General features: G+C 63.6%; 53 protein-coding genes and 1 riboswitch (2 of these 54 running past the window's edge). Of the genes, 26 read left to right on the forward strand and 27 right to left on the reverse strand.

Annotation, left to right across the window (positions count from 1 at the left end; genetic code table 11):
• On the forward strand, positions 1-101 hold the 3' portion of the coding sequence (locus tag ASD68_RS01065) for a DUF1345 domain-containing protein (protein WP_056077762.1). It extends 595 nt beyond the left edge of the window; the window shows 101 of its 696 coding nt (coding positions 596-696); its start codon lies off the left edge, out of view; it ends in the stop codon at positions 99-101.
• An 11-nt stretch (positions 102-112) separates the two neighbouring features.
• On the opposite strand, the gene ASD68_RS01070 is transcribed toward ASD68_RS01065, so the two are convergent.
• Positions 113-595, reverse strand: a complete 483-nt coding sequence (locus tag ASD68_RS01070; RefSeq protein WP_056602607.1) for a YajQ family cyclic di-GMP-binding protein — start codon at positions 593-595, stop codon at positions 113-115.
• Positions 596-691: 96 nt separating this feature from the next.
• Between ASD68_RS01070 and ASD68_RS01075 the strand changes: the two genes are divergently transcribed.
• Positions 692-1,885 carry an NAD(P)/FAD-dependent oxidoreductase gene (locus ASD68_RS01075; RefSeq protein ID WP_056602609.1) on the forward strand — a complete coding sequence of 398 codons (1,194 nt, stop codon included), beginning with the start codon at positions 692-694 and terminating at the stop codon, positions 1,883-1,885.
• 70 nt (positions 1,886-1,955) lie between these two features.
• Positions 1,956-2,846, forward strand: coding sequence for an NAD(P)-dependent oxidoreductase (locus ASD68_RS01080; protein WP_056602611.1), 891 nt, complete (start codon positions 1,956-1,958; stop codon positions 2,844-2,846).
• 120 nt (positions 2,847-2,966) lie between these two features.
• Here ASD68_RS01080 and ASD68_RS01085 read toward each other — a convergent pair whose 3' ends face one another.
• Complete coding sequence (locus tag ASD68_RS01085; RefSeq protein ID WP_056604960.1) at positions 2,967-3,905, reverse strand: PhzF family phenazine biosynthesis protein; 939 nt, start codon at positions 3,903-3,905, stop codon at positions 2,967-2,969.
• A gap of 153 nt (positions 3,906-4,058) precedes the next feature.
• On the opposite strand from ASD68_RS01085, the gene ASD68_RS01090 reads away from it, so the two are divergent.
• The 3 genes from ASD68_RS01090 (at position 4,059) to ASD68_RS01105 (ending at position 6,197) form a co-directional block, all read left to right on the forward strand.
• Positions 4,059-4,664 carry a rhomboid family intramembrane serine protease gene (locus ASD68_RS01090; protein WP_056602613.1) on the forward strand — a complete coding sequence of 202 codons (606 nt, stop codon included), beginning with the start codon at positions 4,059-4,061 and terminating at the stop codon, positions 4,662-4,664.
• 99 nt (positions 4,665-4,763) lie between these two features.
• Entirely contained in the window at positions 4,764-5,642 is an 879-nt protein-coding gene (locus tag ASD68_RS16410; RefSeq protein WP_235578659.1) for a histone H1-like repetitive region-containing protein, read from the forward strand.
• 117 nt (positions 5,643-5,759) lie between these two features.
• Positions 5,760-6,197, forward strand: a complete 438-nt coding sequence (locus tag ASD68_RS01105; RefSeq protein ID WP_056602617.1) for a hypothetical protein — start codon at positions 5,760-5,762, stop codon at positions 6,195-6,197.
• Positions 6,198-6,221: 24 nt separating this feature from the next.
• On the opposite strand, the gene ASD68_RS01110 is transcribed toward ASD68_RS01105, so the two are convergent.
• Positions 6,222-6,992 (reverse strand): cytochrome c, encoded by a 771-nt coding sequence (locus tag ASD68_RS01110; protein ID WP_156458355.1) that lies wholly within the window; start codon positions 6,990-6,992, stop codon positions 6,222-6,224.
• Between the two features lie 388 nt (positions 6,993-7,380).
• On the opposite strand from ASD68_RS01110, the gene pncB reads away from it, so the two are divergent.
• The gene (pncB, locus tag ASD68_RS01115) at positions 7,381-8,565 is read left to right on the forward strand and encodes a nicotinate phosphoribosyltransferase (protein ID WP_056602618.1); all 1,185 of its coding nucleotides are present in this window, start codon (positions 7,381-7,383) and stop codon (positions 8,563-8,565) included.
• A gap of 190 nt (positions 8,566-8,755) precedes the next feature.
• Here pncB and ASD68_RS01120 read toward each other — a convergent pair whose 3' ends face one another.
• The 3 genes from ASD68_RS01120 to ASD68_RS01130 form a co-directional block, all read right to left on the reverse strand.
• Positions 8,756-9,550 (reverse strand): MetQ/NlpA family ABC transporter substrate-binding protein, encoded by a 795-nt coding sequence (locus ASD68_RS01120; RefSeq protein ID WP_056077787.1) that lies wholly within the window; start codon positions 9,548-9,550, stop codon positions 8,756-8,758.
• A 160-nt stretch (positions 9,551-9,710) separates the two neighbouring features.
• Complete coding sequence (locus ASD68_RS01125; protein WP_056602620.1) at positions 9,711-10,388, reverse strand: methionine ABC transporter permease; 678 nt, start codon at positions 10,386-10,388, stop codon at positions 9,711-9,713.
• Positions 10,385-11,395 (reverse strand): methionine ABC transporter ATP-binding protein, encoded by a 1,011-nt coding sequence (locus ASD68_RS01130; protein ID WP_056604967.1) that lies wholly within the window; start codon positions 11,393-11,395, stop codon positions 10,385-10,387. Before ASD68_RS01130 ends, ASD68_RS01125 begins: the two co-directional genes overlap by 4 nt.
• 97 nt (positions 11,396-11,492) lie before the next feature.
• On the opposite strand from ASD68_RS01130, the gene ASD68_RS01135 reads away from it, so the two are divergent.
• A complete protein-coding gene (locus ASD68_RS01135; protein ID WP_056077793.1) occupies positions 11,493-11,978 on the forward strand; it encodes a glutathione peroxidase in 486 nt (161 codons plus the stop codon).
• Between the two features lie 3 nt (positions 11,979-11,981).
• Here ASD68_RS01135 and dacB read toward each other — a convergent pair whose 3' ends face one another.
• A complete protein-coding gene (gene dacB / locus ASD68_RS01140) occupies positions 11,982-13,460 on the reverse strand; it encodes a D-alanyl-D-alanine carboxypeptidase/D-alanyl-D-alanine-endopeptidase (protein WP_235578598.1) in 1,479 nt (492 codons plus the stop codon).
• Positions 13,461-13,609: 149 nt separating this feature from the next.
• Here dacB and ASD68_RS01145 point away from each other — a divergent pair, with 149 nt between their 5' ends.
• Positions 13,610-14,092, forward strand: a complete 483-nt coding sequence (locus ASD68_RS01145; RefSeq protein WP_056602624.1) for a peptidylprolyl isomerase — start codon at positions 13,610-13,612, stop codon at positions 14,090-14,092.
• A 258-nt stretch (positions 14,093-14,350) separates the two neighbouring features.
• Here the strand turns inward: ASD68_RS01145 and ASD68_RS01150 are convergent, their stop codons facing one another.
• Together ASD68_RS01150 and ASD68_RS16720 are read right to left on the reverse strand one after the other, a co-directional pair.
• Positions 14,351-15,445 carry a phospholipase A gene (locus ASD68_RS01150; protein ID WP_056602626.1) on the reverse strand — a complete coding sequence of 365 codons (1,095 nt, stop codon included), beginning with the start codon at positions 15,443-15,445 and terminating at the stop codon, positions 14,351-14,353.
• Positions 15,446-15,594: 149 nt separating this feature from the next.
• Positions 15,595-16,065, reverse strand: coding sequence for a hypothetical protein (locus ASD68_RS16720; protein WP_056602628.1), 471 nt, complete (start codon positions 16,063-16,065; stop codon positions 15,595-15,597).
• A gap of 186 nt (positions 16,066-16,251) precedes the next feature.
• Here ASD68_RS16720 and ASD68_RS01160 point away from each other — a divergent pair, with 186 nt between their 5' ends.
• Positions 16,252-17,493, forward strand: a complete 1,242-nt coding sequence (locus ASD68_RS01160; RefSeq protein WP_056602630.1) for a crosslink repair DNA glycosylase YcaQ family protein — start codon at positions 16,252-16,254, stop codon at positions 17,491-17,493.
• 28 nt (positions 17,494-17,521) lie between these two features.
• Here the strand turns inward: ASD68_RS01160 and ASD68_RS01165 are convergent, their stop codons facing one another.
• Positions 17,522-18,013: a hypothetical protein gene (locus ASD68_RS01165; RefSeq protein WP_056602631.1), complete on the reverse strand. Its 492-nt coding sequence runs from the start codon at positions 18,011-18,013 to the stop codon at positions 17,522-17,524.
• A gap of 475 nt (positions 18,014-18,488) precedes the next feature.
• On the opposite strand from ASD68_RS01165, the gene ASD68_RS01170 reads away from it, so the two are divergent.
• The 3 genes from ASD68_RS01170 to ASD68_RS01180 all read left to right on the forward strand — a co-directional run bounded on the left by ASD68_RS01170 (position 18,489) and on the right by ASD68_RS01180 (position 20,860).
• Positions 18,489-18,698 (forward strand): cold-shock protein, encoded by a 210-nt coding sequence (locus ASD68_RS01170; protein WP_007079831.1) that lies wholly within the window; start codon positions 18,489-18,491, stop codon positions 18,696-18,698.
• Positions 18,699-18,825: 127 nt separating this feature from the next.
• Positions 18,826-19,734 (forward strand): alpha/beta fold hydrolase, encoded by a 909-nt coding sequence (locus ASD68_RS01175; protein WP_056602633.1) that lies wholly within the window; start codon positions 18,826-18,828, stop codon positions 19,732-19,734.
• A gap of 55 nt (positions 19,735-19,789) precedes the next feature.
• Positions 19,790-20,860, forward strand: a complete 1,071-nt coding sequence (locus tag ASD68_RS01180; RefSeq protein WP_056602635.1) for an NADH:flavin oxidoreductase/NADH oxidase — start codon at positions 19,790-19,792, stop codon at positions 20,858-20,860.
• 103 nt (positions 20,861-20,963) lie between these two features.
• Here ASD68_RS01180 and ASD68_RS01185 read toward each other — a convergent pair whose 3' ends face one another.
• Positions 20,964-21,353, reverse strand: coding sequence for a cytochrome c (locus ASD68_RS01185; protein ID WP_056602637.1), 390 nt, complete (start codon positions 21,351-21,353; stop codon positions 20,964-20,966).
• 150 nt (positions 21,354-21,503) lie between these two features.
• Here ASD68_RS01185 and ASD68_RS01190 point away from each other — a divergent pair, with 150 nt between their 5' ends.
• Positions 21,504-22,298 (forward strand): tRNA threonylcarbamoyladenosine dehydratase, encoded by a 795-nt coding sequence (locus tag ASD68_RS01190; protein ID WP_056077821.1) that lies wholly within the window; start codon positions 21,504-21,506, stop codon positions 22,296-22,298.
• A gap of 455 nt (positions 22,299-22,753) precedes the next feature.
• Here ASD68_RS01190 and phbB read toward each other — a convergent pair whose 3' ends face one another.
• Complete coding sequence (gene phbB / locus ASD68_RS01195; RefSeq protein ID WP_056602639.1) at positions 22,754-23,494, reverse strand: acetoacetyl-CoA reductase; 741 nt, start codon at positions 23,492-23,494, stop codon at positions 22,754-22,756.
• A 95-nt stretch (positions 23,495-23,589) separates the two neighbouring features.
• Positions 23,590-24,465: a tRNA glutamyl-Q(34) synthetase GluQRS gene (gene gluQRS / locus ASD68_RS01200; RefSeq protein ID WP_056602641.1), complete on the reverse strand. Its 876-nt coding sequence runs from the start codon at positions 24,463-24,465 to the stop codon at positions 23,590-23,592.
• Between the two features lie 157 nt (positions 24,466-24,622).
• Between gluQRS and htpG the strand changes: the two genes are divergently transcribed.
• Positions 24,623-26,494: a molecular chaperone HtpG gene (htpG, locus tag ASD68_RS01205; protein ID WP_056602643.1), complete on the forward strand. Its 1,872-nt coding sequence runs from the start codon at positions 24,623-24,625 to the stop codon at positions 26,492-26,494.
• An 83-nt stretch (positions 26,495-26,577) separates the two neighbouring features.
• Here the strand turns inward: htpG and ASD68_RS01210 are convergent, their stop codons facing one another.
• Positions 26,578-27,123, reverse strand: coding sequence for a hypothetical protein (locus tag ASD68_RS01210; protein ID WP_056602645.1), 546 nt, complete (start codon positions 27,121-27,123; stop codon positions 26,578-26,580).
• 208 nt (positions 27,124-27,331) lie between these two features.
• On the opposite strand from ASD68_RS01210, the gene ASD68_RS01215 reads away from it, so the two are divergent.
• The gene (locus ASD68_RS01215; protein WP_056602647.1) at positions 27,332-28,057 is read left to right on the forward strand and encodes a glutathione S-transferase family protein; all 726 of its coding nucleotides are present in this window, start codon (positions 27,332-27,334) and stop codon (positions 28,055-28,057) included.
• On the opposite strand, the gene ASD68_RS01220 is transcribed toward ASD68_RS01215, so the two are convergent.
• Complete coding sequence (locus tag ASD68_RS01220; protein ID WP_056602649.1) at positions 28,058-28,858, reverse strand: DNA-formamidopyrimidine glycosylase family protein; 801 nt, start codon at positions 28,856-28,858, stop codon at positions 28,058-28,060.
• Between the two features lie 162 nt (positions 28,859-29,020).
• On the opposite strand from ASD68_RS01220, the gene ASD68_RS01225 reads away from it, so the two are divergent.
• The 5 genes from ASD68_RS01225 to ASD68_RS01245 all read left to right on the forward strand — a co-directional run bounded on the left by ASD68_RS01225 (position 29,021) and on the right by ASD68_RS01245 (position 36,803).
• Positions 29,021-31,324, forward strand: coding sequence for a TonB-dependent receptor (locus ASD68_RS01225; RefSeq protein ID WP_056602651.1), 2,304 nt, complete (start codon positions 29,021-29,023; stop codon positions 31,322-31,324).
• A 37-nt stretch (positions 31,325-31,361) separates the two neighbouring features.
• On the forward strand, positions 31,362-33,392 hold the full coding sequence (locus tag ASD68_RS01230) for a serine hydrolase domain-containing protein (RefSeq protein ID WP_056602653.1): 2,031 nt from the start codon (positions 31,362-31,364) through the stop codon (positions 33,390-33,392).
• A gap of 55 nt (positions 33,393-33,447) precedes the next feature.
• Complete coding sequence (locus ASD68_RS01235) at positions 33,448-34,458, forward strand: dipeptide epimerase (protein ID WP_056077844.1); 1,011 nt, start codon at positions 33,448-33,450, stop codon at positions 34,456-34,458.
• Positions 34,459-34,573: 115 nt separating this feature from the next.
• Positions 34,574-35,875 (forward strand): peptide MFS transporter, encoded by a 1,302-nt coding sequence (locus ASD68_RS01240; RefSeq protein ID WP_056602655.1) that lies wholly within the window; start codon positions 34,574-34,576, stop codon positions 35,873-35,875.
• A gap of 10 nt (positions 35,876-35,885) precedes the next feature.
• On the forward strand, positions 35,886-36,803 hold the full coding sequence (locus ASD68_RS01245; protein ID WP_056602657.1) for a MurR/RpiR family transcriptional regulator: 918 nt from the start codon (positions 35,886-35,888) through the stop codon (positions 36,801-36,803).
• Between the two features lie 118 nt (positions 36,804-36,921).
• Here the strand turns inward: ASD68_RS01245 and ASD68_RS01250 are convergent, their stop codons facing one another.
• From ASD68_RS01250 to ASD68_RS01265, 4 genes are all read right to left on the reverse strand, one after another.
• Positions 36,922-37,560, reverse strand: a complete 639-nt coding sequence (locus tag ASD68_RS01250) for a DUF4124 domain-containing protein (RefSeq protein ID WP_200945309.1) — start codon at positions 37,558-37,560, stop codon at positions 36,922-36,924.
• Between the two features lie 84 nt (positions 37,561-37,644).
• Positions 37,645-38,214, reverse strand: coding sequence for a nicotinamide riboside transporter PnuC (gene pnuC, locus ASD68_RS01255; protein ID WP_056602659.1), 570 nt, complete (start codon positions 38,212-38,214; stop codon positions 37,645-37,647).
• Positions 38,214-40,382, reverse strand: coding sequence for a TonB-dependent siderophore receptor (locus ASD68_RS01260; protein ID WP_056602661.1), 2,169 nt, complete (start codon positions 40,380-40,382; stop codon positions 38,214-38,216). Before ASD68_RS01260 ends, pnuC begins: the two co-directional genes overlap by 1 nt.
• Before the next feature lie 63 nt (positions 40,383-40,445).
• Positions 40,446-40,542: riboswitch (TPP riboswitch) on the reverse strand.
• Between the two features lie 245 nt (positions 40,543-40,787).
• On the reverse strand, positions 40,788-41,918 hold the full coding sequence (locus ASD68_RS01265; RefSeq protein ID WP_056602663.1) for a phosphotransferase: 1,131 nt from the start codon (positions 41,916-41,918) through the stop codon (positions 40,788-40,790).
• 128 nt (positions 41,919-42,046) lie between these two features.
• Here ASD68_RS01265 and ASD68_RS01270 point away from each other — a divergent pair, with 128 nt between their 5' ends.
• The 5 genes from ASD68_RS01270 (at position 42,047) to galE (ending at position 46,818) form a co-directional block, all read left to right on the forward strand.
• Complete coding sequence (locus ASD68_RS01270) at positions 42,047-42,940, forward strand: AEC family transporter (RefSeq protein WP_056604973.1); 894 nt, start codon at positions 42,047-42,049, stop codon at positions 42,938-42,940.
• A 71-nt stretch (positions 42,941-43,011) separates the two neighbouring features.
• Positions 43,012-43,581, forward strand: a complete 570-nt coding sequence (locus ASD68_RS01275; protein WP_056602665.1) for a response regulator — start codon at positions 43,012-43,014, stop codon at positions 43,579-43,581.
• Positions 43,582-43,764: 183 nt separating this feature from the next.
• On the forward strand, positions 43,765-44,619 hold the full coding sequence (locus ASD68_RS01280; protein WP_056602667.1) for a glycosyltransferase family 2 protein: 855 nt from the start codon (positions 43,765-43,767) through the stop codon (positions 44,617-44,619).
• Between the two features lie 16 nt (positions 44,620-44,635).
• Complete coding sequence (locus ASD68_RS01285) at positions 44,636-45,844, forward strand: glycosyltransferase (protein ID WP_082545909.1); 1,209 nt, start codon at positions 44,636-44,638, stop codon at positions 45,842-45,844.
• Positions 45,841-46,818: a UDP-glucose 4-epimerase GalE gene (gene galE / locus ASD68_RS01290; RefSeq protein WP_056602671.1), complete on the forward strand. Its 978-nt coding sequence runs from the start codon at positions 45,841-45,843 to the stop codon at positions 46,816-46,818. The genes ASD68_RS01285 and galE overlap by 4 nt, the downstream gene beginning before the upstream one ends.
• Before the next feature lie 11 nt (positions 46,819-46,829).
• Here the strand turns inward: galE and ASD68_RS01295 are convergent, their stop codons facing one another.
• From ASD68_RS01295 to ASD68_RS01325, 8 genes are all read right to left on the reverse strand, one after another.
• The gene (locus tag ASD68_RS01295) at positions 46,830-47,960 is read right to left on the reverse strand and encodes a glycosyltransferase family 4 protein (RefSeq protein ID WP_056604976.1); all 1,131 of its coding nucleotides are present in this window, start codon (positions 47,958-47,960) and stop codon (positions 46,830-46,832) included.
• 88 nt (positions 47,961-48,048) lie between these two features.
• A complete protein-coding gene (glf, locus tag ASD68_RS01300; protein ID WP_056602676.1) occupies positions 48,049-49,185 on the reverse strand; it encodes a UDP-galactopyranose mutase in 1,137 nt (378 codons plus the stop codon).
• On the reverse strand, positions 49,182-50,117 hold the full coding sequence (locus tag ASD68_RS01305; RefSeq protein WP_162247396.1) for a glycosyltransferase: 936 nt from the start codon (positions 50,115-50,117) through the stop codon (positions 49,182-49,184). The genes glf and ASD68_RS01305 overlap by 4 nt, the downstream gene beginning before the upstream one ends.
• A 107-nt stretch (positions 50,118-50,224) precedes the next feature.
• Positions 50,225-51,241: a hypothetical protein gene (locus ASD68_RS16725; protein ID WP_156458302.1), complete on the reverse strand. Its 1,017-nt coding sequence runs from the start codon at positions 51,239-51,241 to the stop codon at positions 50,225-50,227.
• 11 nt (positions 51,242-51,252) lie between these two features.
• A complete protein-coding gene (locus tag ASD68_RS01310; protein ID WP_162247397.1) occupies positions 51,253-51,951 on the reverse strand; it encodes a class I SAM-dependent methyltransferase in 699 nt (232 codons plus the stop codon).
• Between the two features lie 68 nt (positions 51,952-52,019).
• Positions 52,020-53,021, reverse strand: a complete 1,002-nt coding sequence (locus ASD68_RS01315; protein WP_162247398.1) for a glycosyltransferase — start codon at positions 53,019-53,021, stop codon at positions 52,020-52,022.
• A 938-nt stretch (positions 53,022-53,959) separates the two neighbouring features.
• Positions 53,960-54,766, reverse strand: coding sequence for an FkbM family methyltransferase (locus ASD68_RS16430; RefSeq protein ID WP_082545914.1), 807 nt, complete (start codon positions 54,764-54,766; stop codon positions 53,960-53,962).
• A gap of 123 nt (positions 54,767-54,889) precedes the next feature.
• Positions 54,890-55,933: the 3' portion of an ABC transporter ATP-binding protein gene (locus ASD68_RS01325; RefSeq protein ID WP_082545915.1), read on the reverse strand. The gene runs 759 nt beyond the window's last position; only the last 1,044 of its 1,803 coding nucleotides appear in the window; its start codon lies beyond the right edge, outside the window — the gene reads right to left on this strand; its stop codon occupies positions 54,890-54,892.

The following is a 55,933-nucleotide window of genomic DNA, read 5'->3' on the forward strand; positions in this document are numbered from 1 at the left end:
GCTACCTGCGCCGAATGGTGTTGCTGCACGGCGTGATCGCGTTCTTCTTCAACATGTTCATCATCGCGGTGAGCGTGAACATCATGGCGAGCCAGGCCTGAGGGCCGGCTGATCAATCACGGAAATTGTCGAACTGCAGCGGCAGCTCCACCTCGGCGCTGCGCAGCACCGCCATCGCCTGCTGCAGGTCGTCGCGCTTCTTGCCGCTGACGCGCAGCTTGTCGCCGTTGATCTGCGCCTCGACCTTGAGCTTGGCCGCCTTCAGCGCGGCCACCAGCTTTTTCGCCACCGGCTGCTCGATGCCCTGCTTTACGGTGATCTTCTGCCGTGAGCCGCCCAGGTTGGTTTCCGGTTCGGCCACGTCCAGCGCGCGGATGTCGATCTTCCGCGCCACCAGCCGACCACGCAGGATGTCCAGCATCTGCTGCAGCTGGAACTCGCTGGGCGCGGCTTGGGTGATGGTGTAGTCGTCCAGCGTATAGATGGCTTCCGTGCCCTTGAAGTCGAAGCGGGTAGCGAGTTCGCGGTTGGCCTGGTCGACCGCGTTGGTCAATTCGTGTTTGTCGACTTCGGAAATCACGTCAAACGAAGGCATGGCGGCAACTCCTGGGAACGGTCGTTCAGTGTAAGAGCAGCTGGCCGCTGAGGGATAATGCCGCGTTCTGCAAAACGGGTGACGGGCGATGGCCGGATGAAATGGGATGTGCGCAATGTCGACGTGCTGGTCGTGGGGGCGGGCGCCGCCGGGCTGATGTGCGCGATCGCCGCGGGTCAGCGCGGCCGTCGGGTGCTGGTGGTCGATCACGCCAACAAGGTCGGCAAGAAGATCCTGATGTCCGGCGGCGGTCGCTGCAATTTCACCAATACCGGTGCCGGGCCGTCCAACTACCTCTCGGCGAATCCACATTTCGCGAAATCGGCGCTGGCGCGCTACACGCCGGCCGACTTCATCGCGCTGGTGGAAAAGCACCGCATCGCCTATCACGAGAAGGAGCTGGGCCAGCTGTTTTGCGACGAGTCGTCGAAGCAGATCGTGCGCATGTTGCTGGACGAATGCGCCGCCGCGGGCGCCACCATCGAAGTGGATTGCCCCGTGCAGCGCGTCCGCAAGATGGCGCACGGTTTCAGCGCCACGACGGCGCACGGCGAAGTGCACGCCGAGTCGCTGGTGGTCGCCTGCGGCGGCCTGTCGATTCCCAGCATGGGCGCCAGCGGTTTCGGCTATGAGCTGGCGCGCCAGTTCGGCCATGAGGTCTTGCCCACGCGCGCCGGGCTGGTGCCGCTGACCTTGAGCGGCAAGCACCAGGATCATTACCAGGATCTCGCCGGTGTGGCGCTGCCGGCGGTGGAGACGCGGGTGGGCAAGCAGGCGTTTCGCGCGGGCCTGCTGTTCACCCATCGCGGCATCAGCGGTCCGTCGATCCTGCAGATCTCCTCGTACTGGAAGCCGGGTGATGATTTGCGCATCGATCTCGCGCCGGACCAGGACCTCGGCACCTGGCTGGTCGGACAGCGCGCGGCACGCCCCGCGGCAGAGCTGAAAACCGTGCTGGCCGACGTGTTGCCCAAGCGGCTGGCGCAACGATTGTGCGAGCAATGGTTCGAAAGCCGCCCCATGCGCCAATACCGCGAGGCCGAGCTGGCCGGCATCGGCGCGCAACTGGCCAACTGGCCGATCACCGCCAGCGGCACGGAAGGTTATCGCACCGCCGAGGTGACTCTGGGCGGCGTCGATACCGACGGCCTGTCATCCAGCACGATGCAGTCGAAGCGGGTGCCGGGGCTTTATTTCATCGGCGAAGTGGTGGACGTGACCGGCTGGCTGGGCGGCTACAACTTCCAGTGGGCGTGGGCGTCGGGGCAGGCGGCCGGCGCGGTGGTGTAGCCCGCAGCTTTCGCATGGGCTGAACGCCGGCCGTGGTTCACTGCGCGGCCATGCTTGTCGAGGACGCTTCATGAAAGTCGGATTTATCGGATTGGGCGCGATGGGCAGCGCCATGGCCAGCAATCTGCTGGCCGCCGGGCATGCGTTGACGGTGTGGAACCGCACGCCCGAGGCCACCGAGCCGCTGGTGTCGCTGGGCGCCAAGGCGGCGCGAACGGCCGATCGCGCCGCCCAGGGCGAGGTGCTGTGCAGCATGCTGGCCAATGACGCAGCGGTGCGCGAGGTGTTTCTCGACAGCGGCCTGCTCGATGCGATGGATGCCGGCACGGTACATGTGAACCACGCCACCATCTCGGTGGCGCTGGCCGAAGAGCTTGCGGCTGAGCATGAAAAGCGCGGACTCGGTTATGTCGCCGCGCCAGTGTTTGGCCGTCCGGATGTGGCCGCCGCGGCACAGCTGAACATGCTGGTCGCCGGCAAGACCACGGCGGTGGAGCGGGTGCGGCCGGTGCTGGAGGCGATGGCCGCCCGCCTGTGGCCGTTGGGTGAGGCGCCGCAACGCGCCACCGTGGCCAAGATCGCCGGCAACTTCATGCTGGCCGCGGCGATCGAGAGCATGGCCGAGGCCACCGCGCTGACCCGCGCCCACGGCGTCAGCGCCGCCGATTTCCTGGACGTGATGACCCAGACCCTGTTCGCCGCGCCGGCCTACCAGGGCTACGGCAAGCTGATTGCCGAACAGCGCTTCAAACCCGCCGGCTTCACCCTGCCGCTGGGCCTGAAGGACGTGGGGCTGGCGCTGGCGGCGGGAGAAACCGCCCGCGTACCGTTGCCGTTCGCCGGCGTGCTACGCGACAGCCTGCTGGAGGCCCTGGCGGGCGGCGACGCCGAGTTGGACTGGTCGGCACTGTCGCTGGTGGCCGCCCGCCGCGCGCATCTCGACGAAGGCGAGCGAGGCTGATCCATCCGGGCGTGAGACCGTCCCGCGAAGTCTCCCTTCTCCCGCTTGCGGGAGAAGGTGCCCGACAGGGTGGATGAGGGTGCTCCTGGCCCCACCGGAGAACACGATGACGCCGGCTTCTCAACCCAGCCCGGCAAGCAACTCCGCTGATGCCTTCACGACATGCGCCGCGGACACGTCGCGAGTGATCCAGTCCAGGCTGCCGTCCACCACCGTGTGACTGCGCCCGCCGATCCACGTGGCCGTGCCGTCGATCCGCGCCACCAGGCGCGCATCGTGGCCCACTTCGCGCCCTTGGCTGACGCGATATCCATGTGACAGCAAACCGTGCGGTTCGGCGTGGGCAATGTAGGCGGCGATCAGGCCGTTGGCGGCGCCGGAAGCGGGGTCTTCCACCACGCCCACGCCGGCAGGGAAGGCACGTACTGCCAGTTGGTAATCAGCGTGCATGCTGCGTGCGAAAACGCACAGGCCCATGCTGTCGCTGGCCTGGGCCAATGCGCCGATCGCGGCGTGGTCGGGTTGCCATGCGCGCAGGCTCGCCTCGTCGGCCAGCTCGGTCAGCCACCAGCGGCGGCCACCGTCGATCAGGGCAGGTGGCAATGCGCCCGGCTCGACGCCGGCCAGCGTCGATGCCAGCAGGGGATGTGCCTCGTGGCCGGTGGCCACGATCCGCGAGGGCGGCGACTGCAACAGCAGCTCACGCTCGGCGTCGTGGCCCTCGACCCGGATCGGCAGCACGCCGGCGCCGCATTCCTGCCACAGCACTCCATCGCGCGGTTGCGCGACCCCGCAGGCCAGTACGGCATGGGCGCTGCCGATGCTGGGATGGCCGGCGAACGGGATCTCCTTGTGCGGCATGAAAATGCGCACGCGGTAGCTGGCGTTCGGTTCGGTCGGGGGCAGCAGGAAGGTGGTTTCGACCAGCGCCGTCCAGCGCGCGAAGCGCTGCATCTCCTCGGCGCTCCAGTCGTCCGCGCCGATCACCACGCCCAGGTGGTTGCCGCCGCCGGGTGTGGCCGCAAAGACGTCCATATGCAGGTAACGCAAAACACTCATCGTATCGACCGCCGGTAAACCATCGCGCATCATAACCATGCCCGGCGCCGCGCGACAGCGAGGCGGGTGGTGCGCGGCCGGCCTGGCCCCATTCGACAAGCGGCGCGGCTGTCGCCAAGATGCCGGCTTTGTTCCCTCGTACCGGACACTTTCATGCCGATTACCCTGATCATCATCGCCATCACCTGCGTGGTTTCGTACCTTGCGTTCAGGAACCCGCGCCTGATGAACGACCTGATCCTGTGGCCGCCGGCCATCGCTCGCCAGCGCGAGTACTACCGCCTGGTGACCTACGGCCTGGTGCACGCGGATTTCGGCCACCTGCTGTTCAACATGTTCACGCTGTTCTTCTTCGGGCGGGTGATGGAAGGCTTTTTTGCCCAAAAACTGGGCAGTTTCGGTTTCGTGCTGTTCTATATCGGCGGGTTGGTGTTCTCGATCCTGCCGACCTACCTGAAGCACCGCAACGATCCGAATTACCGCAGCCTTGGCGCATCCGGCGCGGTGTCGGCGGTGCTGTTCGCCTTCATCCTGCTGGCGCCCTGGCAACGCATTATCGTGCTGGTGGTGCCGATGCCGGCGATTGTCTACGCCGTGCTGTACACCGCGTATTCCATCTACATGGATCGCCGCGGGCAGGACAACGTCAATCACAGTGCGCACCTGTGGGGCGCAGCGTACGGCGTGATATTCACCTTGCTGATGGATGGTCGCGTGCTGCCGTATTTCCTCAACCAGCTGGTCCATCCCTCGTTCTGAGGGTGAACGGCAGCTGCGACTTCAGATGCCTGTCACGGCGTGGGCGTGCATACTGGCTGCGGTCCTATCGATCACCCGCAGGAGAACCCACGCATGGCTATGACACGCAAGTCGGCTGCGAAGAAGTCCGCGGCAAAGACGACACCTACCAAAAAGAAGGCGGCCTCGAAGGCAGCTGCAGGCAGCGCCAGCCGCAAGCCCGCGCCGCGCAAGTCGGCCGCAGGTGGCGCGGCCACGCCGCGTTCGGCGGCAAAGAAATCCGCCGTGAAGAAGTCGGTGGCAAAGAAGAGCCCGGTCAGGAAAGCCGCCTCGAAGAAGGCTGTAGCCAAGAAGCCGACGGCCAGAAAGGCGGCTGCGAAGAAGGTCGTGGCGAAGAAGGCGGCAGCGAAGAAAGTTGTCGCCAAGAAAGCCGTTGTGAAGAAGACCGTCGCGAAGAAGGCCATCGCGAAGAAATCCGTCGTCAAGAAAGCGGTGGTGAAAAAGACTGGCGCGCAACTCAGCGCGACTCGGCAGGCTGAAACCCGGAAGGCTGCAGCGAAACGGGCCGCGGCAAAGCGTCCCGCGGCCAAGAAAACGGCAACCAAAAAGGCCGCCGTTCGCAAGCCCACCACCAAGGCAGCCGCGCCGGCGAAAGCCGCGCCGCGCAAGTCGACCACCCGGAAAGTCGCCGATCAACGCTCCGCGGTGAAGAAAGCTGCGCCGCAGCCCAAGCCGGTGGCCAAGTCGGAGCTTACGGTCGAGGTTCCGGTGCAGCACATCACTCCCGAGGAGGCGGTGGCGCACATCCAGGCCTTGCTGGAGGTAAAGCACGAGCGCGTACGCCAGGGGCCCAGCTGGCCTGACGCCGACCCGCAATCGCATGGCGGCAACGCGGGCATGCATCCACCCGTATCCGGCGAGATGGCCAGCAACGGCGATGTCGCCGACAGCCATACGCTGCCGGCGCCACGCAATGATCTGGGCAAGCGCAAAAGCTGAAGGTTTCGCAACGAGGCGCCAGGCAAGCGGGAGTGCGGCAGCGTCGTACATCCCGCGGCTCAGTACGGGTTCAACCATCGCAGCCTAGCGTGGTACATCACCCTGCGGAGGCCGCTCATGAAACGCAAAATCTCCCTTTTGGGCATGGTTGTTGCGGCGGTGTCGTTGTCTGGCTGCTATTACGACCCCGGCTACAGCTACGTGCGCAACAACGGATCGCAGGGCGACGTTTACTACGGCCGCAGCGCCCCGGTGTACGACGACGGCTATTACGGGGCGCCGGGCTATTACAACTATTACGGCTGTTGCTACGACTATGGGTACGCACCCGGTGTGAGCATCGGCGTCACCCACACCTGGTACGGTGGCGCGCGATATCGCCACGGTGACCGCGGTGGATGGCATCGCGGTCATGCCTACGGTGGAGACCGCCGCCCCGCCTACCGTGACAACGACCACCGCGGCCGTGGCGATCACGGCCGAAGTCGCGGCGGGTCCGACCGGCGCGGCCAGGATGGGCACGGGCGCCATCATGACCGCGATGACCGCCGGTAACGTGCGGGCGGGTTCGCCCGCGCGTCATTTCTCCGCCGATCGCCTGCGTGCCGCCATGTGTTTCAGGTAGTCCAGCACCGCGTCCAGGTCAGCATCCGAAAGCGTCTTTTCGCTGAACGCCGGCATCCGCGCCTGCGGCCATTGCCGCAGCGATTGGGGGTTGCGGATAAAGCCGCGCAGCAGATCGGCGCGCAGGTATTCGGTGGGGCTGTGGGGCACGTTGAGATCCGGCCCCAGTGTGGCGGCGCCTTCGCCGTTCAGCGTATGGCAGGCGAAACAGGTGCGCTGGAATACCGAGAAACCACGCCGGATCGGGCTGCCCGCCGGTAGCGACGCGGCTGGCTGGATGGCGGGAAACCTGCTGGTGACGGGCGGCAGCACGCGGATCGCCGCCACTTGGTAAGGCCATTGTTCCGGATTGATGTTGCCCACGCGGGGCCGGGTCCAGACGACATAGAACGGCCCGGCGCCGCCGTGACTTTCGCCCAGTGCGGGCCAGGGATGGGCCGGGTCGTCGATTGCCAGCCACGCCTCGCTGCCGCCATGTTGCAGCAGCAGGGCCGCGGGGATTTCCGCCACGAACCCGTCCAGCGCGGTGAACTGCAGATGGTCGCTGACGCCGACGCCCGGCAGCAGGGCGGTCAGCGGTACGGCGCGGTAATGCATGGTGCCGTGGAAAGCCACGTCGTCGGGGATAGTGACGGTGCGAACGTCGGGGCGCTGCAGCAACGTTTCCGTGCGATAGATGGTGCTTCCGTGGTTCGTGTCCACCCGCAGCTCGGCGGCTTGCGTCATTAGTGGAAGAACAAGCAGGCCTGTGACAAAAAATCGCAGAAAATTCACGGTGGACTCCGATAAAATAGCCAGACGATTTTAGTAGTGGGGCCAGGTGGATGTTTTCCAGCTGTCGATAACCTGAACGGTTACGAGGCAGCTCTTGAACCACCGCCACCGTGACCACACTAACGTTGTGTATCGCCGTGATGGCGACCAGAGGTGGCAAGCGACATCCCGCCGCCGAGGGGCTGGCCCTTCCTCCCCTGGAGGCCAGCCTGACAAACCCCATCAGTCCTCCCCTGGCTGATGGGGTTTCTTTTTGCCCGAAACAAAATCCCGCAAGAAACCTGTCCGCGCATAGCGTGGATAATGGACGTACGCATTCGCGAATCCTGCCGGGCATCCGATGATCATCGATTCACTGCTGGACACCGACCTGTACAAGTTCTCCATGATGCAGGTGGTTTTGCACCAGTATCCCGCGGCGCAGGTCGAATACCGTTTCAAGTGCCGCAACCCGGGCATCGACCTGGTGTCGTGCATCGACGATATCCGCACCGAACTGGCCGCGCTGTGCCAGTTGCGATTCCATCCCGATGAATTGGCGTACCTGCGCACCTGGCGTTTCATCAAGAGCGATTTCGTCGACTTCCTGGGGTTGTTCCAGCTCAACGAGAAGTACGTGGAGATCACGCCCTCGGCGGCCGGCAACGGCGAGATCGAGATCCGCATCTGCGGCCCCTGGCTGCACACCATCCTGTTCGAAGTGCCGCTGCTGGCGATCGTCAACGAGGTGTATTTCCGCCGCACCAACGCTGGCCTCGACCTCAGCGAAGGCCGCCGGCGGCTACAGGAAAAAATCGCCCTGCTGCGCGACAACCCCGATTACGCCGATTGCCGCATCGCCGACTACGGCACCCGCCGGCGTTATTCGCGCGTATGGCAGGAAGAGGTGGTGACCACGCTCCGCCGCGATCTGGGCGCCCAACTGGCGGGCACCAGCAACGTGTGGCTGGCGCGCAAGCTCGACCTCACCCCGCTGGGTACGCTGGCGCACGAATACCTGCAGGCGCACCAGGCGCTGGGGCCGCGGCTGCGCGACTCGCAGGTGGCGGCGCTGGAGGCATGGGCGAAGGAATACCGCGGCGACCTGGGCATTGCGCTGTCCGATGTCTACGGCCTCAATGCCTTCCTGCGCGATTTCGACATGTACTTCTGCAAGCTGTTCGACGGCACCCGCCACGATTCGGGCGACCCATTCGATTGGGGCGAGAAAGTGCTGGCCCACTACCAGGCCAACCGCGTCGATCCGCGCAGCAAGGTGCTGGTTTTCAGTGATGGCCTCGACATCCCCAGGGTGATGCAGCTTTACGCGCATTTCCGCGGCCGCTGCCAGCTGGCCTTCGGCGTGGGCACCAACCTCACCAACGACGCGGGCCCGGAGCCGCTGCAGATCGTGATCAAGATGATCCGCTGCAACGGCCAGCCCGTGGCCAAGCTCAGCGATTCGCCCGGCAAGAACATGTGCGAGGACCCGGCCTACGTGGCGTACCTGCGCCAGGTGTTCGAGATTCCTGATACGCAAGGCTGAGGCTTTATCTTTCCCATCGAGATTCCCGGCAACCCCGATGCTTGCTTCCCCCGTGAACGGGGGAMGCTGCCCGAAGGGCTGAAGGGGGCGCTCTTCGTGCTTTCCCAGCGTCGTGTCATTCGCCCTGGCTGGCCCCCATCCGCCCTATCGGGCACCTTCCCCCGTGAACGGGGGACGGAACGAACAGAGCTTAAAACGCGGGTAGCACGGCCCCGTGATACTTCTGCTCGATAAACGCCTTGATCTCCGGGCTGGTCAGCGCCTTGGCCAGCTTCTGCACGCGCGGATCATTCTGGTTGTCCGGACGGCCGACCAGGTAATTCACGTACGGCGAGTTCTTGTCTTCGATCAGCAGCGCATCTTTCGTGGGATTCAGGCCCGCGGCCAGCGCGTAGTTGGTGTTGATCAACGCCAGATCCACCTCGTCCAGCGTGCGCGGCAGCATGGCCGCCTCCAGTTCGCGGAATTTCAGGTGTTTCGGGTTGGCAGTGATGTCCTTCAACGTGGACATCTCGTTGCTGGGGTCTTTCAGCGTGATCAGGCCGTTCTTCGCCAGCAACAGCAGCGCGCGGCTGTTGTTGCTGGGGTCGTTCGGCAAGGTGACGCTGGCGCCGTCGGGCAGCTCCGCGATGCTTTTGTATTTGCGCGAGTAGGCGCCGAACGGCTCGATGTGCACGCCGGTGATGATGGTCAGGTGGGTGCCGCGCTCACGGTTGAACGCATCGAGATAGGGCTTGGTCTGGAAGTAGTTCAGGTCGATGTTCTTCTCGGCCACCTGCATGTTCGGCTGCACGTAGTCGGCGAATACCTTGACCTGCAGGTTCACGCCCTCCCTGGCCAGGATGGGTTTCACCTGCTTCAGGATTTCCGCATGCGGGATCGCGGTGGCTGCCACGGTGAGCGTTTGCGCGTCCTTGCCGGCGTCGCCGGGAGCGGAGCAGCCGGCCAGGAGCAGGGCGGCGAGAAGGGCGAGGGCTTTTTTCATGATGAAGTGTCGGCGCGGCGCTCAAGAATAGCCGTCCATACCGCCATGTGTAAGAGGCAAGCTTCACTGTGGACCGACTTGTAGGAGCGACTTCAGTCGCGATGCCTCTGCTCTGGAGCCCCAAAGCAAGAGCATCGCGACTGAAGTCGCTCCTACATTCTTAGTGCCGGCCGAAGCGGGCCACGATGCGGTCGCCGATCATCTGCAGCAGCTGCACCAGCACGATCAGCAGCACCACGGTGACCAGCATGTAGTCCGATTTGTAGCTGAGATAGCCGTAACGGTAAGCCAGGTCGCCCAGGCCGCCGGAGCCGATCGCACCGCCCATCGCCGTGTAGCCCACCAGCGCAATGGCGGTGACGGTCATGCCGGCGAAGATGCCGCCGCGGGCCTCCGGCAGCAACACGTGGCGCACGATCTGCCACAGGCTGGCGCCCATCGCCTGGCTGGCCTCGATCACGCCTTGCTGCACTTCGCGCAGGGCGGTTTCCACCAGCCGCGCGAAGAATGGCGCGGCACCGATCACCAGCGGCGGGATGGCGCCGCGGATGCCCAGCTTGGTGCCGACCAGCACGTAGGTCACCGGCATCAGCACGATCATCAGGATGATGAACGGTACCGAGCGCAGGATGTTCACCAGCAGCGAGGTGACGGCGTACAGCTTCGGCATCGGCCGCAACTGGTTCGGGGCGGTGAGGTACAGCAGCACGCCCAGCGGCAAGCCGATCGCCACCGTAAGCGCCATCGAGCCGCCCAGCATCAGCAAGGTGTCGATGCAGGCGCGGCCGATCTCGGCCCAGTCGTCGATGTTGGGAAACAGGCGTTGCAGCAGGTTCATCGGGGCAGCTCCTCGATCTCGATACCGGCCTGGCGCAGCGCGGCCAGCGCGGCGTCCACTCCGTCGCCCTGCATCGCCAGGGTGAGCTGGCCGTAGGGCAGGTCCTTGATGCGGTCGATGCGGCCGGCCAGGATGTTGAAGTCGATCCCCGTCTCGCGCGCCACGCGGCCCAGCGCGGGTGTCATCGTGGCGTCGCCGCGGAAACTCAGCCGCAGCAGCCGCCCGGGTACCTGCGCATACGGCACGTGCGCGCTGGCGGACTCCTCCGGCAGGGCCTCGTTGACGAACCGTTTGGTGGTGGCATGTTGCGGGTGCAGGAACACGTCGGCCACGCTCCCGCGCTCCACGATCGCGCCGCCATCGAGCACGGCCACGCGGTCGCACACCCGGCGCACCACGTCCATTTCATGGGTGATCAGCACGATGGTGAGCTTCAATTCGCGATTGATCTGGGCCAGCAAGGCCAGCACCGACGCCGTGGTTTGCGGATCGAGCGCGCTGGTGGCCTCGTCGCACAGCAGGATGGACGGCCGATTGGCCAGCGCACGCGCAATGCCGACGCGCTGCTTCTGGCCACCGGAAAGCTGCGAGGGGTACTTGTCGGCGTGATCGGCCAACCCCACCCGCGCCAGCAGTTCCTCGACGCGCTGGCGCACCACGGCGGCGCGACGCTCGCCGGCCAGTCGTATCGGGAACGCCACGTTGTCGGCCACCGTTTGCGAAGCCAGCAAATTGAAGTGCTGGAAGATCATGCCGATCCTGCGTCGCTGGGCGCGCAGCGCCGGCTCCGCCAGCGCGGTCATTTCGACGTCGTCGACGAACACCTGGCCACCGCTGGGCCGCTCCAGCAGGTTGATCAACCGGATCAGCGTGGACTTGCCCGCACCCGACAGGCCGATGATGCCGAACACTTCGCCATCGGCGATGTCGAGGTTGAACCGCTGCAGCGCGGGAATATCGCGACCGCCGGCGCGGTAGGACTTGTGGACATCGACGAAGCGGATCACGTGAAATTCCGGGCAGTGCGAGAGGAGCGCCATTGTAGGCCGCGGGCCGTCAGCGGCGATGGCGTAGACTCCAGAGGTTCACCCAACGGAGCTTCGCATGACCAGTGTCTACGATTTCAGCGTCCGCGATATCGATGGCAACCAGCGCTCGCTGGCCGAGTGGCGCGGCAAGACCCTGTTGATCGTCAACGTGGCCTCCAAATGCGGTTTCACGCCGCAGTACACGGGGTTGGAAACGTTGTGGCAGGACCAGCGTGACAAGGGACTGGTGGTGCTGGGTTTCCCTTGCGACCAGTTCGGCCACCAGGAGCCGGGCAGCGAGGCGGAGATCAAGACGTTCTGCAGCACGAATTACGACGTCACGTTTCCGATGTTCGCCAAGATCGAGGTGAACGGCGAGCACGCCGACCCACTGTACAAGTGGCTGAAGAGCGAAGGCAAAGGCGTGCTGGGCAGCGAGTCGATCAAGTGGAACTTCACCAAGTTCCTGGTCGATGCCGAAGGGCAGGTGGTGAAACGCTATGCCTCGACGGATACGCCTGAAAAGATCGGCAAGGACACGCTGCAACGACTGGGCGGCTGATCCTCAATCACCACCCGTGAGGTTGGCCAGCATCACCGCGATGGCGTCGACCTCCGCGCTGGGGCGCGGCGCACCGGATGCCGGCACGTAGTTGTTGAGCATGATGGCGAACGCCAGCCGTTCGCCGGAAGCGGTGGTGACGTAGCCGGCCAGGCATTGCACGTACGCCATCGAACCGGTCTTTGCATGCACATTCCCCTGCGCCGCGGTGCCGCGCATGCGCCAGATGAGCGAACCATCGACACCGGCAATCGGCAGCGATTCGCGCAGCAGCGCCGCCTGGGGTTGCGCGGCCAGGTAGACCAGCAGCCGCACCAGTGCATTCGGCGTCGTGAGATCGCGCCGCGCCAGGCCGCTGCCTTCCACCAGCGCACTGGCCGAGGGCGGTATGCCGATCTTGTCCAGCAGCCGATGCAGCGCTTCGATCGCACGCTGCTCGCTGCTGACGAAGGCAGATGGCGCCGGTGCGTCGGCCAGCGGGCTGGCGCCAGCGGCCAGCAACAGGTTTTGCAGGTACAGGTTCTGCGAGCGTTTCAGGCCACGGTGCAGGATCTCGCCCAGCGGCGGTGAAAATACTTCGGCGACGATGCTCGCGTCTGCCGGCAAGCTGCCATCGCCCTGCGGCCAGTGCCGAACCAGCAGTTTGCCATCGACCTGAATATGTCGATGTCGCAATGCCTGCAGCAATTGCGTGCCCGCCGAGGCCGCAGGATCGGGCAGCGACAACTTGTAGTGCGGTGGCGTCGCACCCAACGCCACGCTGCCGAATGCCTGCAGTGTCGTGGCGCCCGGAGCGCGATAGAGGCTGATGTCGTCCGGTGTTCGCGCAGGGATGGTCAGCAAGGTGTTTTCGACCTGCAGGCCCGCGTCGGCCGGGTCCAGCGTGACGCGTGCCAGCTGGCCGACGCGGGCGGCGGGCGTCACCGTCACCCTGACCGAGTTCTCGTTCACGCTGAGCGCGGAAGCGGGTGCCGCAAACGCGCTCTGCAGGTCGCCTGCCTCCCAGCCGGAGCCGGTCAACGGCCCGCGGAAATAGCTGTCGTCGGCGATCACGTTGCCATGCACCCGCCGCACGCCGCGGGCCGCCAGCTGGCCGGCCAGTTGATCGGCCCAGTCCGCATTGGTGTTCGCCGTGCCCAGGGTAGGGTCGCCCATGCCGTAGAGAATCAGCGGGCCGTCCAGACGTCCATTCACGATGGCGCCACCGGCCAGCAAACGGGTAGGCATGCGGTAATCCGCGCCCAGCGTCGACAATGCCAGCGCAGCGGTGAAGAGCTTGGTGGTGGACGCCGGCTGCATCAGGTGATCGGCGCGGTGGGCGTACAGCGTGCGGCCGTCGTCCAGCGACACCACGGCAATGCCCCAGTCAGCAGCGGCAAAGCGCGGTGTGCCGATATGTGCGTCGATCCGTGCCGCGAGCGTGGTCGTGGCCGGTGGCGCCGCCGTGGCGGCCAGCGAAACGGCCATCAACAGAACGGACACGAATTTGTTATGCGCGAATCGCGAAAATGGCTTCATCCACACAGTATCGCCAATCAGCTGCCGCGTCGGACGGCGGCATCGCTTCTGTTAACCTTGGAACTTCGTGCCGGCATCTGGCTGGCGGATTTGAACCTACACGCGAGAGTCTCATGCAGATTGCCCAAAACGCCGTTGCCGCCTTTCACTACACGCTGACCGACGACGAGGGTCAGGTGATCGACAGCTCAAAGGGACGCGAGCCGCTGACCTATCTCCACGGTGGTGGCCAGATCGTGCCGGGCCTGGAAAAGCAGATGGAAGGCCGCGGCGTCGGCGACAAGTTCACCGCCGATGTGGCGCCCGAGGAAGGCTACGGCGTGCATCACGCCGAGCTGCTGCAGGAAGTGCCGCGCGAGGCGTTCCAGGGCGTGGACGATATCCAGCCGGGCATGCAGTTCCAGGGCCGCGGCCCGCAGGGCGAGATCAACGTCACGGTGACCAAGGTCGAGGACGGCAAGGTGTTCATCGACGGCAACCATCCGCTGGCGGGCAAGACCCTGCACTTCGACATCGAAGTCACCAACGTGCGCGAGGCCACCGGCGAAGAGCTGGAGCACGGCCACGTGCACGGCGAGGGTGGCCACCACCACTGACCCCTGGCCTTCCTTCCTCGAGAAGCGCAACAGGTTGTTCCTTCTCCCGCTTGCGGGAGAAGGTGCCGAAGGCGGAAGAGGGCGCTTTTGATCCGGGCTTCTCGCAAGAACGAAATGCCCCTTCAGCCCTCCGGGCAGCTTCCCCCGCGAGCGGGGGAAGCAAGCGATTGGTAGCTGCTGGGCGAGCTGTTTCCTTCCCGTTTGCGAGGGAAGGCGTTCAACTTGCAAGGTGCCCGAAGGGTGGAAGAGGGGCCTTTCTCAGTACCAATCCAGCAGCGAAATACCCAGGCCCAGGTAAGTGGCCTTGTGGTTGTAGTCGATCAGGCTTTCGCCATAGCCGTGAAAGACCTCGGCGTAGCCGCGCAGGTTGCCGGCCAGCGGGAAGGTCCAGCTGAAGCGCGCGGCACCGTGGCTGCGGTCGCCGCCGCGCAGGGAGTGGCGCAGCATCAGCCCGAATTCCTGGCCGTTCGCCTCGTGCACGATCTGCATCTCGCCGCGGCCCATGTAGTCGCTGATGTCCGGGTTGTTGTCGTCGCTGCGCGGCTCGGGGATGCGCCACCAGGGGCGCAGCATCACGGTCCAGCCGTCACGTTCGAAGCCGACGTTGGCGATAACGCGGTTCCAGCTGCGCGACAGCGGATTGCCGCGGCCGTTGGATTGATGATTCACGCCGATGCCCAGGATCCGGCCCGTCCAGCCCAGCGCCTCGTAATGCGTGTTGAACATCAGCATCGCTTCGGGTTCGTAATCGGTTTCGCGGAACGGGCGTGAAAGCTGCGAGTTGTAGACCTGCCAGCGGGAGGATTGCGTATAGCCCACCCACAGGTCGCCCGCATCGCCGAATACGCCCTGCCACACCTTGGTTTTCAGGCTCAGCTGGAACTTCGCCTCCATGTTGTCCAGCTGCTGGTTTTGCGTGACCGTGTTGTCCGGGTTGGGGCTCTGCGGCATGTTGTTCTGGTGGTTGGTGATGAACACCGGCAGCACGTAGACCGGCTTGTAGCCGCGCACATTGAACGTGCCCAGCTTGCTCTCCGGCGACAGCTCCCAGCGGCTGTCCAGCAGGGACAGCGGCCGCGCCACTTCGGGGTTGGTCGCCACGGCGGTGCTGGTCGAGGAGGAAGCGTCGTGGCTGAAAATGTCGGGCGTAGAGGTTTCGGCGTCCGCCCGCTTTTGTGCGGTCGGCAGGTTGACCCGGCCGGTGGCGTGGTCGTAGCAGGCCAGCCGCTGCGAGTCGGTTTCGATGCCGGTGCAGGCGCGGATATCGGTGGGGTCCGGATTCTGCGCATGTCCTGGTGCGGCGACCAGGCCGGCGGCCAAGGCCAGCGGCCACGCGGCGGAATGAGGCTTCATCAATAACTCCGAAAGGGATGGGGACGGCAGCGGTGTCGTTCGCTGTCGGGCCCGCAAGCGTAAAGGATCGCGAATGAGAGAGGCCGGCCACGTCGACTTGTGGCCGGCCTGCGGGGGATGCGATGGCAACGGCGAACGCGCGGAGTGCGTCAGGGTTGCTTGGTCCATCGCTGGTATTCCGCCTTGCTGATGCTGCCGTTGCGGTTGCTGTCGGCATGCAGGAAATCATTGGCCAGCGGCGGGTAGGCAACCGCCTGCGCCTCGGTGATGCCCTTGCCGCCGGCCGACAATTGCGCAAAGTCCGGTGCCGGGCCGATTTGCGGCGCCGGTGCCGGCGTGCTGCGCACGGTCAGTTCGCCTTGCGGTGTCGGGTAGGACGCCTGGTCGGCGGTGGGTGCGGCTGGTGCCGCTGGCGCTGCCGGTGCGGCGGGAGCAGCTTCGGCGGGTGATGGCATGTCGGATGATGGCGGCACCGGCGCGGGTGGCGGTACCGGCGGCATGCTGGCCGGGGGTGGCGGTGGTGGTGCCGGTGGCGGCGGCGGGTTCTGTGCCAGCAGCGAACCGGTGAACAGCAACGACCCGGCGGCGACGAAAGACAGCCATGGCTTGCGAGATTTCATGATCGATACTCCATGCCAGAATGAGTGCTCAAATGTTGTGGACACATGTCATCCACCCACGGCATGCGCGCCAGGTTTCATGGCGACGCTTTCACGGCGGATGCTCCCGGAGATTCCGTACATGCCGGTTCCCTATGCTGATAAGGCCATCGTGAAGCTACCGTGTCGCCGCGCCCGGCAGGCGGCATGCTGACGGCGGGGCAGGCGCGGGCGCTGCAGCTGGCGGCACAGGGGTTGCTGCAACCATTGCAGCGACGGCCGCGCCGCGACGATGTGGTGGCAGCGGTCGAGCGCATGCGCCTGCTTCAGATCGACACGATTCACGTGGTGGCACGCAGCCCGTATCTGGTGTTGCATGCCCGTCTGGGCAACTACCCGACGAACTGGCTGGACGAGGCGCTGGCCGCCGGCAAGCTGGCCGAATGCTGGGCGCACGAGGCCAGTCTGGTCGGTGCCTCCGACATCGGCTGGCATCGTGCCTGGCGCGCGCAGCGCCTGCAGCACTGGGCCCAGCGCCACGCCCTGCGCGTGCAGCAGGAACATCGTGCCGAGATGGATGCGCTGCTGGACCGGATCCGCGCCAACGGCCCGGTGCGCGCCGCGGATTTCACCCGTGCACCGGGCAGCGTGGCGGGCAAGCCGGGGTGGTGGGAGTGGAAACCGGAGAAACGCTGGCTGGAGGCCTGCTTCGCGCTGGGCGAGCTGATGGTGGCGCGGCGGGACAATTTCCAGCGAGTGTACGACCTCGCCGATCGCGTGCTGGCGCGGCTCGACCCGCCGCTGGATCCGTCCACCGAGACGGCCGAGCCGCTGACTGTGCGCCAGCGGTTCATCGCCGACACCGTACGCGCACTGGGGATCACCACCGCCGCCTGGATCGCCGACTACCATCGCCTGAAGCCGGCGGTCAGCGAACAGGAGCTGTCGCCGCTGCTGGAACGCGGCGAGCTGCTGGCGCAGCCGGTGCAGGGCTGGAAAACGCCTGGCTACGTCCATCGTGATCACGCCGACGCGCTGGACAAGGCGCGGCAGGGCCGGCTGCGGGCCACCCATACCGCGCTGCTTTCGCCGTTCGATCCGCTGGTATGGGATCGCGCGCGGGCAAGCGCGATGTTCGATTTCGACTACACGCTGGAGTGCTACGTACCCGCGGCGAAACGCCGTTATGGCTATTACGTACTGCCCATCCTGCATCGCGGCCAGTTGATCGGCCGGCTCGACGCCAAGGCGCATCGTGCCGATGGTGTATTCGAGATCAAGGCCTTGTTCCTGCAACCGGGTACCGCGTTGGCGCCGCGACTGGTTCAGGCGCTGGCCGACACCATCCGCGACACGGCGCGCTGGCATGGCACGCCGCAAGTACGCCTGGCGCACTGCGAGCCCGCCGCCCTGGCTTCCCGGTTGCGGGCTTGCTGGCGCGCGGGCTGATCGCTGTCAGGCGCCCACTTGTGGGTTTTCAGGGCGTGGTGCTGGCCGGGGCAGGGCTGACTTCGCAGGACTTGCCGTGCAAGGCGGTGCGCAACTGGGTCGCCAGCGAATTGCAGCGGGCGGCCAACTGGGGGCGGATGTCCGGGTTCTGGGAGTCGCGCAGCAGGCTGGTGCGCATCGCCTCGTAACGGTCCTGCAGCTGGCCGGGCGCGAAGATTTCGGCGGCGCGATGGCAGCCGATATAGCTGGCCAGATAGTCGTCGCAGGCGGGAATGCCGGTGCGGTCAGGCAGGTTGGTGGACGACGTGCCGCTGCTGTGGCGGGTGCCTTCGACGGTGCTGGATGCCTTGGCCGCCTGCGGCGTGTGGTGGCGGGCGGCGGGCGGCGTGTCGCGGACGGTGGTTGTCGTGCGGGTGGTCGGGGCCGTCTCGTGGGTGGCGCAACCGGTCAACAGCAGGCCGACGAGCAGGGCGGTGGTCAATCCCGAACAAGCTGCAAACGGGCGTGCTGAAATGGTCATCGGGGCTTCTCCTTGGGCGATCGAAGGCGGCGGGTAATAACCCCCTGCCGGAGCGGTACCGAAGCACAGTAGACAGCGGCAAGTAAAAAAAACCTGAATAACCGGCCCGTCACCTGAATCAGGCCGGGTGTTTGCGCCATGGCCGGCTTTTGGTTTTCGCGGCTTTGTACATTGCGCATGAAGAGGCGCTGTTTAATGGGTGTGGCGGCCAGTGGTGCCGTAGGGTCGAGGCGGCCGGATTGCGCGGCGGCCGGCGGTGATTTATGACGTCCCAAGCGCCGTTGCCAGGCCCTGTTTTGGGCTACTACTTGCGCCCGAAAAATCCGTTATGCTTGCGCGACTGCGTTTGCTTGGCCACGTGCGTGCCGGTATGGATTGCATAATCCGCATCGTTTCACCCGACCCTGCATGCTCAGTAAGCGTCGGCCTGTTGAGGCCGGTTTGTCTCAGCGTCAGGATTGGATCGGAGTGAGCTATGTCGGATCGTGAAGTAGGTACAGTCAAGTGGTTTAACGATGCCAAGGGTTTTGGTTTTATCAGCCGTGAGGCAGGCCCGGATGTGTTCGTGCATTTCCGCGCCATCACCGGCTCGGGTTTCAAGAGCCTGCAGGAAGGCCAGAAGGTGAGTTTCAAGGTGGTCACCGGCCAGAAAGGTCTGCAGGCCGAAGACGTCACGGCGGTCTGACCCACGACACCCGATTGAGAGGGGCCGGCGCAAACCGGCCCCTTTTTTATGCGCGCAAGGCGCCGAAGCGGGTTGTTTTCACGCCAGCGCTTTGCCGTGGCGGTTGAACTCCGCTAGCGTGTAATGGGTGACTTCCCCCATCTCCGATGCCCCCATTGCGCCGCTGACCGTGTCGGTATCGGCGTCCGATGGCGCGCGTTTCGATCTGTTGTGCGTACATCGGCCCGGACCGGTGCAGCGGCTGTTGTACTGGATGCCGGCGATGGGGGTGTCCGCCCGCCAATACCTGCCGTTGGCCCAGGCGCTGGCCGGGCGCGGCGTGGCGGTGGTGCTGCACGAATGGCGCGGCATCGGTTCCAGCGACCGGCGCGCCGGCCGCCACGGTGATTGGGGCTACCGCGAGCTGCTGACGGACGATCTGCCTGCGGCGCTGGCCGAGGTCGGCCGGCGCTGGCCGCAGGCCACGTGCTGGCTGGGTGGGCACAGTCTTGGTGGACAGCTCGCGACGTTGTACGCCGCGTTGCATCCCGCCGCGTACGCGGGGCTGGTGCTGGTGGCCAGCGGTGCGCCGTACTGGCGACGGTTCCAGCGTGGCTGGCTGGTCGGTCTGGCCTATGTGGTGGCGCCGTGGCTGGCGGCCGCGGTGGGACACCTGCCCGGGCGGCGGATCGGTTTCGGCGGCAACGAGGCGCGCGGTGTCATTGCCGACTGGGCGCGCAGCGGTCGCAGCGGTCGTTACGCGGCCCGTGGCATGGCGCCGGATCTCGAACAGCGCCTGGCCTCGCTGCACCTGCCCGTACTGGCGCTGCGCCTGCGCGACGACTGGCTGGGCCCGCAGGCTTCGCTGGATTTCCTGCTCGGCAAGATGCCGCAAGCCCGCGCGACTACCGACGTGATCACGCCGCAGGATCTGGACGGCACCACGGCCGATCATTTCCACTGGATGAAAACGCCAGCGGCCATCGCCCAGCGCATCGCCTCATGGATAGCTGCCCAGGAGGCGGCGTCCGCAAACGCAAGCCCGCCCGCCCCTTGATGATGGCGTCGGGCGGTGGCATCTCTGCTCCTTGTCCCCGAACCCGGCGCATCCGATGAACCTGTTCGACCCGTTGACCCAACGCAGCCTCTCCTTGCGCAACCGACTGGTGATCTCGCCGATGTGCCAGTACTCGGCTACCGATGGTCTGCCCGATGACTGGCACCTGGTGCATCTGGGCAGCCGTGCGGTGGGCGGCGCGGCGGCGGTGATTGCCGAAGCCACGGCGGTGTCGGCGCAGGGGCGCATTTCCCCGGGTGACACCGGCCTGTGGAACGACGCGCAACTGGAGGCGTGGCGGCCGATCGCCGGTTTCATCAAGGCGCATGGCGCTGTTGCCGGCGTGCAGCTGGCGCACGCCGGGCGCAAGGCCAGCGCGCAGCGGCCGTGGGAAGGCGGTGGTCCGCTGCCGATGGGACAAGGCGACTGGCAAACCGTAGCGCCTTCAGCATTGCCGTTCGACGCCGACTGGCCGGCGCCGAAAGCGTTGGACATCGCAGGTATCCGCACGCTGATCGCCGATTTCCGCGCCACCGCCCAGCGTGCGCTGGCGGCGGGCTTCGAGCTGATCGAACTGCACGCGGCGCATGGTTATCTGTTGCACCAGTTCCTGTCGCCGCTGAGCAATCACCGCACCGATGAATACGGCGGCAGCTTCGACAACCGCAGCCGCATCGTGCGCGAAGTCATTGCTGCCGTGCGCGACGTCTGGCCGGACAGGCTGCCCTTGTGGCTGCGGCTTTCCGCCACCGATTGGGCGCCGGCCGAGGGCCCCCGCGGCTGGGATATCGAGCAAAGCGTGCAACTGGCGCGGCAGGCGAAGGCGCTGGGCGTGGATCTGGTCGACGTTTCCAGCGGCGGCCTGCTGCCGCATGTGAAGGTTCCGGTGCAGCCCGGCTATCAAGTGCCGTTCGCGGCGCGTATCCGCGCCGAGGCGGGCGTCGCCACCGGCGCGGTGGGCCTGATCACCACTGCCGAACAGGCCGCGCAGATCGTCGCCAGCGGTGAGGCGGACGTGGTGTTGATGGCGCGCGAAAGCCTGCGCGATCCTTATTTCCCCCTGCGTGCCGCGCAGGAGCTTGGCGTGCAGATCGACGTGCCGTTGCAGTACCAGCGAGCCTGGTGACCCCGGCTTTTGCAGGAGCGATTCAGTCGCGACGCTCTTTGTCGGGACTCCAGCGCAGCAGCGTCGCGACTGAAGTCGCTCCTACAGGAACCGCTCTTGTTGCTCAGCGGTACTGCTGGTGACAGCTCTTGCAGGTTTCGCCCACCGGCTGGATGGCCGCGGCCAAGGCTTCGCACGTGGCGGGCGCGGCCTGCACGGCTTGCTGCAGCCGGGTCTGCAACTGGGCGGCGTCGTCAGTGAAGGTTTTCTCGTCGATGCCGAACACCGGCACGATGTCGCTGGCGGTGGACTGCAGCCGTGCCAGGTGATGCTGCGTCGCCGGGGTGTTGCATTGCTTGGCCTTCAACGCCTGCTTCAGTTCGCCGATGTGGTAGCCCATCGTGTCCATCACCGCCTTGGGCATCGGATTGCGGGCGGCCAGCGTGTTCATCACGTTGACGGTGCCGATTACGCCAATCACCAGTCCCAGCAAGATCATCAGGGCAACACGCATCGACAGATTCCTCGAATAATGGACGACAATCCCCAGAGTAACCCGCCGCGTGCGTCGCCGGCCACGTCGACGCGATAAAATACGCACTGCATCATCACCGGTTGTCACCGTGAACCACACCTGCGAATTCCATCGCCCCGGCGCCTGCGCATGAGCGCGCCATCCTTTCCCGCCGAGCGTTTCGCCGGCGTCGAGCGCCTGTACGGCACGGGCAGTGTCGAGCGTTTTTCCGAGGCGCACGTGTGCGTGATCGGGGTGGGCGGCGTGGGGTCGTGGGCGGCGGAGGCGCTGGCGCGCAGCGGCGTGGGCCGGCTCACGCTGATCGACGCGGACGAGGTCTGCGTATCCAATACCAACCGCCAGCTGCATGCGCTGGATGGCGAATTCGGCAAGCCCAAGGTCGGCGTGATCGCGACGCGCGCGCATGCCATCAATCCCACGATCCGGCTGGAGGCGATCGAGCGTTTTCTCACGCCCTCCACGCTGGACGAGTTGCTCGACCGCGGCTACGACGTGGTGCTGGATGCCTGCGACGCGTTTCGCGTAAAGCTTGAGACCATCGCCTGGTGTCGCCGCCGCAAGCTGCCCATCGTCAGCGTGGGCTCGGCCGGCGGCCGTACCGACGCCACCCAGATCCGCGTGCGCGACCTGTCGCGCACCGAGCACGACGCGATGTTCAGCCTGATCCGCAAGAAGCTGCGCACGGATTTCAATTTCCCCCGCAATCCCGATCGCTACTTCGGTGTTTCGGCCGTCTATTCATTGCAGAATGTGCAGTATCCGCAGCCGGATGGCAGCGTGTGTGGCACGCGTCCGCCCGGGGGCGACGCGATGAACCTGGCGTGCGGTGGCGGCTTGGGCGCGGCGACGCATGTCACCGGTACGTTTGCGTTTGCGGCGGTGGGGAAGGTGTTGGAGAAGCTGCTGGAAGGAAAATCGGGGTGACACTCGATGCCGATGGGTGGCGCGGACTACCTCCTCTCCCCTGTGGGGAGAGGATTGAGGAGAGGGGCGGGTGCTTGCGGGGACGCTGATCGGCGAGGCTTTTCGGCGTCGTGGTGAGCTTTGTTGCTGCTTCCCCGCGGCGTTTCCCCTCTCCCTGCCCTCTCCCCGCAGGGGAGAGGGGGTTACGGCATTGTTGGGCTTCGAGGCGCGCCGTTTGCGGCGATTGTTCGCCTCTCGACAAAGCGCAGAAGCGTGCGAAGGCACCCTAATCTTCCTCTCCTCCGCGGAGAGAGGATTGAGGAGAGGAGCGGGGGCTTGCGGGAATGCTGATATGCAAGCGGCTTCTTTTGGGAGCTGAGGCAAGCAGGCGTCCATGCGGCGCTGCCCGTTCGGCATCCATGCCTCACCTGGTAAAACCCGCTGAAACTGCCACTGGCAGTTTCATTGCGCGGGTTTTACCAACCCATGTAATGCCCGCCGTTGATGGCCAGGTTGGCGCCGGTGATCCAGCTGGTTTCCTCGCCGGTGAGGAAGGCGACGGCGTGGGCGATTTCCTCGGGTTTGCCGAGGCGGCCCACCGGGATCTGCGCCACGATCTTGGCGCGCACGTCTTCGGGCACGGCCATCACCATGTCGGTGCCCACGTAGCCGGGCGACACGGTGTTGACGGTGATGCCGAACTTCGCGTTTTCCTGCGCCAGCGAGATGGTGAAGCCGTGCATGCCGGCCTTGGCGGCGGCGTAGTTGGCCTGGCCGTACTGACCCTTCTGGCCGTTGATGGAGCTGATCTGCACGATGCGGCCCCATTTGCGTGCGCGCATGCCTTCGATCACCGGTCGGGTGACGTTGAAGCAGGCGTTCAAGTTGGTGTTCACCACGTCCATCCACTGCTGGTAGCTCATCTTGTGGAAGGTGGAGTCGCGCGTGATGCCCGCGTTGTTGACCAGGATTTCCACCGGGCCGCACTTTTCCTCGATGGCGCGGATCATCGCTTCGGAAGCCTGCGGGTCGCTGACGTCGCCGGGCACCAGGGTCACCTCGATGTCGTCGTCGGCCATCGCCTGGCGCCAGGTTTCGGCTTTCGCCGCGTCACGGTAGTTGGTCACCACGCGATGACCCTGCCCGGCGAGGTAGCGCACGATCGCGCTGCCGATGCCGCCGGTGCCACCTGTAACCAATGCCGTGCGCTGCGTCATTTCCTTTCTCCTGTAGGTGTACGCGATCGACGATGCCGGACGGCCGCGTCGATGACTCCACTCTCCGCGATGGCAGAGTCATTCGCAACCATTTTCTATGACGGTTTGGCCGTCCAGCCGCGGTTGCGGCGGGGCAAGAGATCGGGATCGAACCGATCCAGCATGTTTGCCAGCAGCTCCTGAACCGTGCCCGCCGAGCCTGCCACCGGCAAGGCCAGGAAGGCCGCCGCGCTGCGCAGCGCGGGCAGCGGGTCGCCCGCATCCACCGGTAGCGCCTGCGTGGATTTGGACAATTTGCGACCGTCGGTATCCAGCACCAGCGGCAGGTGGCGATAGGCGGGCGTGGGCAAGCCCAGGCAGCGCTGCAACCAGATCTGCCGCGGCGTGGAATCGAGCAGGTCGTGGCCGCGCACCACCTCGGTGATCCGCTGGCTGGCGTCATCCACCACGCAGGCAAGGTGGTAGGCATAGATGCCATCGGCGCGCCGTATCACGAAATCGCCCACGTACTGGCGCAGGTTCTGCTGCTGCGGTCCCTGCAGTGCATCGTGAAAATGGATGTCGTCGTCGGGTACGCGCAGGCGCCATGCGGGCGCCACGCCGTCTTCGTGCGAGCTTGCACAATGGCCATCGCGATGGATGCCGCCGCTCGGCTCCAGCGCGCGCCGGCTGCACCAGCAGGGAAACAGCGCGCCGCTGGCTCGCAGTGTCTCGAACGCGGCATCGTAGGCGGCCAGCCGCTGCGACTGGAAAAGCGGCGGCGCATCGGCCAGCAGACCGAACGCGTGCAGCGTGTCGAGGATGTTCGTTGCCGCGCCGGACACTTCGCGCGGGGTGTCGATATCCTCGATCCGCACCAGCCAATCGCCGCCAGCGTGGCGCGCGCAGAGCCAACTGGCCAGCGCAGCGACCAGCGAACCAAAATGCAGGGGACCAGTGGGCGAAGGGGCGAATCGGCCGCGATAGCTCATCGGCACAGTTTATCGCTGCCGCGGCGTCATGCGCGCCTTGAAACCGAGGGCACCTGCCCCGATTTCCCCAACCCTGTCCGCCGCACACCGCCGGCCGTTTCGGTGCCCCCGCGGCGGCAATCAAACATGTCCATGTCCTACTGGAGTTGAGCCTGCAATGAACGCACCCGCCACCGAAACCCGCAAGTTCGAAGCCGAAGTTGCCCAGGTCCTGCACCTGGTCACGCATTCGCTGTATTCGCACAAGGAAATTTTCCTGCGCGAGCTGGTTTCCAACGCGTCCGACGCCTGCGACAAGCTGCGCTTCGAGTCGATCGCCAACCCCGAATTGTCGGCCGGCGACAGCGAGCTGCATATCGATGTGAGCTGGGACCCGCAGGCGCGCACCGTCACCGTGCGCGACAACGGCATCGGCATGAACCGTGACGAGATCGTGGCCAACATCGGCACCATCGCCAGCTCCGGCACACGTCGTTTCCTGGAAGCGATGTCGGGCGAGCAGAAGGCTGACGCGCGGCTGATCGGTCAGTTCGGCGTGGGCTTCTATTCCGCCTTCGTGGTGGCCGACAAGGTCACCGTGCTCAGCCGCCGCGCCGATGCGCCGGCCGGCGAGGGCGTGAAGTGGGAGAGCGACGGCAAGGGTGAGTACTCGCTGGAGCAGGTCGAACAGGCGGAGCGCGGTACCTCCGTCATCCTGCACCTGAAGGCCGACGAGGACGAGTTCCTGAAGCGCTGGCAGCTGCGCTCGCTGATCACCCGCTATTCCGACCACGTGGCCTTCCCGATCCGCATGCCGGTCGAGAACGACGACAAGCCCACCGACGAGTGGGAAACCATCAACGCTGCGTCGGCGCTGTGGGCCAAGCCCAAGTCCGAGATCAGCGACGAGGATTACCAGAGCTTCTACAAATCCCTCGGCCACGATTTCAACGACGCACTGGCCTGGACGCACAACCGCGTCGAGGGCAGCCAGAGCTTCACCACACTGCTGTACCTGCCGTCGCAACCGCCGTTCGATCTGATGATGGGCGGCCGCGACGAACGCAAGGGACTCAAGCTCTATATCAAGCGCGTCTTCATCATGGACGCCGCCGAAGAACTGCTGCCGAACTACCTGCGCTTCGTGCGCGGCGTGGTCGACGCCGATGATCTGCCGCTCAACGTCAGCCGCGAAATCCTGCAGCACAACCGCCAGCTCGACCGCATCAAGGCCGCCTGCGTCAAACGCGTGCTGGACCTGATCGAAAAGCTGGCCCGCGACGAACCGGAAAAATTCCAGACCTTCTACAAGGCCTTCGGCAACACACTCAAGGAAGGCATCAGCGAAGACGCCAACAACCGCGAGCGCATCGCCAAGTTGCTGCGCTTCGCCTCCACCAAGGGTGAGGGCACCGCGCAGAACGTCTCGCTGGACGACTACATCGGCCGCATGGCGATCGGCCAGGACGCCATCTGGTATATCACCGCCGACAGCTACGCCGCCGCCTTCGGCAGCCCGCAGCTGGAAGCGTTCAAGGCCAAGGACATCGAAGTGCTGCTGATGTCCGACCGCATCGACGAATGGATGATCGGCAGCCTCAGCGAGTACGAAGGCAAGAAGCTGAAGAGCGTGGCCAAGGGCGACGTGCCACTGGATGAGGCCGACAAGAAAAAGCAGGAAGAGGCCACCAAGGAAGCCGAGCCGCTGCTGAAAAAGCTGAAGGAGCTGCTGGGTGATCGCGTGGGCGACGTAAAGGTGTCCGCACGCCTGACGGATTCACCGTCGTGCCTGGCGTTGAGCGATTACGAAATGGCTCCGCATCTGGCCCGCCTGCTGCGCGAAGCCGGGCAGGAAATGCCGGAATCCAAGCCGACGCTGGAGATCAATCCGCAGCACGCGCTGGTCAAGCGGGTCGAGACGGAGGGCGACGAGGCCAAGGCGAAAGACCTGGCCACCTTGCTGCTGGAGCAGGCGGAGATTTCCGCCGGCGCGCAGTTGCCGGACCCGGCCGCCTTCGTGCAACGGATGAACCGGGTGTTGCTGGGCTAGCACCGTCCTGCGTGGCCGATACGAAAAGCCCGCCTTTTCCGGCGGGCTTTTTTTCATCCTTTGCGAGCGCTGTTCTGGCCGCTTTATCGGCCAGGGCGGGATGCCGCGGGTGGCTGCGAGGCGTTGCGGATCGGGGGCGGCAACTGGCGAACGGGAATGGGTTGGGGTCGGAAACCGGCTCGATAATGGTTGAACTCGAAGAGCCTGCGATTCGCCCGATAGTCCCGGTTGGCCAACGCCAGGCGGTGCCCGTCGATATGCACCCAATACCAGGAACCCATGGGCACGGGTTTGGTGGAGACGTAGGCGAAATTGGCATCGTAGTCACCCTCGGCGCGGGGCGAGGTCTGCAAGGCCACGTTGATGATTACCTGGCTGGCGATCGGATGGCCGTGGCGATCGGTTGCCGGCTTGCTGACCATTTCGGCCAGGTTGCTCCGCAACAGGCGGTCGAGTTGCGGCGAGAGTTTCGTGGCGGGCGAGGCATCGGTGACCCTGCCTTGCGCATCCACCTGCACCAGCACGGGCATGATCGCGGAGGGGAACTCGTTGAGCGATTGGGTGGAGGCCGTGGCGGCACCGCCGGCGGCCAGCAGGGTGAAAAGGGCGAGCGGGAGTAACGGTTTCATGGACCCTCCGGGGAGCCGGGTGTTGCCATGACCATGGGACGAATCATCCCGGCTGCCTGGTTACTTTCCTCCGGGACAGGCGTCCGGTCAATGGATGCGGCGGCCGCTACCGGTGCGTTCTGCCAGTTTCGGACAACGTCCCCGCTGACATGCCGCTGTCAGCAGCGCCGCGCCACGCTCCACGCCACTTCCGTTGCGGAGCATCGCCATGTCCGACTCCAGCATCACCTTGCATGTCACCCGCGTCGCCTTCGAGCTGCCCGACACCAGTCCGTTCGTGATCAAGACCGAGGTGCAGCTGAAAATGGCCGGGCTGGCGTACGAGCGGGTGCCGATGATTCCGCCGCAGGCGCCGCTGGGGAAGTTGCCCTTCATCCACGATCACGGCGAAGTGGTGAGCGATTCCACCTTCATCCGCGCCCATATCGAGCGCAAGTACGGGGTCGACCTGGATGCGGGCCTGGATGCCCGGCAGCGGGCGCAGGCGTGGGCGATCGAGCGCCTGCTCGAGGATCATCTCTATTTCGCGATGGTCTGGTTTCGCTGGATCGATCCGGAGAATTTCGCCAGGGGGCCAGCCCGGTTCGCCGACAGTGTGCCTGAGCCGCAACGTGCGCAGCGAAGGGAGCAGATGCAGGCAGGCAAGCGCGCCGAGCTGCAGGCGCAAGGTATCGGCAGGCACAGCCCACAGGGGATCGCTGCACTCGGCGTGCGTTCGATCGATGCCGTGGCGGCCTTGCTCGGCCAGCAGCCGTATCTCATGGGCGCCTCGCCCAGCGGCGTGGATGCCACCGCGCTGGGCATGCTGGCGTGCGTACTCACGCCCTTCTTCGATACGCCGCTGCAGCGCGCCGCGGCGGCGCGTCCCAATCTGGTGGCTTACGTGGCGCACATGATGCAGCGCTATTACCCGGCGCACGTTTGGCCGGTGTGATTAACGCTTCCGTCCGGGACGCGGCTGGCACACCGGGCAGTAATACGCCGAGCGTCCCGCTACACGGGTGCGGTGCACGATGCCATTGCCGCGAGGGCAGGGCGCACCGTCGTGGCGGTGGGGTACGAGGTAGGAGCGGGGCATGCGGTCGGGCTCGCCTTGCACGTCGATGGCCTTGCGCAGCACCTTGCGCATCATGCGATAGATGCGTTTGCGTTCGGGCGCGCTCAAGGCGTCGACCGGCGTGGCCGGGTGGATACGCGCCTGGAACAGGATTTCGTCAGTGTAGGTATTGCCCAGCCCGGCCACCAGCGACTGGTTCATCAGCGTCGACTTGATGGCACCGCCGTGGGGTCGCAGTCTCTCGTCGAATTCGTCGGCTCCGATTTCCAGCGCGTCAGGGCCCAGTTCGAGCTCGTCGACCAGGTCGTCGAAATCGTCCACCAGTCGTACCCGACCCAGCATGCGCTTGTTGGCGTAATCGAGGCGATGGCCGTTGGCGAAGGTCACGATCATGCGGGCGTAGGGCGAATCGGGATCATCCTGATCCACGTAATGCAGGCAGCCGGTCATGCCGAAATGCAGCACCATCTGCTTGCCGTTGCCGACGTCCACGGCCAGGTATTTGCCGTGGCGTTCGGTCCCTCGAAAGCTGTGGTTCTTCAGCGCGCCAGCCAGTTGGCGCAAGGAAACGTCCTTGAGGATGCGCTGCCTGGTGATGGTCACCTCGCGGATCTTCTGGCGCAGCGAGGTGTGGTCCAGATAGCGCTTGAAGGTTTCGATTTCGGGAAGCTCGGGCATCGCGCCGGTATAGCCACGAGCGTGTCCACGGTGCGTGTAATGGGTGTCCAGACGTCGATCCGGGCCGCGCTCCTATGATATAAAAATACCATTGACACATTTATGTTAACGGCGTAACACTGTGTCCGAGGTCATCCGCATGCCTGCCCCGGGGAGAACGTCATGGAACTGCGCCACCTGTCGCATCACCGCGGCATCTGCATCGCCATCGCCCTTGCGCTGCTCGCTCCGCTGGGGGTGACTGCACAAACGCCCGCCAGCGATGCGGTGCCTACTGGGGATGCCAGCGCATCCTTGCCCGCGTCGGCGGATGCGGCAACACCACCGCCTTCGCCAAGGTCATCGACCAATCTAGGTACCGTGATGGTCACCGCCAACAAGCGCAGCGAACGCCTGCAGGACGTGCCGATGGCGGTATCAGCGGTGTCCGGCAACGACCTCCAGCGCCAGAGCGCTCAGAGCTTTTCCGATTACGCCAGCCAGGTGCCGGGCCTCAACGTCGTGTCGCAAGGGCCAGGCCAGACGCAGCTCACGCTGCGCGGCGTCACCTCGGGTGCCAACACGCCGAACGCCACGGTGGGCACGTATATCGACGACACGCCCTACGGCTCCAGCACGGTCTATTCCGCGGGCAGCGTGTTGACGCCGGATATCGACCCGGATGATCTGGAGCGGATCGAAGTGCTGCGCGGCCCGCAGGGCACGCTGTACGGCTCGAACACCCTGGGCGGCCTGCTGAAATTCGTCACGGTGAAGCCGGACAGCACGGCAGTCGCCGGCCGCATTTCGGTGGGCGGCAGCAGCGTGTCGGGCGGCGAAGGCGGGATGGATTCGCACGCCATGTTCAACGTGCCGCTGATCAAGGATGCGCTGGCGCTGCGCGTGAATGCGTACGCGCGCCACGATCCAGGCTATATCGACAACGTCGCCACCGGCGAGAAGGACGTTAACGATGCCGAGGTGCGCGGCGGCCGTGCGCAACTGATGTGGACGCCGTCGGAGGCGTTCTCGCTGCGCCTGTCGGCGCTGGCGCAGAATCTCCACGGCAATGCGCTGGCCAACGGCGGCGTCGACGTGGATCCACTGACGCTGAAACCGCTCTACGGCGACCTCAAGCAAAGCCGCGCGCCCGGCACCGGCAATTTCGGCGTGCGCTATCGCCTGTATGACGCCAGCATCAATGCGGATTTCGGCTGGAGCCAGTTCGTTTCGGTGAGCAGCTACAGCACGCTGGATCGCCAAGCCAACCCCGACGCGACCGTCGCCTATGGTCCCATCGTCAACCCCGCGCTCGGGCTGGACAACGGTGGCTACTCGATCAACGGTCCTATTCACCTGGGCAAGTTCACCCAGGAATTGCGGCTGCAATCGCCCGAGGACCGTACGCTCGAATGGCGCGCTGGCGTGTTCTATACCCGCGAACACACCACCAACCAGCAAGACGTGCTGAGTTTCGACGCCACCACGGGCGAACCGATCGCGTTGCCCTTCACCCTGGGGCACATCGCGGTGGGTCCGGCCACCTTCACCGAATGGGCCGGCTATGGCGACATCACCTGGCATGCCACGTCGCAGTTCAGCCTGCTGCTCGGCGCCCGCTACACGCATGACAGGACCACCTTCAACCAGAGCGGTACGGGCATCCTGGTGGGCGACAGCGACTTCACCATCAAGGGTTCGGACAGCCCCACCACCTTCCTGTTGAACCCCAGTTTCAAGTTCAGCGACGACCTGATGGCCTACGTGCGCGTCGCCTCGGGCTATCGGCCGGGTGGCCCCAACGTGGGGGTGCCGCCGGGCCTTGGTGCGCCGGAGACCTTTGGTCCGGACAAGCTGGTGAGCTACGAACTGGGCTTGAAGTCGACCATGCTCGACAAGCGCATGGCGCTGGACGTGGCCGCCTTCTACATCGACTGGGACAAGATCCAGCTGACCTCCTTCGCCGGCGGTTTCAGTTTCCTGGGCAACGGCGGCAAGGCCCGCAGCCAGGGCGTGGAGGCCAGTTGGCAATACGCCGCGGCGCCGGGGCTGATGCTGTCGGCCAATGCCACCTGGACCGATGCGGAACTCACCGCCGACACGCCGCCGGGCCTGTACGGCTACAAGGGCGACAGGTTGCCGTGGGTGCCGAAATGGAATGCCCATGTCGGCATCGACTACGACTTTCCGCTCGCCGGTGCGTGGTCGGGTTTCGTCGGCGGCAGCTACAGCCACGTCGGCGAACGCAAGACCGATTTCCAGGCCGTGCCCGGCCCGCGCTTCGACGCACCCGGCTACAACGGCGTCGACTTGCGCGCAGGCGTGAACATCAACAACTGGACCCTCAAGGCCTACGTCAAGAACCTCACCGACGATCGCGGCATCAGTTCGATGGCGTCGGAAACCATCGATCCGCTTGGCAGCCCGTTCGGCGTGGTCTACGTGACACCGCGTACCGTCGGCCTGTCGGCCAGCGTCAGTTTCTGAGCTTGTCCCGTCATCGCCATCTTTCTGGAGTGTGTCCATGAATCGTTATGCGAAGCTCGCCGTGGCGCTGGCCCTCTGCCTCTGTACCGGCCTGACCACCGCACAGGTGCCGCCGTCGCCGGCGGTTCCGGCGCCCGCCGGCTCGACCGTGTTGCCGACCCCGGCCAAGGTGACGGCCACCACCGCCGTGGCCACCGCGTCCGAGGGTGATGCTGCCCACGCACTGACCGAGGCGGATCTCACGACGTTCTTCGACGGCATGGTGCCCTACGCGCTCAAGCGGGGCGACGTGGCCGGTGGCGTCATCAGCGTGGTGAAGGACGGCAAGCTGCTGTTTGCCCGCGGCTACGGTTATGCCGATCTGAAAACGCGCGAGGCACCGTCACCGGAAACCACGCTGTTCCGCCCCGGCTCCACCTCCAAGCTGTTCACCTGGACGGCGGTGATGCAGCAGGTGGAGCAGGGCAAGCTGGATCTGGACAAGGACGTCAACACGTACCTCGACTTCAAGATCCCCGCGCGCGACGGCAAGCCGATCACGCTGCGCCAGATCATGACCCACACCGCGGGTTTCGAGGACACCGCCCGCGGCTTGCTGCCGGCGACCACGGATGAAGTGGACCTGGAGAACTACCTGAAGACCCACATCCCCGCGCGAATCTATCCGCCGGGCCAGATCGTGGCGTATTCCAACTACGGCTGCGGCCTGGCCGGCTATATCGTGCAGCGGGTGTCGGGCGAGCCGTTTGCCGATTACATCAAGCACCACATCTTCGATCCACTGGGCATGCAGCACTCCAGCTTCGCGCAGCCGTTGCCGCCGGAGTTGGCGCCGCTGATGGCGAAGGGGTACGAAAGCGTTTCCGACGGCAAGCCGCGCGCGTTCGAGCCGGTGGATCCGGCACCGGCCGGCGCGATGAGCAGCTCGGCCACCGACATGGCGAAGTTCATGATCGCCCAGTTGCAGGGTGGTCGCTTCGGCGACACGCGCATCCTGCAACAGGCCACGGCCGAGCTGATGCACAGCCCGCAGCACACCGCCGCACCGGGTTTGCCCGGGTTCGACCTGGGCTTCTACCAGGAGGACAGCCATGGCCAGCGCATCATCGGCCACGGCGGCGACACGGTGGTGTTCCACAGCGACCTGCACCTGATGCTGGATGCGAACGTGGGCATCTTCATGTCGTTCAACAGTCTCGGCAGCGAGGGTGGCGCGCATGTAATCCGCAAGGCGATATTCCAGTCCTTCCTCGATCGTTACTTCCCCTATACCGCACCCGCGGAAGCCACCGTGGCCAGCGCCAAGAAGGATGCCGCGCGCGTCGCCGGCTGGTACGAATCCAGCCGCCGCAACGACAGCGCACTGCGCCCCCTGTACCTGCTGGGCCAGACCAGCGTCGTGCCGCAGCCGGACGGCACCATCGTCGTCTCAATCTGGAACGACTACGCGGGCAAGCCGCTGCACTGGCGTGAAGTAGGGCCGCTGACCTATCGCGAGGTCAATGGCGATGCGCACCTGAAATTCGTCACCGACGACAAGGACGACATCGCCTACTGGGCCACCGATGTCGAGGCGCCCGTGTTCGTGTTCCAGCGCGTCTCTGCCGCACGCTCGATGAGTTCGGTGATCCTGTGGGGCGGGCTGTCGTTCCTGGCTGTGATCGTGGGCCTGCTGAGCTGGGGCATCGGCGGCTGGGTGCGTCGCCACTATGGCCGTTTGATCGCGTTGAACGCGGCGCAGCGGCGCTCGCGCTTGCTGTCGCGGCTGGGCCTGCTGGCGCTGTTCATCGACATCGCCGGCTGGATCGCCTTGCTGGCGAGTTCAACCATCAGCGAGGACATGCTGCTGCAGGGCACGATGACGCCGTGGCTCTACCTGCTCTACGTGCTGGGCGTGCTGGCCCTGCTCGGTGCGCTGGCGGTGGTGGTGCATGCGGTGCGCAGCTGGATGGCGCCGCGGCGCGGCCGCTGGGTGCTGGCCGGCGAAACCCTGCTGGCGCTGGCGGCGATCTACCTGAGCTGGTTCATCGTGGTGTTCGGGTTGATCAGCTTCAACGTCCGCTACTGACTTCACCCGCGTGGCGGCGAAGCCTCGCCGCCGCGCTTTATTCGGGAATACACGCATGAACGTTCATGAGTGCGGGCGGTTGCGCCTGCAAGCCACGCAGAAGAGCTGGGCGATCAAGGCGCCATTCCACATCACCGGCTACACCTTCACCGCGTTCGATGCGCTGATCGTCGAGCTCACGGATGAGCAGGGCCGGACCGGCCGCGGCGAAGCGCAGGGTGTCTATTACCGCCACGACACGCCGGCCACCATGCAGGTGCAGATCGAGGCCTTGCGTGCGCAGATCGAGGCCGGCATCGACCGCCAGACGTTGCAGAAACTGCTGCCCGCCGGCGGCGCGCGCAACGCGCTCGATTGCGCCCTGTGGGATCTCGAAGCCAAACGCAGCGGCAAGCCAGTGTGGCAACTGGCCGGGCTGGATACGCCCAGGCCGCTGCGTACTACCTACACGCTGGGCGCGGAGGAACCGGAAGCCATGGCCGAAGGCGCAAAAGCCTATGCTGCCGCCCGCGCGATCAAGCTGAAACTCACCGACGACGGCCGCAGCGCGGAGCGCGTGCTTGCCGTACGCGAGGCGCGGCCGGACGTGTGGCTGATGGTCGACGCGAACCAGGGTTTCACCCGCGAGTCCTTCGCGCGCCTGCTGCCCACGTTGGCCGAGGCGCGGGTGGACGTGGTCGAGCAGCCGTTCCCAGTCGGCAAGGAAGACTGGCTGGATGGCCTGGATCGGCCGATACGCGTTGCCGCCGACGAAAGCGTGCAGGATCGCGGCGACCTGGAAAAAATGGTGGGCCGCGTCGACGTCATCAACATCAAGCTGGACAAATGCGGCGGCCTCACCGAGGCGCTGGAAATTGCCGCCAGGGCACGCAAGCTGGGCTTCGATTTGATGGTGGGCAATATGGGCGGCTCGTCGCTGGCGATGGCTCCCGCATTCGTGGTGGGCCAGTTGTGCGACGTGGTGGACCTGGACGGCCCGATCAGCCTGATCGACGATTACGCCCCGTCGGTGGTTTATGAGGACGGCAATGTGTGGTGTTCCGACGCCGTCTGGGGCGGTGCGTAATCCGCCCTGTAGGAGCGACTTCAGTCGCGATGCTCTTGCCTCTATTGAAACTCCAGAGCAGAAGCATCGCGGCTGAAGCCGCTCCTACAAGTGAGAACCGGAGAGAGTAGACAGCATGATTCCAGCCACGCGCGAGAAAAACTGGTTCGGCCATCCGCGCGGCCTGAGCGTGCTGTTCCTCACCGAAATGTGGGAGATGTTCTCCTTCTTCGGCATGCGAGCGCTGCTGGTCTATTACATGACCAAGCACCTGGACATGGACCAGGAATACGCCTCGCTGGTGTATGGCGCCTACGCGGCGTTCGTGTATTTCACGCCGGTGTTCGGCGGCATGATCGCCGACCGCTGGCTGGGCCGGCGCAACGCGGTGGTGATCGGCGGAATCACCATGGCGCTGGGCCATTTCATGATGGCGTCCGAGCCGCTGTTCTACCCGGCGCTGGCCACCATCGCGCTGGGCAACGGCCTGTTCCTGCCCAGCCTGGCCAGCCAGATCGAAGGCCTCTATCGCGACGGCGATCCGCGCAGCAAGACGGCTTACAACATCTATTACGTGGGCATCAACCTGGGCGGTTTCCTGGCGCCACTGGTGTGCGGCTCGCTGGGCGAGTGGTATGGCTGGCATTGGGGGTTCGCCGCCGCCGGCCTCGGCATGATGCTGTCGGTAGCGATTTATCTGGCCGGCCGCCGCTACCTGCCACCCGAACCGCCGCGCCGCGAGCGCGTAGCCACCCGGCCACCGGTGGACCGGGTGGTGATCGATCGCTTCCTGCTGCTGATCGGCATTGCCGCCATCGTGGTGGTGTTCCGCGGCGCCTACGAGCAGACCGGCAACACCATCGCGTTGTGGGCCGACCAGGGCGTCGATCGCCAATTGGGGAGCTGGGTCATTCCGATGACCTGGTTCCAGGCGATCAACTCGCTGGTGGTGTTCGCGTTCACGCCGCCGCTGGTGGCGCGCTGGGCACGGCTGGCGCGCCGCGGCGTGGAAACGCCCTGGCTGGACAAGATGGCGTTCGGCGCGTTCATCGTGGGCTGCTCGTTCCTGATGCTGGCCGCGGTGGAAGCATGGTGCGAGGCGCATGGCACGCGCGCCAGCTGGCTGTGGCTGTTCGCCTTTTTCGTGCTGTTGACCACCGGCGAGCTGTATATCCTGCCGGTGGGGCTGGGCCTGTTTGGGCGCATGGCGCCGGAAGGCTTTCGCGCCACCAGTATCGCCACGTGGTTCTTCGCCGGCTTTTTCGGCAACCTGCTGGCCGGCGCACTGGGTACCTTGTGGAGCCAGCTCACCCACGCCTGGTTCTTCACCCTGATTGCCGCGGTGGCGGGCGTGTCCGCGTCGCTTCTGTATATGCTGGGCCGTCGCATGGGCGACCTGGAAGGGCAGGCATCCGCAGCCGTGGTGCTGGCGCGATGAACGGAAGACGATGACCAAAGATCTGCAAAAGAAACTGAAGAGCCGCTGGGACAGCTTCACCGCGTCCGAGCAGAAGATCGCCACCCATCTGCTGAACAACATCAGCGGCATTCCGTTCGAGACGGCCGCCTCGCTGGGCAAGCGGGTGGGCGTGAGCGCGATGACGGTGGGGCGCTTCCTGCGCAATCTCGGCTACGCCGGGCTGGGCGAGTTGAAGGAAGAGCTGCGCGGCGATGCGCCCTGGCTGAAGTTGTACAAGGCGCCGCTGCCGTCGAGCGATGCGGATTTCGTCAGCGAGAACCTGCAGGCGGAAATCCGCGGGCTTACCGACGTGCATGAATTGGCACGCACCGAGGAGTGGCGAACCATCGTCAGGATGCTGATCGAGGCGGACAAGGTGTCGATCGCCAGCTTCCAGCACGGGCGCTTTCTGGGCCTGGGTTTCGCCAGCCTGCTGGAACACGTGCGGCCGCGGGTCACGTTCGACTCCGGCGCGGATGGCGCGTACACCGAGCTGCTACTGGATTCCACCCCGCAAAGCTGCGTGGTGCTGATCGACGTGCGGCGCTACTCGCGCCATTTCCGGCTGCTGGCCGACGAGGTGGCGGCACGCGGCATTCCGCTGGTGATCATCACCGACACGCAGTGCTATTGGGCACGCCAGCTGACGCCGAACGTGCTGATGGTGCCGCTGCGCGCCGAACGCGCATGGCACAGCCTGGGCACGTTCACTGCATTGTTCAGCCTGTTGATCAGCGCGATGACGCGCGAGATGGGCGACGTGCTGGGCCGCATCAGCGACATCACCCAACTGCGGCAGAAGTTCGTCGGCTATGTGGGGCCGTCGCTGGCGGCGCGCGTCGACACCAAGCCGCCGGTGGCGACCAAGCCCGCTGCACGGCGCAGGAAAAAGCCCGATCCGTCCTAGGGGCTTCCATGGTGGGAGCAACCCCTGTGGGAGCGGCTTCAGCCGCGATGCTTTTGCTCTGGATCTCCACCGAAGAGCATCGCGGCTGAAGCCGCTCCTACAGAAAGGCGGGTGACGCTCAGCAGCGCAGGCGGCCGCCGGCCAGGGTTTCGCAGGGATGGAACGCCGGCGGCCTCGGCCCAATAGGGCGAGGCCCGTCATCGTCGCGATCGTGGTCGCGATCACGGTGCCCGTCATGGCGGCGCGGCCAGCGCGGTGAGGCGCCCCAATACGGAGAGGCGTAGATGCCGGGCGGCTGGGTCAGTTCATCCTGGTACTGGGCGTTCTGCTGGCGCAGCGTTTCGTTCTCGATCAGCAGGTGCTGGCGGTTGGCCTCCGCGTCGGCCAGTGCTTGTTGCTGCGCCTGTTGTTCGCGCTGTTGCGCAGCGGCAGCGGCCTCCTCTGCCTGGCGCTGCGCGCGTTCGTTTTCCGCCTGCACATGGGCCTCCAGGCGCTGCTGGTAGAGCGCCTGCAGCTGGCGCGCGTCGGCATAGTTTTTCGCCGCGTCGAGTTGGCCCAGTCGCAAGTAGCGGTCGATGATTTCGGTGTCGTCCGCGCGATGCACCAACTCGCCGCTGCCGGGGCAGGGCTTGTCGGTGTATTCGACCTGGCCGCCATGGCTGCATTTGTAGATGTTCTGCGCCACCACTGGCCCCGCCGCTACCGAAAGCAGCAGTGCCAGACAAGGCGATAACCGGGCAAGGGTTGATGTGTTCATGGCTTCGGCATTCTGCACCGAAACGCGTCAGGAAATAGTTGCCAGCCTGAACCGATGCAATCCGGCCGCGATGGCGCCCGGAGCCTAGGCCGCCACCGCCTCGCCCGCCGAGCGGCGCCACGCGCGCAGGCCGATCACCGCCAGCACGATGAAGGCCACGTACAGCACCGCGGTGATCAACAGCGACTTGTAGACGTACTCGCCCACGTACAACACATCAACGGTGATCCACAGCCACCACGCGGCGATGTGCCGGCGGCCCTGCCACCATTGCGCCACCAGGCTGAAAGCGGTCAGCGCCGCGTCGAGCCAAGGCAGCGCGGCATCCGTCCAGCGGTGCATGGCGAAGCCCAGCGCCAGCGCGCCCAGCGCGCCGACGCTGACGTGTTGCAGCGCATGCCGGAATGGCAGCGGCGCCAGTTGCACCCGGCCCTGGTCGTCCAGGTGCTGCATCCAGCGCACCCAGCCGTAGACGATCATCACGGCGAATGCGCCTTGTAGCAGGGCGTCGGAGTACAGCTTCGCGTCGATGAAGATCCACGCGTAGATCAGCACCGACACCAGCCCGATCGGCCAGCACCAGGGTCGCCGCCGCGCCGTGAGCCACACGGCGAGGGCGCTGACCAAGGCCCCGATGAGCTCGACCCAGCTCATCAGAAGCCGACCGTCACCGACAGCCGGGTCAACCGTGGCGCGCCGGGGAACAGGTAGCTGTCGCCACCGGAACTGCCGGTATCACGCCAGTAGAACCGGTTGAACACGTTGTCCATGCCCAGCCGCGCGACCAGCGGATGGCTGCGCCATTGCGTGGTGTAACGCAGGCCGAGGTCGAATACGTGATAGGCAGGCACGCGCTCGCGGCCGTCCGGCGTGGCGATGTTGGATGACGCGTAGCGCCAGCCGCCCAGCACGCTCAACGCGGGCGCGAACGGCAGACGGTAATCGGCATGGATGGCCGTGCGCAGGCGCGGCACGTTCACCACCTGGTGGCCTTCGTACGCGGCGGCGCCGGTGTTTTCGGCACGGGCGCGGATGAAGCTGGCGCTGGCGGTGAGGTTGAGGTTGCTGCCGAGTTTGCCGTTGGCGCCCAGTTCCAGCCCGGTGTGCACCTCTTCGCCCTGCTGCACGAAGGTGAAGCCCGCATCGGTGTCGTCCGGCTGTGCAAACTGATACGGCTGGCGGATGCGGTAGACCGCGCTGGTGAGGTTCAGCGCCTCGCTCACCTGGTATTTCACCCCGGCCTCGACCTGCCGCGACAGCCGTGGCGCCAGTGTGCTGCCGTCGTTGCTGGTCCAGTACGGCGCTTCCTGTCCCAGCGAAAGGCCCTCGCTGTAGCTGAGGTACGCGGTCAGCGGATCGGTCGGCTGCCACAGCACGGCCGCCTGCGGCAGCGCCTTGCTGAGGCGGGTGTTGCGTTCGGGCACGCCGTCGCTGTCATAGGCGCGGTCGTGCAGGCGCACGAAGCGGTCGCCGGCAATCACCTGCCAGTGCTCGCCCAGATGGATGCGGTCCAGCGCGAACAGCGAATGCTGCCAGCTGGTCAGCCGCCGTGCCGAGGCGCCGGGCTGGTTGGGCGAGGGCGCGAACACCGGCGGATCCACATCGGCGATGTTGGCGGTGCCCACGTAGTCGTACACATCCTGGCGGCGGTCGATGGTGCGCTGGAACGCGCTGGTGCCCACGCTGATCTGGTGGCTCAGCGCACCGGTATCGAAGCGGCCCTCCAGCACCGCACGCGCCTCGTTGTCCACGCGCGTGTCGTCGGGGCTGCGGTAGTCGTAGACGTCGTAGTCGCCGTTCGGCGCGAAATAATTGCCCGGGGTGGCGCCGCTGGCGCAATCGGCCGCATAGAAGCAGCCATAGGCAAACGCCACGTTGTCGTCGATCAGGCTGCGGCTGTGGCCGGCGGAAAGGCGCAGGCGCCAGTCCTCATTGAATGCATAGGCGAAGCGCGCGCTGCTGTTGGCGGCGTGGATGTCCACCGGCTTCTGCCATGGCTGGAAACCCAGCATGCGGGTGGTGCTGGCGTGGGCGGGGATGGTGCTGCCGCCCAGCAGTTGATAACCGGACACGGAACGCTGCGCGCTGGTCTGGTAGTTGCCATCCAGTTGCAGCGTGGCCTTGGGCGAGATGTTCCAGTCGATGGCCGCCGCGTAGAAATTGCGCCGGCCGTCGGCATGCTGCACGTAAGAATGGGTGTCTTCATAAGCGGCGTTGAGGCGCACGCCAAAGGCCGGCGTCAGCCAGCCGCCCACGTCCAGCGCGCCGTAGCGCGAGCCATGCGAGTCGACGCCCAGCGTGGCGCTGCGGACATTGTCCGGCCGCTTGCTGACGTAGTTCACCACACCGCCCGGTTCCATCACGCCCGCCTCCAACCCGGCCAGGCCTTTCAGGATCTGTACCTGCTGCTTGTCTTCCATCGCCATCGGCTGCTCGCCGGCGATGGTGAGGTTGTTGAGGCGCAAACCGGTGGCCAGATCCAGCGGATAACCGCGGATGGCGATGTCCTGGTAGTACCCAACCGGCGCGTAGTTGTCGCCCAGCGAGGCATCCTCGCGGGCCAATTCGCTCAGCGTGCGGATCTGGCGGTCGTCGATCTGCTGGCGGCTGACGACGGTGACGGAGGCGGGCGTGTCGTGCAGCGATGCGTTGCCGTAGCTGTCCAGGCCGGTGCCCGGCGTGGCATCGCGGTCGGCCATGGCCTTCACGTCGATGGTCGACAGATCGGTGGTGCGCGGTTGCGTGTTCTGGATATCGGCGGCGTGCGCCACGCCAAGGGAGGCCAGCAGGGCAAGCAAGAGGGGAGTGCGGGAAAGAGTCATCGTCGTCGTCGAATTCGGTGGACACACGAAGCGACGGCGAATCGACCCATCCACGAAAGATGCATCGATCCGTATCAAGCTCCCTACGCCGGTGCAAACCGGATCAGGTTCCAAGGGACTCTCTCAGCCCGGCAAACGCCAGGCACCCCCGCTTCAAGAATGCGTATTTAAGCACGGAATGGCTAGCGACCGCTGCATTCCCTTTGTAGGAGCGACTTCAGTCGCGACGCTCTTGTCGGGGCGAAGCCAAAGACGTCGCGACTGAAGTCGCTCCTACAGGGGGCGCTCTTGAAGGTTGGTGTCGATAGCCGTCGCGGGCGGTTGGTGGGAGCGACTTCAGTCGCGATGCTCTTGTGGGATCGGAGCCAAAGCATCGCGGCTGAAGCCGCTCCCACAGGGGTGGTGCTATGCGCAGTTGCGGACCGCCTGCAGCAGCGATTGACCCTCGCGGGTACCGAACCACGCCGCGTGCCCGCGCAAAAACGTGTCGTACGCCACGTCGGCATTGGCGCGCGATTGCGTGATGGCGTGGAAGTACTCCACTTCGGACAACGCAAAATCCACATGCACCAGCGGCAGAAGATTGGCCAGCAGATCGACGTCCGCATCATCCAGCGGGCGCACCTGTCGATAGCCTTCGATCAGCGCGCAGGCGATGTCCGCATGTGCGGCATGGCCGTCCAAAGCCAGCCACGCGATCGCATTGCGCTCGATGGCGGTGGCGATATCGAACAGCGCGAAGTTGGCCGCCGCAAGGCCGAAATCCAGCACGTCGGTGATGTGCGCGCCAGCGCTGCTGTCACTCCAGCACAGGTTGGAAACGTGCCAGTCGCCGTGCGTCCACAGCCGCGGCTGGCGTGCCAGCAACGGCTGCGCGGCGGCATGCCATGGCGCCAGCAGTTCGCTCAGTTCGGACGTCCAATTGCGCTCGGCAAAATAGCTGGCCAGACCCGGCCGTGCCGGCAATTGCGTCTGCAACGCTGCGATGGGATCAGCCGCAAGGATCAGCTCGCTGCGCGCGACCAGGATGTGCGTATCGCGCTGGGGCGCGGCGCAGCCTTCGGCGGCGTTGTGCAGCATGGCCAGCGTGCGCCCGGCCACCAGCGCGTGATTGCTGACGGGCAGCGGTTCCCACGAGATCGCCTCGCGATAGAGGTCGATGCCCTTGGCGCGCTCATGCACCTCGTACACCCAATCGCCGATGGCCACGGCAGTGCGTGCCTGCGCATCGTGCAACACCGCGGGAATCGGCAGGCCAGCGTGACGCAGGTGGGCGATGAAGCGATGCTCCTCGCTCAAGGTAGCGACCGAACGCACGCGGTGGTGGTGCCGCTTCACGAACACACTGCCGCGGGCGGTTTCCACCAGGCAGGCGGCCGACAGCGGGCGCGGGCTGTGCCAGCGGATGGCATCGAACCGGCCGACCTGCGGATAACCGGCCAGCAGCGTTTCGACCTCGGCCGTCGTCAGCGTCGGCCAATCCGGCGGCGTGCTGTCGCCGGCCAGGCCATGTGCACGGTGGGAGGAATCGTTCATCAATCCGGTTTTGACAGGACGAAAGCGCAGGATTATGGCCGAAAGCCGCAACGGCGCGCTTTCGTGCCGCGTCCGCATCGCGTCTAATGGACGGCTGTTTCGTCCATGTGCCCCCGTTGATGAGTGCGATGTTGATGTTGTTCGTGTGCCTGGTGCTTGGTGCGCTGGTGGCGCGTTACGCGCGCCCGCCGGCCGGGATGGTTGCGTCGCTCAACTGGTGGGTGCTCAACGTGGCGCTGCCTGCGCTGGTGCTGGAGTTGATTCCGCGCGTCACGTTCGATCCGCAGCTGTGGTTCCTGGTGGCCGCGATGTGGCTGACGTTTGGCGGCGCGTGGCTGTTGTTTGGCGTGCTGGGGGCCAGGTTGGGGTGGTCGCGCCAGCGTATCGGTGCGTTGATTCTGGTCTGCGGCCTGGGCAACACCGGATTCATGGGTTATCCGTTGCTGCAGGCGCTGCGCGGCAAGGAAGGCCTGGCGCTGGCGATCGTCGCGGACCAGCTGGGCACCTTCATGATCCTGGCGTCGGCGGGCATCGTGGTGGCTTCCCTCTATGCCGGCGCCGTCGCCAGCCCGCGGCTGATCGCACGGCGGGTGGTCCTGTTTCCCCCGTTCATTGCGTTGGTGCTGGGCGCGATCGCCGGCCAGTGCGGCGGCTGGCCGCCGCTGCTCGATGGCGTGTTTTCGCCGATCGGCGCCACCATGACACCGCTGGCACTTTTTTCCGTGGGCATGCAGTTCAAGCTGCGTGGCGGGCAGGGGCAATGGCTTGCAGCCAGCATGGGGCTGGGCTGGAAACTCCTGCTGGCGCCGCTGCTTTGCCTGGCATTGGGCGTTGCCACGGGTATCGGCGGACTGGTGCTGGCCGTGGGCGTATTGCAGGCGGCGATGGCGCCGATGGTGTCGGCGGCTATCCTCGCCGACGAATACGGCCTTGACCCCGAACTGGCCAACACCGTGCTCGGTGTGGGCATCCTGATTTCGCTGTTGACCGTGCCATTGGCCAACCTCTGGTTGGCGACGTGATTCATTTGCCTTGCGTGCGGACACTTATGCACCGAGACTAAACGCACTATCCAAAAGGAGGCAGGTTTGCTATGGCGGGTTTTGAGCGGATCAAGCGATTGCTGGGAAGAGGTGCCCCCGCCGATCGCCGCGCGGTGCCCCGTGCCGACTTGCCCCGTGGCGCGCGCGTATTGGTCGTGGACGATTCATCCACCATCCGCGCCGTGCTGGGCAAGATGCTCAGTCAGGAAGGCCACGTGGTGTTCAAGGCTCCCGATGGCGAGACCGCCCTCGAAATGGCCCAGACCGAGCAACCCGATCTGATCTTCCTGGATATCGTGCTGCCCGGCATGAACGGTTTTGCGGTGTTGCGCGCGCTGCGCCGCGACCCGGCCACGCAGACCATTCCCATCGTGATGATCAGCGGCAACCTGCAGGCTACCGAACAGTTCTACGTGCAGCGTTTCGGCGCTGACGACTTCATGAAAAAGCCGTTCGGCCGCAGCGAGGTTTTCGCCCGCATCCAGCACCTCACCAAGACCGGCCGGCTGGTGATCCGCGAACGTAGCCACGACGAGACGCCCGCCCACACGGATACGGAACTCGAGCACGACGCGATTCCCGATATCGCCATGCCCGATCCGCACGACCTGTTCCGCTAGGCCCTAATTTGCAGCAGCCCTGTAGGAGCGGCTTCAGCCGCGACGCTTTTGACTGTCGCCCGGCAAAACTCAAAAGCATCGCGACTGAAGTCGCTCCTACAAGTCGCTCCCACAAGAGCTGGTCCGCAAACAACCTCCCCACCTTCACGCTATGATTCCCGCTCACACCGGGGGAGTAGCCGTTTGAACCGCCTCAGCATCGTCCTGCCAGCCAAGAACGAGGCACCCGCGCTGGCCGAGTTGTTGCCGCGCTTGCGCGCCATGCATCCCGATGCCGAGATCATCGTGGTCGACGACGGCAGCACCGACAACACGCGCGATGTCTGTGCCAACGCCGGCGTGCAGTGCCTTTCCTCCCCTTATTCCATGGGCAACGGCGCGGCCATCAAGCGCGGCGCACGCATGGCCACCGGCGACATCCTGGTGTTCATGGATGGCGACGGCCAGCACGCCCCCGCCGACGTGGCACGCCTGCTGGAAAAACTGGAGCAGGGCTACGACATGGTGGTCGGTGCGCGCGACTGGAGCAGCCAGGCCGGCGTCGGCCGCGGCGTCGCCAACACCTTGTACAACTGGCTCGCCAGCCGCATGACCGGCCACCACGTGGCCGACCTCACCTCCGGCTTCCGCGCCGTGCGCGCCGAGAAATTCCGCGAGTTCATCCACCTGCTGCCCAACGGCTTCAGCTACCCCACCACCAGCACCATGGCGTTTTTCCGCAGCGCCTACCCGGTCACCTACGTACCGATCACCGCCGCCCAGCGCGTGGGCAAAAGCCACATCCGCCCGCTGCACGACGGCGTGCGCTTCCTGCTCATCATCTTCAAGATCGCCACGCTGTACTCACCGCTGAAGCTGTTCGTGCCGGCCAGCGGCGTGTTTTTCCTGCTGGGCCTGGCCAACTACGCACGCACCTTTTTCATGTACGGGCGACTGACCAACATGAGCACGTTGATGTGGAGCGCGGCGGTGATCGTGTTTCTGATCGGGTTGATCTCCGAGCAAATCACGGCGTTGACGTATCGGCGTGATGTCTGAGCCGAGCAGGCCCGTCGTGCTGGTACTGGCTTCCACCTATCCGCGGTGGGCCAATGACGTTGAACCGGGTTTCGTCCATGAGTTGTGCCGCCGTCTGGCGGCCGGCATGGATGTCATTGCGCTGGTACCTGATGCGCCGGGTGCGGATTCCAATGGCATGCTCGATGGGGTGGAAGTCATCCGCTATCGCTATGCTCCCCGTCGCCTGCAGACATTGGTCAACAACGGTGGCATCGCCACGAACCTGCAGCGCCATGCGTGGAAATGGTTGTTGATACCGGGGTTCGTGCTGGGCCAGTACGTGGCGGCGAGGCGGCTGCTCAAGGAGGGACGCGTTGACGTCATTCACGCGCACTGGCTGATCCCGCAAGGGCTGGTTGCGCTTGGCCTGAAGCATCGTTTCGCCATTCCTTACCTGGTGACGTCGCATGGCGGGGATTTGTTCGGTTTGCGCGGGCGCGTGCTAAATGCGTTGAAGCGGCGCGTGGCGGCGGCGTCCTCGGCCATGACGGTCGTCAGCGGTGCGATGCGCGACGAGGCGACGGCCATCGGTATTCAATCGCCAGAGTTGGTTGTGTTGCCCATGGGGGTAGATCTGCGCGAACGCTTCGTCCCTGGCGCGGGGGAGAAGCGCGCAACCGACGAGCTGCTTTTCGTGGGCAGGCTGGTGCCGAAGAAGGGGCTGCCGTATTTGCTTGACGCGATGTCCCGGGTGCTTGCCCGACGGCCATCTGTCCGATTGAACATCGCGGGCTTCGGCCCGGAAGAGGCGTCGTTGCGAGCCCAGGCCTCGCGGCTTGGTATCGAGAGCAGCGTGAGTTTTCTGGGCGCCATGCCGCAGGCATCGCTGCCGCAGCTTTATCGTCGCGCCAGCGTTTTCGTCGCCCCGTTCATTCGTGACGAATCCGGTAACCAGGAGGGCCTGCCGGTGGTGCTGATGGAGGCGATTGGTTGCGGCTGTCCGGTTGTCGTGGGCGAGGTGGCCGGTGTTCACGACCTTCTTGGTAGCGCGGCTGCCGAAGTCTGCGTCGACGCAAAGAATGCAGAGGCCCTGGCCGCGGCCATCCTGGCAACGCTGGACGATCCGGAGCAGGCGACCGAGCACGCGAAGCGCATCCGCGATGCCGCTGTCAGCCGCGTGGATTGGGACGTCATTGCCGATGGCTATGCCGGTTTGATTGCCCGTTGCGCGCTCGACACACCGTCGAAAGGTCCGCGCACATGACGCATGTACTGGTTTGCGGTGGTGCCGGTTACATCGGTGCGCACATGGCGAAGGCCCTGGCGCGCGCGAACTGCAGGGTGACGGTATTCGACAACCTTTCCACCGGACATCGCGCGGCGGTACGTTGGGGCGACCTGGTCGAGGGTGACCTGCTCGACAAGGTGGCGCTCGCCCAGTTGTTCGCGGCCCATCGCTTCGATGCGGTCATGCACTTTTGCGCCTTGTCGCAAGTGGGCGAGTCGGTGCGCAGACCGTACGCGTACTACGAAAACAATGTCACGGGTACGTTGAACCTGCTGGAGGCCATGCGCCTCGCAGGTGTCGATCGACTGGTGTTTTCATCCACCGCCGCCGTCTACGGATTGCCGGTGGCGGATTACCTCGACGAATCGCACCCGACCTTGCCGATCAACCCTTATGGTGCCAGTAAGCTGATGGTCGAGCGCATGCTGGCGGATGCCGCGCAGGCCTATGGGCTGCGCTCCGTGGCCTTGCGCTATTTCAATGCGGCCGGCGCAGACCCCGATGGCGAGATCGGCGAATCACACACGCCAGAAACCCATCTCATCCCCAACGTGCTGCGTAATGCTCTGGGCGAAGGCGATGGCTTGCGGATATTCGGCAACGACTACGGAACACGGGATGGCACGTGCGTGCGCGACTACGTGCATGTTGACGATCTTGCATCGGCCCATCTGTTGGCCATGCGCTACCTCGACGCCCACGATGGCGCGCATCACTTCAACCTCGGCAGCGGCCATGGCTACTCCGTGATGGAGGTCATCGACGCCGCGTGCCAGGTTACCGGCAGGTCAATACCCTTCGCCGTTGAGCCACGCCGCGCAGGTGATCCGCCAACGCTGGTGGCCAACAGTTCGCGCGCCGCCGAGGTGTTGGGTTGGCAGCCATCGTTTGACGCCATGCCGGCCATCATTGAAACCGCATGGCGGTGGCATCGGACGCCACGTTATTGATTGCTGGCCTTTTAGCGCGGGCGATCGCGCGCGCGCGCGCCCAGCGCAAGCAGGTGTGGTTCGAGTCTGCCGATCAGTTGGGCCCAGTCGTCTATGGGCACGTCAGCGACTGCTGGCCGGTCGAGTTGGAGCAGCAGCGCACGAGCGAGGTCAGCGGCATCGTCCGCGTGGTATAGGCACGAACGCATGCCCGCGAGCAGGTGTGACATCGCCCCAACGTCCGCGGCGGCAACGGGCAGCCGACAGGCCAGCATTTCGTATGCCTTCTGCGGAAAACAATAGCGCCCAAACGCCGTGTCGCGAATGCAGATCGCTCCCACATCGAGTGCGCTGAACAACTCCGCCGTGCGGGCGTGGGGAAGCATGCCCAGGTGGTGAACGCGTTGCCCGGTTGGCGGTGGAAACCCCGGATCTACCGGGCCAGCCAACACAAGGTGAACGTCGTCACGCTGCTGCGCAACAGTCTTCCACGCTTCATAGAGCGTGCCGATGCCTTTGTCGCGATAGAGGCCACCGGCAGTGCCGATCAATCGTGTATCTGTCGGCAACCCCAGCGACTGACGGGAGGCCAATCGGTCCTTCGGGCGGAACACGGATCGATCCACCGTACTCGGCATGGCGATGATCTCGCCCTGCGCGCCGTAGCCTTCAACGACCAGTTCGCGCAGTGGTTCGCTGGTGGTGGTCACCAACGCCGCGCCACGCACGGCACGCCGTAGCGCAGGCACCATGCCGGGTATGCGCGCCTGCCCAAAACCTTCGAAATTGTCGTAAAGGTCCACGGCGTAGGGCACGTTCAGACGCAGCGACAGCCATCGCGCAAGGGCGACGTGCGGAATGTCGGATGCGCCGATCAACAAGTCAGGCGCGTAGTCGCGCAAGCGCTTCAGCAGGTGGTGCGGGTAGCCGACCAGCCCGGGTACATACAGGCGCCCCAACGAGCGCGACTCCCAGGTCAGCTTGCCCGGCGTTGCATCATGCTCCCACTGCCCCTCGTCGTGGCCCTGGTAGCTGAGGCAGAACCCGCGCACGTCGTGGCCCAGTCGAGCCAGTTGAAAAGGGATCTCGTACAGCCGCGCGTAGCGGTCAGCAATGACATCCTTGCCCATGTACTTCCGCTTGCACAGAAAGGCTATGCGCACGCTCAAGCTTCCCGCCGCACGGATAGCGCGAGTCTGGAAAGGGTTGGGCAACGGAACGGCGCCTGCATCTGCATTACGGTGTGTACCCTCAGGCCTCGCGTGACAGAAAATTCTTCGCTGCCGCCAGCGCCGCGCCTACCACCTGATCCATGTTGTAGTAACGGTATTGCGCAAGTCGTCCGACAAAAGTCACGTCGGTCTCCTGCTTCGCCAGCTCCTCGTAGCGCTTGAACAGCGCCTCATTCTCGGCGCGCGGCACCGGATAGTACGGGTCGCCTTCGTCCTGCGGATACTCGCGCACGATGGACGTGCCGGCATGCTGCTGTCCGGTCAGGTGCTTGAACTCGGTGATCCGCGTGTAAGCATGATCGTTCGGGTAATTCACCGTACCCACGTCCTGGTACTGGTTGGTAGCTGGCAGATGTTCGTGCTCGAAACGTAGTGAACGGTAGGGCAGGCGGCCGTGGCGATAGTCGAAGTAGGCATCGATCGGGCCGGTGTAGACGATGTGGCCGTGATGGTTGCGGGCCCGTACGTCGGCGAAGTCCACGCTCAGCTCAACGGTGATGTTGGGATGATCCAGCATGGCCTCGAACATTTTCGTGTAACCGTGCAACGGCATCGCCTGGAATGTATCGGTGAAATAACGGTCGTCCGTATTCGTGCGCACGGGGATGCGCGCCGCCACGCCAGCCTTCAGTTGCGACGGGTCCAGTCCCCATTGCTTGCGGGTGTAGTTGAGAAAAAACTTCTCGTACAAGTCACGGCCAACGGCGTTGAGCACCACATCCTCACTCGTTGCCACCGGCTCGCGCGGTTCACGCACGCGCTCGAAGAACGCCGCCGCCCCAGCTTCATCAAGGTCCAGCCCATACAACTGGTTCAACGTGTCGCGATTGATCGGGAAAGGGTACGAAACCCCATCCACCACGCCGCGCACACGATGCTCGTACGGCCGCCACTCGGTGAAGCGCGACAGATACTCGAAGATGCGTTCGCCATTGGTGTGGAAAATGTGCGGCCCGTAGCGATGCACCAGCACGCCGTGTTCGTCCAGCTCGTCGTAGGCATTGCCGGCGATATGCGGGCGCTTGTCGATGATGAGGACACGGTGCCCGGCATCAGCCAGTTCGCGCGCCATGACGCTTCCGGCGTAGCCGGCGCCGACGATGAGGATATTGATATTTGGAGGTTGTTGCAGATTTTTTGGAACGGAACCAATCATTGGCCGATTCCCCATTTGTTGTGCCGCTTTCCCTTCAATCCGAGCAATCCGTCCACAAAGCCCGCAGTAAAGGCCCACAACTGCGACAACTTGCGTGGCTCATGAACCAGCGCCGCCCACAGCCGCATGAAAGAGCCGGGAATGGTTTGGGTTACCAGCTTGATCCCGTAGTATTTGCGGGCGATCAACAATCGATTGCGAGTGTCGTAGTAGCGCTTCCATGGAGGCAGCTTGAGGCAAATCAGTTTTCGCCCAGGTACTCGTGCAATGTAGCGCTCCGATTTCGGATGCTCGATGCGGCTCTTGCCTGCGATGATGATCTCGGCGCCGGCGCGCTCCGCACGCATGCAATATTCGATATCGTCGGCCGCAATGAAGTAGCCCGCGTCGGGAAGTCCGATCTTGTTTACGAGGTCACGATGAATGAGGAAGCCGAGGAAGGGAAGTGACTGCACTCGCGACTGCTCTGGTACGTTGGTCAGCTTGTCCACTATCCGTGGATTTTCGCCGAGTAACGTCGTAGTCCAAGACGTATCTTCGCCGTTGACAGCGAGTGAACCATAGACGTTCGTTGTGTCGACAGCGATCTCCATCAGTTCTTCAAGTGCCGTGGGGTACGGGGAGGCGTCATCATCCATCATCCATATCCAATGGGCACCCTTACGTATTGAGTGTTGCAATCCCGCAGAGAATCCGCCAGCGCCACCACCGTTTTCACTAAGCGGCAAATGCTCCACTTCATGCTCAAGCAGCCCACTGGTGATCAACATGTCAAGCGTGCCGTCTGTCGATGCGTTGTCCACAATCAAAATACGATCGGGTTTCCGGGACTGCGCGAGCAAGCTTTCGACGCAACTCCTTAGAAGCTCCTTTCGATTGAAAGTAACGACAACCGCCCAAATACACTTCGGCCGGGTTTGAGGATAGGACACTATGAATTACCCACTCTAAGAATTAGAAATATCTCTATTGTCAGCTTTACGATTACTTGATCCCCTTGTTAAATCAGGCATAGGTGGCGGGGTGTCAAGTAATGTTGTCATTCATGCGTTTCATGAGAAGCGTAATGCTCTGCCGGGAAAGTGGCTGGATCCAAGCGGGACATTTCCGGAAGCTTCGTACGCATTGAGGCTTCCTGTGGATAGAACGAAAAATGTCCAGCTAGCACGCTTTCAATGATGTACATCGGTCGCGAAAAAGATACGCAATCACGACAAATCATATCTTCGTCGACGCCGAGTACGCCGGAGTGCCATGCTGATTTGAACCAACCAGCCTCCTCGATAAAACTCCGACGAAAAAGAATCGCGCCTATACTGAAACGGGTTCCGCATAGCGAATAACAATTCGTGTGTTGAGAAAATACCTCCGCTGTTTTGTCGAACGGTAGGGTTTTTTCCCAAATCCAGTTGGCTGTAATTGGATCATTGTGTACGGGAAGATCACCGCATCTTGTTACTAGGCTACCGAACTCCTCCTGATAGATCGCTTCCAAGCCTAGTTCTCGAAGAAATATTCGATAGCTGATGCCGTTAACGTTGAGAACAGGAGCGCAGAAACCCGGCTCAAGCAAGGAGTCTTTCCAAGCGTGGTCGTAGCCTTGGCGCAGTAAGGGAAAGAAATTCTTGCCGACAACGATGTCCTCGTCCAACTTGAAAATATAGTCGGCGTGCGGATGCAGTTCTATAACCTTGTTGAGCGCAACGCCCGGGGAATTTCTGGTGACGGACAAGTAGGACCAGTGTTGCCGAATGCACATTTCTTCGAGCTCCGTGGAGTGCATTCCGGAAGAAACCACGCAGAAATCGGCGTCGTTGGGTGCATATTTCGCCATTCGCGCCAAGGTTACGGGCCAAAGATAGGGCTTATATCCCGCTAGGACAACGACGAGATTGACTCTTCCTGAACTCCTGTTCGAGAAGCGATGTTTGCTGTGATGGTCACGCCAGCAGATAAGGATTTTTCCTAGAAAAACAACAAGATCGGCTAACCCTGCACTTAGTGCTCTACGGACGCCCCGTTTTTTCACGGAATTGAGTGCTTTTTGAATCATCATATTAGCAGCCGCTACTGTGCTTTTGCAGAGATGATTATCGCAACTTGCTGGCTATTCTTGTTGTACGCGAGATACTTGCAGTCGAAGCCGGTTTCGCTTAGAAACTCGATGAGCGCTTTGTGTTCGTGATTTTGCCAGCCGGGATAGTTAAAATATTCGTCGAACACCAATACCGTTCCGACGCTAATTCGCGGAGCGAGAATACGAAGGGCGGATATGGTGCTTGAATAGAGATCGCAGTCCACGTGTATCAGCTTGGCCATCTTTGAAACGTCTTGCAGAAAAACCGGCAAGGTCTCGCCAAACAGTCCTTTGTATAAGGTGCAATTCTTCTCGAAGTCCAACTTATCCGATGAAACGTCAAAAGCTCCGGCGGGAAATCCTTCCCGCCAGAATTCCGGCAGGCCCGTGAACGTGTCGAAGCCGTAGACTTTCGCAGGAGAATGCCATCTGGCTATCTCATTGAGGGACTGTCCCTTGTAGACGCCAAGCTCACAAACGAACCCTTCACCGGTCGTGGCATCGAATGCGAATTTCATTACATCGAGCCGGGAGGTACAGGCCTTTGCCTCGCTCATCACTAAGTCGATCAGTGATGCAGAAGATGACGCGGCCTGTAATAGCCTGGTCAATTCTAGATCGGTGCCAACTCTGCCTGCGGCCGCGCGGAGCAGACGGGCCGAGAGATTCGCTATGGTTCGTTTGAACATGCTTGGGACCATTTTGTTGTCGCAGTGTAGTGATTGTTCTTAGTCGTTTGTGCCGATTCATCAATTACTTAGATGTTACGGACGTAATTATCTTTCGAATGTCTATTTTTGTAATCCCTATAGTAGGATGCGGTCAATCGAGTTGGGTAAAGGAGCCATTCGAAAAGAATCGGAGGAATCCAGTTAGTCGAACTGGCCTCGAAGATCAGGTGCTTTGGTCTCGCTGAGACATCGATCAATTGCGCAAGTTTGGCGATCTTGTGCCAGTAAATCGGTTGATATTGAAATCTTGCGTGTATGTGCCACCACAGGGCATCGGCAATGGCCTTTGCACGCTCGTCCGTCAATCGGCCGGATTCTTTAAGATGGATCCATAGGGACTCGAGAGCGGGAACCGCCTCTGGATATAGGTCTTTGGATATCAGTGTCGTCGATATGCGAGCTTGGTTGTGCTGGAACCATGCGCCGACGATTTGTTTGGATTGTGTCCATTCCCATTCTTTTCCACTCGCCAGAGCGTACATCCATACGTTATCCTGAGTTCTTTTGACCCCTTCATTCCACCGAAAATTCGCAACTGATTTTCTGAGAAATACGTTTCCTACCGGAAGCGGAAGCCCGCTCACAAGCGTCGTCGCGACGACAAAGTCGTTCGTTGCCGGCGAAGCGATGACGCCTAAATGCGTGCCATCCATGTCGACGTTGACTATTCTTCCGGAGCAGATCTCGTAACCTCCTGTCTCCATTTCCTCTATTTGAAATTTCGAACCGTCGAGGAGATAGTCATCGTCATCCAGGAAGCGGATATATTTTCCCTTCGCCAAGACAAGCCCGCGATTTCTGGCGGCGCATGCATGGGCGGTTTGGATGGGGTGCCACTGCACGCAGGGGTCACTCAGAAAAAATTTTGCCGCTGCTTTCCAGGAGTCATCCGGCCCGTTTGGTACGACGATGACCTCGACGTCACGATTCGGCGCGGATTGCAACGCGCTGTCGATGGCGCGCGGCAGGTATTGCGGGCGCCTGTGAGTCGGGATGATGATGCTAAGAAGGGGAGTAGTTCCAGCCATCTTCATCGCCTAGACTTTGATTTGGTTCGATACCAACGCTGCCGCAGAATGTCGGCAGCCGCCATGAAACGTGCGAAATGCACGCGTGCCTTGAACAATTTCATTTCTGACCGCTGCACTTTACCCATAAGATACAAAGGCACACACCGCATCGCGCATATACTTAAGTACCGAACAACATGAGCCTGATTACAACCGACATGCGCATTCTTTAGTATCCACTCGCGGGTCGCTCTCATCTGTCTGTCGATGACCCAATCGGGAGAGCAACGGGATGCAGGTACATAATGCCAAACGGTCGCTCTTGGGATATATATCGGGGCTCCACCTGTTGCTTGAAGGTGGTGCTGCATCATCGTTTCTTGGCCGGTCGCACCGCTTTTGGCGTCAGGCCCATAACTATCGTCGAAGCCACCTGCAGAAATCAGGTCGTTCCGGAATGCTGCCCAGTTGAATCCAAGAAACCATTCGCCGTCCACGCGCGTTGGTGAATTGTAGGGAAGTTGCCATCCTCTAGCTGAGCGTGGGAGATAGTCCTGTACCAGCTTAAGCGGTCGGCGCTCGTAGTCGCATTCAGCGGGACCTCCGAAGAAGTGCCCAGGGCCGAAGTGTTGTGCGGCGCTTGAGTAGCTCATGATCCAGTCTCCGCTTACCCTAACGTCGTCGTCGAGAAACAGAATTATGTCTGAGTCGCAGAATTGGAGCGCCGAATTTAATGCGACGCTTTTATTCGCAATTGGTTCGAATAAATATTGAGTTCGAAGACGACTGCTAAATTCCTGTGATAGCATCTGAGTTTTGTTTCGCCGTCCGTTCTCCACCAAGACGCACGAAGCGTATTCACTCGGGAGTACGTTCTCCGCTAGGGTCGTCAGTGTTCTGCGTAGAAGATCCGGTCGCTTCCCGGAGGTTGCTATCAGTATCGAAATGCGCATTCACTAACCGTCCGTTTTGAGGGCGTGCGCTTGCTGTGGCCGTGATTGCAGTTTGCTTTTGAGGTGATCATCGGAAGCATCATACGCGGCGATAGTGGGGGAAATGAACGCGATATTGATGCGGCGCAAGTATGGATGTCGGAGCTTCCATTCATGTTTCTGCTCGTATATTCCGTATACAAAATACCCGAACGACTCCATGTGATTTTTTACGATTGCGAGATCAACGTGGGTATCGTTTGTTGGATGTAGGCCAACTTCCGCATAAATAATTCCGACCTTGCCGTCCGAAAATAACTTCGTTGCTCCCTTAAGAACCTCAAAATCGTGGCCTTCGGTGTCGATTTTTAGTATGTCAATGCAATCTATGCTGAATTCGTCGCAAAATTCATCTAATGTCGTAATGTTTACCACCTCGGCGATTTTACTAGTATCCATGGCGGATACGATGTGATTCCTCGTCGACACGAGATCTAATTGCAGCTTTACAGTTCCTTTCTTCGATCCGACTGCTGTCTGGAATACCTGGATATTTCTGTACGTCGAGATCTTTTCATGGAGTTCCGCATAAGCTTGAGCGCCTGGCTCAAAACAATATAGATTCGATCTCTTAAATGCTTTGGCGAATGGTATGGCGGATTGTCCAATATTGGCGCCGACATCGAATATATTAAGTGTCGCCGCATCACCGAATCCTGCGATGCGCTTGACGTCAACTATAAAGTCGGTCCCACGTGGTAAAGCCTTATAGATCCGGATGCCCAATGCGTTCTCAACTATATGCTTTAGGGATCGCAACAGTGATTTCATGTTTGATGCGCCTTGGGGAACGACGAGAATGTTTAATTACAAATAGTCAAATGCACGGGGCGGACTTATTATAAAAGTGAGGTCGAGGCCAGAAGCTTGATCGGGCTCACTTCAGGGAGAGCCTCAGGGGCTGAACGCACTTCCTTGAGCGTCTGACGTTGGAGAGTCCACTTTACCTGCGGTTTGGGAATGGTTGCTCGTAGCGTTGGTTTGAGCGCTATGCGTGAGCGTGACAATGCTATGGAAGTTGCGCAAGCTGGCTTCTTTGTGCGCGATGACGACGATGGTCTTTTGGCCCGACAAATGTGAGATGGCTTCGTTGAGGGCGGATTCGGTCTGTGCGTCCAGTGCGCTTGTGGCTTCGTCAAAAAACAGCACGATCGGATCGCGGTACAGCGCGCGGGCGATCCCAACACGCTGTCGCTGCCCCCCAGATAGGCGGATGCCGCGATTCCCGATTTTGGTGTCATAGCCATCCGGCAATTCGTTGACGATAAAGTCATGGATCTGCGCGGCGCGGGCGGCGCGCTCGATGGCCCTCGTGTCGATGCTTTCGCGCGCGACGCCAAAAGCAATGTTTTCGACCACGCTGGTATCGGCGAGATAGATGTGCTGCGGAACGTAGCCGATGGCGCGCTGCCATGCAGTGACGTTATCTGCGGTGATCGGGATGCCGTCCACGCTGATAGTGCCTGCCTGGGGTTGCAGAAGGCCCAGAAGCAAGTCCATTAGTGTGCTTTTGCCGGCGCCGCTTTTGCCGACGATGCCGACGCTGGTGTGTGCGGGAATGGTGAGATCGAAACCAGCGAGTACGGCTTTGTCGGGCGCTGATGGATATGCGTAGCGGATACCTTGCAGACGGATTTCCTTGTGCGGCTCCAAAGGACTGTCGACTACAGGGGGCCGCGCTACCGGCAGGATCAAATCGCGGTGGATGGACTCCAGGGCGGACGACGAAAACTTGAGTTTGGCAAAGCCGCGATACATGACCTGTGCGGCGGGCAGCATCCGGTAGGCGGCAAAGCCGTACAGGCCGAGCGCGGGCAGTACGTGTGCGATGTCGTTGGAGCGCAGCAACAAGATCATCGCTATGACGATCAGCATGCTGTAGCCGGCGGCCTCGACCAAGTACAGCGGCGACTGGCTCAGGGTGTCGCTGGTGGCCAT

It is taken from the genome of Rhodanobacter sp. Root627, assembly GCF_001427835.1.
GTDB classification, from domain to species: Bacteria; Pseudomonadota; Gammaproteobacteria; order Xanthomonadales; family Rhodanobacteraceae; genus Rhodanobacter; species Rhodanobacter ginsenosidimutans.

What these genes read in the sequence shown, in the direction of transcription:
- ASD68_RS01180 (WP_056602635.1), top strand. Translation starts at nt 19,790, where the DNA reads ATGAACCTGTTCGACCCGTTGACCCAACGCAGCCTCTCCTTGCGCAAC.
- ASD68_RS01315 (WP_162247398.1), bottom strand. Translation starts at nt 53,021, where the DNA reads ATGGCTGGAACTACTCCCCTTCTTAGCATCATCATCCCGACTCACAGG.
- ASD68_RS01210 (WP_056602645.1), bottom strand. Translation starts at nt 27,123, where the DNA reads ATGAAACCGTTACTCCCGCTCGCCCTTTTCACCCTGCTGGCCGCCGGC.
- ASD68_RS01235 (WP_056077844.1), top strand. Translation starts at nt 33,448, where the DNA reads ATGAACGTTCATGAGTGCGGGCGGTTGCGCCTGCAAGCCACGCAGAAG.
- ASD68_RS01185 (WP_056602637.1), bottom strand. Translation starts at nt 21,353, where the DNA reads ATGCGTGTTGCCCTGATGATCTTGCTGGGACTGGTGATTGGCGTAATC.
- htpG (WP_056602643.1), top strand. Translation starts at nt 24,623, where the DNA reads ATGAACGCACCCGCCACCGAAACCCGCAAGTTCGAAGCCGAAGTTGCC.
- pncB (WP_056602618.1), top strand. Translation starts at nt 7,381, where the DNA reads ATGATCATCGATTCACTGCTGGACACCGACCTGTACAAGTTCTCCATG.
- ASD68_RS01080 (WP_056602611.1), top strand. Translation starts at nt 1,956, where the DNA reads ATGAAAGTCGGATTTATCGGATTGGGCGCGATGGGCAGCGCCATGGCC.
- ASD68_RS01220 (WP_056602649.1), bottom strand. Translation starts at nt 28,858, where the DNA reads ATGCCCGAGCTTCCCGAAATCGAAACCTTCAAGCGCTATCTGGACCAC.
- gluQRS (WP_056602641.1), bottom strand. Translation starts at nt 24,465, where the DNA reads ATGAGCTATCGCGGCCGATTCGCCCCTTCGCCCACTGGTCCCCTGCAT.
- ASD68_RS01190 (WP_056077821.1), top strand. Translation starts at nt 21,504, where the DNA reads ATGAGCGCGCCATCCTTTCCCGCCGAGCGTTTCGCCGGCGTCGAGCGC.
- ASD68_RS01120 (WP_056077787.1), bottom strand. Translation starts at nt 9,550, where the DNA reads ATGAAAAAAGCCCTCGCCCTTCTCGCCGCCCTGCTCCTGGCCGGCTGC.
- ASD68_RS01245 (WP_056602657.1), top strand. Translation starts at nt 35,886, where the DNA reads ATGACCAAAGATCTGCAAAAGAAACTGAAGAGCCGCTGGGACAGCTTC.
- ASD68_RS16430 (WP_082545914.1), bottom strand. Translation starts at nt 54,766, where the DNA reads ATGAAATCACTGTTGCGATCCCTAAAGCATATAGTTGAGAACGCATTG.
- ASD68_RS01145 (WP_056602624.1), top strand. Translation starts at nt 13,610, where the DNA reads ATGCAGATTGCCCAAAACGCCGTTGCCGCCTTTCACTACACGCTGACC.
- phbB (WP_056602639.1), bottom strand. Translation starts at nt 23,494, where the DNA reads ATGACGCAGCGCACGGCATTGGTTACAGGTGGCACCGGCGGCATCGGC.
- galE (WP_056602671.1), top strand. Translation starts at nt 45,841, where the DNA reads ATGACGCATGTACTGGTTTGCGGTGGTGCCGGTTACATCGGTGCGCAC.
- ASD68_RS01085 (WP_056604960.1), bottom strand. Translation starts at nt 3,905, where the DNA reads ATGAGTGTTTTGCGTTACCTGCATATGGACGTCTTTGCGGCCACACCC.
- ASD68_RS01260 (WP_056602661.1), bottom strand. Translation starts at nt 40,382, where the DNA reads ATGACTCTTTCCCGCACTCCCCTCTTGCTTGCCCTGCTGGCCTCCCTT.
- ASD68_RS01105 (WP_056602617.1), top strand. Translation starts at nt 5,760, where the DNA reads ATGAAACGCAAAATCTCCCTTTTGGGCATGGTTGTTGCGGCGGTGTCG.
- ASD68_RS01225 (WP_056602651.1), top strand. Translation starts at nt 29,021, where the DNA reads ATGGAACTGCGCCACCTGTCGCATCACCGCGGCATCTGCATCGCCATC.
- ASD68_RS16720 (WP_056602628.1), bottom strand. Translation starts at nt 16,065, where the DNA reads ATGAAATCTCGCAAGCCATGGCTGTCTTTCGTCGCCGCCGGGTCGTTG.
- ASD68_RS01150 (WP_056602626.1), bottom strand. Translation starts at nt 15,445, where the DNA reads ATGAAGCCTCATTCCGCCGCGTGGCCGCTGGCCTTGGCCGCCGGCCTG.
- ASD68_RS01165 (WP_056602631.1), bottom strand. Translation starts at nt 18,013, where the DNA reads ATGACCATTTCAGCACGCCCGTTTGCAGCTTGTTCGGGATTGACCACC.
- ASD68_RS01275 (WP_056602665.1), top strand. Translation starts at nt 43,012, where the DNA reads ATGGCGGGTTTTGAGCGGATCAAGCGATTGCTGGGAAGAGGTGCCCCC.
- ASD68_RS01230 (WP_056602653.1), top strand. Translation starts at nt 31,362, where the DNA reads ATGAATCGTTATGCGAAGCTCGCCGTGGCGCTGGCCCTCTGCCTCTGT.
- glf (WP_056602676.1), bottom strand. Translation starts at nt 49,185, where the DNA reads ATGATTGGTTCCGTTCCAAAAAATCTGCAACAACCTCCAAATATCAAT.
- ASD68_RS01170 (WP_007079831.1), top strand. Translation starts at nt 18,489, where the DNA reads ATGTCGGATCGTGAAGTAGGTACAGTCAAGTGGTTTAACGATGCCAAG.
- ASD68_RS01125 (WP_056602620.1), bottom strand. Translation starts at nt 10,388, where the DNA reads ATGAACCTGCTGCAACGCCTGTTTCCCAACATCGACGACTGGGCCGAG.
- ASD68_RS01250 (WP_200945309.1), bottom strand. Translation starts at nt 37,560, where the DNA reads ATGAACACATCAACCCTTGCCCGGTTATCGCCTTGTCTGGCACTGCTG.
- ASD68_RS16410 (WP_235578659.1), top strand. Translation starts at nt 4,764, where the DNA reads ATGACACGCAAGTCGGCTGCGAAGAAGTCCGCGGCAAAGACGACACCT.
- ASD68_RS16725 (WP_156458302.1), bottom strand. Translation starts at nt 51,241, where the DNA reads ATGATGATTCAAAAAGCACTCAATTCCGTGAAAAAACGGGGCGTCCGT.
- pnuC (WP_056602659.1), bottom strand. Translation starts at nt 38,214, where the DNA reads ATGAGCTGGGTCGAGCTCATCGGGGCCTTGGTCAGCGCCCTCGCCGTG.
- ASD68_RS01265 (WP_056602663.1), bottom strand. Translation starts at nt 41,918, where the DNA reads ATGAACGATTCCTCCCACCGTGCACATGGCCTGGCCGGCGACAGCACG.
- ASD68_RS01215 (WP_056602647.1), top strand. Translation starts at nt 27,332, where the DNA reads ATGTCCGACTCCAGCATCACCTTGCATGTCACCCGCGTCGCCTTCGAG.
- ASD68_RS01270 (WP_056604973.1), top strand. Translation starts at nt 42,047, where the DNA reads ATGTTGATGTTGTTCGTGTGCCTGGTGCTTGGTGCGCTGGTGGCGCGT.
- ASD68_RS01240 (WP_056602655.1), top strand. Translation starts at nt 34,574, where the DNA reads ATGATTCCAGCCACGCGCGAGAAAAACTGGTTCGGCCATCCGCGCGGC.
- ASD68_RS01075 (WP_056602609.1), top strand. Translation starts at nt 692, where the DNA reads ATGAAATGGGATGTGCGCAATGTCGACGTGCTGGTCGTGGGGGCGGGC.
- ASD68_RS01135 (WP_056077793.1), top strand. Translation starts at nt 11,493, where the DNA reads ATGACCAGTGTCTACGATTTCAGCGTCCGCGATATCGATGGCAACCAG.
- ASD68_RS01110 (WP_156458355.1), bottom strand. Translation starts at nt 6,992, where the DNA reads ATGACGCAAGCCGCCGAGCTGCGGGTGGACACGAACCACGGAAGCACC.
- ASD68_RS01070 (WP_056602607.1), bottom strand. Translation starts at nt 595, where the DNA reads ATGCCTTCGTTTGACGTGATTTCCGAAGTCGACAAACACGAATTGACC.
- ASD68_RS01090 (WP_056602613.1), top strand. Translation starts at nt 4,059, where the DNA reads ATGCCGATTACCCTGATCATCATCGCCATCACCTGCGTGGTTTCGTAC.
- ASD68_RS01160 (WP_056602630.1), top strand. Translation starts at nt 16,252, where the DNA reads ATGCTGACGGCGGGGCAGGCGCGGGCGCTGCAGCTGGCGGCACAGGGG.
- ASD68_RS01310 (WP_162247397.1), bottom strand. Translation starts at nt 51,951, where the DNA reads ATGTTCAAACGAACCATAGCGAATCTCTCGGCCCGTCTGCTCCGCGCG.